Raw genomic sequence first — 57,432 nt, 5'->3', positions numbered from 1 at the left:
ATGGATGAATGCTGTATCGGACGACACGTCGGATTCGCTTGCCGGTGATCGAGCCGGGAGGCTCAGACCTGGCGCTCGGCCTGCATCTTCTTGATTTCGGCGATGGCGCGCGCCGGCGACAGGCCCTTGGGGCAGACGTTGGCGCAGTTCATGATGGTGTGGCAGCGATAGAGACGGAAGGGATCTTCCAGCTCGTCAAGGCGCTCGCCGGTCATCTCGTCGCGGCTGTCGGCCAGCCAGCGATAGGCCTGGAGCAGGATCGCCGGGCCGAGGAACTTGTCGGAGTTCCACCAGTAGCTCGGGCAGGAGGTCGAGCAGCAGGCGCACAGGATGCATTCGTAGAGGCCGTCCAGCTTTTCGCGCTGTTCGGGGCTCTGCAGGCGCTCCTTGCCGGGCGTGGTCGAAACCGTCTGCAGCCAGGGGCGGATCGAGGCGTACTGCGCGTAGAAATGCGTGAAGTCGGGGACGAGGTCCTTGATGACTTCCATGTGCGGCAGCGGGGTGATGCGGATATCGCCCTTGAGGTCCTCGATCGCGGTCGTGCAGGCGAGGCCGTTCTTGCCGTTGAGGTTCATCGCGCAGGAACCGCAGATGCCTTCGCGGCACGAACGGCGGAACGTCAGGCTGGGGTCCTGTTCGCTCTTCATCTTGATGAGCGCGTCGAGAACCATCGGGCCGCAATTGTCAGATCGATCTCGAACGTGTCGTAGCGCGGGTTCTGCCCCGAGTCCGGGTCGTAGCGGTAGACGGTGAACTTCTTCACGCGCGCGGCGCCCTCGGCCTTGTGGACGTTGCCCTGCTTCTTGATCTTGCTGTTGGCCGGGAGGGTGAAGGTCGCCATGAAGAAATCCCCGTGATCTTGCACTGCGGCATGAACCGCGACTGAAAGTCCCCTTAGCGATTCAGTCGCGCGGGGCAAGGGCCAGTGTCAGTGGAATTGCGGTTTCGGCCCTTCGATGGCTTGCATCGTCGGTCGGATGGCGTGCCGGAAATGCATCCTGGCCGACTTCCCGCTGCATCGAACACAGGAAAAAGGCCCCGCACGTTTCCGTGCGAGGCCTTTGATCCTGGGCCTGGGAAAGACCTTTTCAGGTCCTTTCCCGCGGCACGCCTTCGTCAGTTGCCGAAGGTGCGCTGCCACCAGCCGCGACGCGGACCGCCCTGTTCGGCCGAGTCGCCATCTTCGCCGTTCGAGGCTTCAGCAGCGTACTCATCGTTCGCCGGGGCGGTTACTGCCGGTTCCTCTGCCGCGGCCGCGACTTCGGTTGCCGGATCGGCCTTCTTGCGACGGGTGCGCTTCGGCTTTTCAGCAGCTTCCTCGCCCTCGGCGGGCTTGGCAGCCGAACGGGACCTGGCCGGAGCCTTTGCCGCCTTGGTCGCCGTCTTGGCAGGTGCTGCTGCCGGAGCCTCTTCCGCTTCTGCGGTGTCGGCCTTCTTGCGACGGGTGCGCTTCGGCTTGGCGGGAGCTTCCTCCGCTTCGGCGGCCACTGGCTCGACTGCGGCTTCGGCCGGAGCCTCGGCAACTGCCTCTGCAGTGTCGGCCTTCTTGCGGCGGCTGCGCTTCGGCTTGGCCGGAGCTTCCTCCGCGGTCACGACAGGCTCTGCCGCAACGACGACTTCGGCGACCACTTCGGCAGGAGCTTCCGCTTCGGTGCCTTCTTCGGTGCCTTCGTCACCGGCTTCGGATGCGAAACCGTTCTCGCCGTTTTCGTCACCACGACGTCCACGGCGGCGGCGGCCACCACGGCGGCGACGCTTGCGCGGCGCATCCGATTCGTCACCCTCGGCTGCGGGCGCAGCGCCTTCTTCGGTTGCGTCGGCATCGGCGTCGCTCTCGGCTTCGCCTTCTTCGGTCTCTGCCTCGGCATCGTCCTCGGAGGTTTCGTCCGAACCCTGCTCGTCGCGGCGATCGCGGCCACGGCCACGGCGGCGCTTGCGGCGCTTGCGGCGCGAACCGCCTTCACCGTCGTCACCACGCTCGCGCGCTTCCTCGCGCTCGTTCTCTTCCTCGAGCTCTTCCTCTTCCTCGTCGATGAAATCATCCTCGACGTCTTCGGCGATCGGATCGAAGCGGGGCACGAACTCGTTGCGTGGACCCGACGAGATGACGCGCATCTTCGCGCCTTCGTTCTCGCCCTCGGGGATCACTTCGACGTTGACGCCGTAGCGGTCCTCGATGTCGGCGAGGTCGGTGCGCTTGGCGTTGAGCAGGTAGATCGCCGCTTCGGTCGACGCGAAGAGCGAAACCACGATGCCCTTGCCCTTGGCGGCTTCGTCCTCGATGAGGCGCAGCGCCGAGAGGCCTGCCGAGCTGGCGGTGCGGACGAGACCGGTGCCGTCGCAGTGGGGGCAGGAGCGGGTGGTCGCTTCCAGAACGCCGGTACGCAGCGCTGGCGGCTCATTTCCATCAGGCCGAAGCTGGAAATGCGACCGACCTGGATGCGGGCGCGATCGTTCTTGAGCGCTTCCTTGACCGCCTTCTCGACCTTGCGGACGTTGGAGCCGTACTCCATGTCGATGAAGTCGATGACGACAAGGCCGGCCATGTCGCGCAGGCGAAGCTGGCGCGCGATTTCCTGCGCGGCTTCGAGGTTGGTGGCGACCGCCGTCTGCTCGATGCCGTGCTCCTTGGTGGCGCGGCCCGAGTTGATGTCGATCGAAACCAGAGCTTCGGTCGGGTTGATGACGATGTAGCCGCCCGAGCGAAGCTGCACGACCGGATCGTACATCGCGGTCAGCTGGTCCTCGGCGCCGAAGCGCTGGAACAGCGGCACCGGATCGGCATAGGGCTTAACCTTGCGGCCGTGGCTCGGCATCAGGAGCTTCATGAAGTCCTTCGCCGCGCGATAGCCTTCCTCGCCCTCGACGATCACTTCCTCGATATCGCGGTTGTAGATGTCGCGGATCGCGCGCTTGATGAGATCGCTGTCCGAGTGGATCAGCGCCGGCGCGGCCGAGCGCATCGTCATTTCGCGCAGCTCGTCCCAGAGGCGGGCGAGATAGTCGAAGTCACGCTTGATTTCGGTCTTGGTGCGCTGGAGCCCGGCGGTGCGGACGATGCAGCCCATCGAGCGCGGCAGGTCGAGCTCGGCGATAATCGACTTCAGGCGCTTGCGGTCCGAGGCCGAGCTGATCTTGCGGCTGATGCCGCCGCCATGGCTCGAATTCGGCATGAGCACGCAGTAGCGGCCCGCGAGGCTGAGGTAAGTGGTGAGGGCCGCGCCCTTGTTGCCGCGCTCCTCCTTGACGACCTGCACCAGCAGCACCTGGCGGCGGTGGATGACGTCCTGGATCTTGTAGCGGCGGCGCAGCGCCATGCGGCGGGCACGCAGGTCATCGGCTTCCTTCGAACGGCCCGAGTTGCGGCCGCCCTGCCGGCGACCACGGCCGCGGCGACCACGGCCCGATGCCTCGCCATTGCTTTCGTCGGCGGATTCTTCCTCGCCGTCCTCGGCATTGTCGAAGCCGTTCTCGACGTTGCCGTCCTCGATCGTGGCGACATGGTCCTTCTCGGACGTGTCTACCTCGGTCAGGCCGCCGTCGTCGTAGCCTTCGCCGCCTTCCTCGTCCTCGTCATCGCCTTCGGAAGCGCGCAGGGCGGCTTCTTCCTCGGCATGGGCGGCTTCTTCCGCCAGCAGGGCCTCGCGGTCCTCCTTGGGGATCTGGTAATAGTCGGGATGAATTTCGCTGAAGGCGAGGAATCCGTGACGATTGCCGCCGAAATCGACGAAGGCCGCCTGAAGCGAAGGTTCCACGCGGGTGACCTTCGCCAGGTAGATGTTGCCTTTTATCTGCTTCTTGTCGGCTGATTCGAAATCGAACTCTTCAATGCGATTTCCCTTGAGTACCGCCACCCGCGTTTCTTCCGGGTGGCGCGCATCGATGAGCATGCGCGTTGCCATTGTGTATTCTCCAGACGCGCTCTGCTCCGGCCGGATCAGCCGAAGTGGCGCGAGTTTGTTCGATGATGCCCGCTGCGAAAGCCTTGGGTCTGCCGGATGCGGCAGGACGCGTCTCGACGCGGGCGGGGGTAAGTGTGGAAACGGAGCAATCCAGCGCTCCGAGTGCGACTGTTTTCGTGTCTGCCGCCGTCAGGGCGGCGGAGGGGCCGGCAACCTTGCGGATGGCCGGCGTGTCTGCGAGCGGAAGTGCGCGTGGCGAATTCGGACACGCGGAAAATTGCTGCGATACCGCCCACGCCCTTTCGGGGACTGGCTGGCATAGCGGCAATTGGCTTCTCATCTCTCGCGTCAACCTGTTGGTTCCGGAACGGATTTTCCGGCTTTGACGGCCGGGTTCTGGCTTGACCGATCCTGTCCGGCACCATCCAGTGTGGTGTCTGTCCGGCATGTGAGGACCGAAAGCTTCCGAGCCCCGGGTCGAATTGGCCTAGCATCCATGGCCCGGCACGGCAAGTTCCCATGGTCCCGCAGGGCAAGTTCATTGCCGAACGCCATGCAGGATCACTGCCGGGATTGCGGTTCGAGGCGTAAAAATGGGGGAAAAGGGCAGATCGGCAGTATTGCGGGGGCGATCATGCGATCCTAGTCAAAACTCCATGTCGCGCAGCATCCAGCTGGTCATGATCCTTTCCGCGCCCCTGGCGCTGGCGATCGCTTTGGCGGTTGTGGGACCGCGTTTCTTCGTTTCTCCGCGCGATCTCGATTACGTCGTTCGTTTCGACATGCCCGCGGCAGGCACGCCGGTCGACCTGCCGCGCGTCGACGGTCCTGCGGATTCGAGCCGGCCGCTGGTCGTTATCGATGCAGGGCACGGGGGCTTCGATCCCGGAGCCGGGCAGGGCGAGGTCAAGGAAAAGGCGGTTGCGCTGCGGATCGCGCTGATGCTGCGCAATCGTCTGGTCGAGGGCGGCGGGGTGAGGGTAGCGCTGACGCGCGATACCGACCGCTTTATTTCCCTGCCGGACCGGCCCGATATGGCGCGCCGACTTGGGGCTGATCTTTTCGTTTCGTCCATGCGGATAGCGCGGACAGCGATTCGGCGCGCGGCGCGAGCATCTATGTATTGTCGGAAAAAGGGTCGAGCGAGGCGGCCGAGCGTTTTGCCGCGCGGGAGAACGAGGCCGGACGAGTGAACGGCGTCGCTCTTTCGCAGACCAGCCAGAGCGTCGGCGCGATCCTGCTCGACCTGTCGCAGCGCGGAACCCAGGCGGGGTCCACGCAGGCGGGCGAACTGGTGCTGCGCGAACTGCGCGCGGCAGGTCTCGGGCTCCACCGGGAACAGGTGGAGACGGCGGCTCTGGCCGTGCTCAAGGCGCCGGACATCCCCTCGATCCTGTTCGAAACGGGATATATCAACAATCAGGGCGATGCTCAGGTTCTGACTTCGCGGGCCGGTCAACAGGCGCTCGCCGATGCCGCTGCCCGCGCGATCCGCGCGTACTTCGCAAGGAACGGTGGTGGCTGAGCCGCGGGCGCAGGCAGGACGGGCACTGCGACGAAAAGAGCGCGGCGCGTCTGGCCTTGCGCGAAAGGGGCGTGCTAGAGGGCACTCGCAATGACCGACGAGATCATCGAGAACGGCTCCGAACAGCCGCCCGAGGACGCCCATTACCGCATCCGTCGTGGAGCTGGCGGGCGATTTGCAGGCCGTTTTTCAGGCTTGGGCAGGGCTTGGCGCGAACGCAAGGGGCTGCGGCGCCTAAGCTACGTCGCAGGTGCCGGTCTGGTCGTTCTAGGTGGCCTTTGGGTAGGTTTCACGCATGACCTTCCCGACGCCAACAAGCTGCTCGAATACCAGCCGCCGCTGCCGACCATGGTTCGCGGGATCGATGGCGAGATCGTTTACAGTTACGCCCGTGAGCGGCGCGTTCAGCTGCGATATGTCGATTTTCCCAGGCCGCTGGTGGATGCTTTCCTCTCGGCCGAGGACAAGACCTTCTGGACGCACGGCGGTGTCGATGTGACCGGTCTGGCGGGGGCGGTGGTGGACTATGCTTCCAAGCTCGGCACCGGCGGACGGGCCCGGGGCGGTTCGACGATCACCCAGCAGGTCGCCAAGAACATCCTGATCGGTGACGAATATTCGGTCACCCGCAAGCTCAAGGAAATGGTCGTCGCCCGCCGCATCGAAGGCGTGTTGACCAAGCAGCAGATCCTCGAACTCTACCTTAACGAGATTCCCCTCGGGCGGCAGAGCTTCGGCGTTCAGGCTGCGGCACGCGCCTACTTCGGCAAGGACGTCGATCAGCTCCAGCTTCACGAAGTGGCATTCCTGGCGATCCTGCCCAAGGCGCCGGAGCGCTACGGTCGCAAGCAATATGAAGGCATGGCGATCGAGCGCCGCAACTGGGTGCTCGGCCAGATGGTCGAGAATGGCTGGGCCAGCCGCGCCGATGCCGAAGCCGCCAAGTCTCAGCCGCTCGGCCTCATTCCTCGGCGCGCGGAAACCTATCCGACCGGCAATGGCTACTTCATCGAGGAAGTCCGCCGCCGTCTGATCGACCAGTATGGCGAAAAGGCCGAGGATGGGCCGAACAGCGTCTATGCAGGCGGGCTCTGGGTTCGCACCTCCCTTGATACGCAGATGCAGGACGCGGTGCGGGACGGCCTTCGTGCCGGTCTCCTGCGCTATCAGGGCAACCGCGCCTGGGCGCACCCGATTGCCCATATCAACGACCTGGACTCTTGGCAGACCCAGTTGATCGTCTCCAACAAGACGATCGACTACAAGGATTGGCGCATCGGCGTGATCCTCGATCGCAGCGGTTCGACCGGGCGCATCGGGTTCTCGGACGGTAACATCGCCGCGCTCACCAATGTGCCGGACCTTGCCAAGACAGGGGATCTCGTGGCGGCTGCGCCTGTTTCTTCAGGCACTTATGCGGTCCGCACGATTCCCGAAGTGTCCGGCGGGATGGTTATCGAACAGCCGGCGACCGGCCGTGTGATGGCGATGCAGGGCGGTTTCGATTCGGGGCTCGATGCCTTCAACCGCGCCATCCAGGCCGAGCGCCAGCCGGGTTCGACGATCAAGCCTTTCGTCTATGCGACCGGTCTCCAATACGGGATGACGCCCGCCACGCAGGTCCTCGATGGAACATTCTGTGTCTATCAGGGTGCGGGACTGGGTGACAAATGCTTCCGCAACTTTGGCGGAGCAGGCGGAAGCGGCAGCCACACGATGCGCTGGGGCCTTGAGCAGTCGCGAAACCTGATGACGGTACGCATTGCCAACGACACCGGGATGTCGCGCGTAGTCAAGACTTTCAAGACGGTGGGTATCGGCGAATACAAGCCGTACCTTTCGTTCGCGCTGGGCGCTGGCGAGACAACTGTGTCACGCATGGTCAACGCTTATTCGGCGCTCGCTAACAACGGTGTCCAGTTCGGTTCCTCGGTGGTCGACTATGTGCAGGATCGCAACGGCAAGGTGATCTGGAAGGCCGACAACCGGCGCTGCGATACCTGCAATATGGCCGAGTGGGACGGCAAACCGATGCCGCGCATAGACCGCAAGGGCAAGCAGGTGATCGATGCCGGCACTGCCTATCAGGTGGTCCACATGCTTGAGGGTGTCGTTACCCGCGGCACGGCCGTTACCCTGCGCGATCTCAACATGCCGATGTTCGGCAAGACAGGTACGACCAACGGCCCGACGGACGTGTGGTTCGTGGGCGGGACGCAGGACTATGTCGGCGGCGTCTATCTCGGCTACGATTCCCCGCGTTCGCTTGGCGGATACGCGCAAGGCGGACGGATTGCGGCGCCGATCTTCAAGCAGGTCGTCCAGGCCACGAGGGCAAGGTGGGGCGTGCAGCCTTTCGTCGCTCCGGCGGGGATCAGGATGGTGCGCATCGATCGGGTGACCGGCAAGCAGGTCATGGGTGTCGAGCCTGGCAACGATCCCAAGGCCGCGGTCATCTGGGAAGCTTTCAAGCCCGATACGGAGCCGCGGCAGTACACGCCGGAAGACGAGTTCGCCCGTCGCCGCGATGCGCTGGTTTCCGAAATTCGCGGTGCCCAGGAAGCACGGCAGGCCTCGGCCGCCGCCGCCGCTGGTGAGGCGCAGGACTTTGCCGAGCAACAGGGCGGCGTTTATTGATGCAGGAGTGGGGGACGCAGTAGTCTCCCGCTCGCCAAGCGTGAAATGCATACGTAAAACAGCCCTCCCTACAGGGGAGGAGAGGATGCATTTCATGACCGATTCGAAGAATCGTGCCTGCCGATCGGGGCTGTTGCTTTCTGTTTTCATGACACTGGCCGCACCGGCCCACCTCGCGGCGAAGGATGCTGCAGTCAGCATGACGCAGGCGGCGCCTTATGTCCGCCCCGATGTGGCGGCTTATCTCAGGGCTTCCAGTGCACAGCCGCTGCCTCCGTTGACCGCCGAAACAATCGCCCAAATTCGCAAGTTGCCGCCTTCGGCAATGCCGTCTCGCGATCTTCCGGTCGGCAATCTTGCGGTTGATCGAAAATTCGAGATGCCGGGGCCGGGCGGTGCGATGGCGCTACGGGTGTTCGACGTTCGCGCGATCGCGGGCCCGGACCGGTCGTGGTGTTCTATCACGGCGGCGGCTTCGTATTGGGCAGCGTGGAGACCCATGCGGCTCTGGCAGCCGAAATCTCGCGCCAACTGGATCTGCCCGTTGTTTCGGTGGAGTACAGGCTCGCTCCCGAACATCCCTGGCCCGCGGCACCGGACGATGGCGAGGCGGCTGCGCGCTGGATCGCGGGTAACGGCAAGGCGCTTGGTCTCGGCGTCACCGGCCTGGTCCTGAGCGGAGACAGCGCCGGCGGGAACCTGACCCTGATCGTTGCGGCGGCGCTGCGCGACAAGCCGGCGGCAGTTCCGGTCATCATGCAGTTGCCGATCTACCCTGCCGCGGATTTCGTGAACGAGTATCCGTCACTTCGCCAGTTCGGCACGGGCTATGGTCTTGATGACAGCGTTACGGTCTATTTCCGTCAGCACTATGCCGCCGATCCGAAAAGCTTGCGGACGTCGCCATTGCTTGGCGATCTGGCCGGATTGCCGCCGACCGTGCTGGTGACGGCCGGTCTCGATCCGTTGCGGGATCAGGGGCGCGCCTATGCGGGCAAGCTTATCGCGGCAGGCGTTCCAACGACTTACTACGAAGGCAAGGGCCTCGTCCACGGCTTCGCCACTTTCCGTAAGGACATTCCTTCGGCGCAGGTCGATACCCTGAACTTCCTGAAACTCGCCAGGACGACGCTTGACGAGATCGAGGCCGAACGGAAGTAGTTTCACCGGGCGCCCTGTCCGTCGGGCAGGGCGCTGCAGGCAGTCTTTCAGCAGCCGGCGCGGAACTGCTGCGGTGTCATCCCCGTCCACCGCTTGAAGGCGCGGCCGAAGCTCGTCTGTTCGCCGTAGCCGAGCCGGTCTGCGATTTCGTCAAGCGAGAGCCGGCGGTCGGACAAATGCGCGCGCGCAAGGCTTTCGCGCTGTTTCTCTACCAGTTCGGAGAATCGGACGCTCTCGGCGGATAGCCGCGATTGCAGGGTGCGGACGGACATTCCCGTCTTTTCGGCGCAGCGTTCGATCGAACAGGCACCGGATGCCAGCGATCCGCGGATATAGCTGTTCACCTTGTCGACGATGGAAGGGCTGTGGGCCGATTTCACGCGCTGCAGATAGGAGCCAAGCAGTTTGTAGAGCAGCCGGTTGGCGCTCGGCACAGGTTGCTCCAGTGCCCTTACCGGGAATGCCACGGAATTGCGGCTCGATTGTCCCATGACCTTGCAGCCGAGCAGTTTCTCGATTTCAGGAAGGTCGCTCTGGCGCGGATCGGCGGAAAGGCTGACCCAGCTGGTTTGAAGGCGGGACCGCCGATCGCCTGGAGCAGTTTCAGGTTCAGCATCGCGGCCTGATAATTGGCCTGGTCGTTAACGCCGATGTCGGCGTTGACCAGCCATGTCAGTTCGGCGGTCTCGCGCCCTTCGATCAACACCACCTCACAGTCGGGCGCGTGAACCACGGGAAGGAAATCGATGAGGCAGCGGATGCCGGCGCGAACGGTGGGGGCTGAACGGCACAGGGCGGTCACGCAACCGAAGACTTCGGGATCCTGCATGGAGGCGAAATGAAGGCCGAACAGCGGATCGTCGAAGATCGCGCTGCAGTATTCGAAAGTGTCGGCCACCTGTTGCGGCGCCACCAGGCTCTCCGGGTCGATCAGGACGCGCGCTTCCATGCCGTGACGTTCGACGATGCCGCGCGCGTCGCGGCCGTGGCTGCGGGCGAGATTGGCCAGTCCCGCGAAGTTGGCCGCGCGAACCTGGCCTCCACCCGGCGCCACGTCCAGCGGGCCGTCCAGGCTGAAGAAGCTGTTATGTTCCGGTTCCATCCTTAGGGTCGCTTCCTCTCGCACCGGGCATGTTCGCCGCTGATGGGCCGCTGGGCGGCGGCACCCAATATCGAGAAACCCGCGCCTATTGCCAATACCCCCCGGCTTGCCTGTGGCAGCACTCGGGAAAGCCGTGGATCGCAGACAAGGCGGCGCGGGAAGAGGCGCGGGAGAGAGGCATGAAAACGATAGCCGACCACAAGAAGGTCGCGGAGCAGCACGTTCTTTACCAGAAGGACAAGACTACCAAGATCGCGACGATCACTTTCAACCGAATCGACAAGCACAACACGGCAACGATCGGTATGCGCGCGCGGTTTGGCGAGCTGGTCTTCCAGGCGAACATCGACGATGACGTCAAGGTGCTGGTTATCCGGGGGGCGGGCGATAATCTGGGCAGCGGCGGCGACCTTGACGAACACGGCGATCTCTATCTCAATCCCAGGCCGGGCGACGGTTTCCTGACCGATCTCGAGATCGAGGACCCGGACGTGAAGTACCCACCGCCCGGGTCCTTCCGTTATCTCCATGGACTCACGGATTATTATGCCAAGGCGCGATCGGGGAACCGCCCGCTCCAGGAGTTCAAGAAGATCTCGATCATCGAGGCGAAGGGCTACTGCTATGGCTGGCATTTCTACCAGTGCGCAGACGCCGATATCATCGTTTCCGCGGATGACGCGCTGTTTGGCCATCCTTCGTTCCGTTACGCAGGCTGGGGCCCCCGGATGTGGCAATGGCTGGAGATGGTGGGTTTGCGGAGGTTCTCGGAGATGCTCTTCACCGGCCGGCCCTTCACGGCTGACGAAATGCACCACTGCAACTTTGTGAACTCGGTGGTTACCCGCGACAAGCTGGAGGCGGAGACCGCCAAGTACGCCCATGCCTGCTCGATCACCCGGCCTACCGACGTGGTCGTTGCGCAAAAGACCTTCATCGAAGCCTACAAGCAGTACCGCGGCGAATACATGGGAAGCCTGCTCACGGGATGGCTCGAGGGCATGTTGCCGCTGATGAAGGACGATGGCGAGAACGACGTCAATCTCGGCAAGGGCAGCACGTTCAAGCAGGGCATCGGCAAGGTCGTGAAGGACCACGACACCAATTATCCCCCTGAGTGGCGGCTATCGAAGAAGGGCCGGGAGGGCTGATCTGGCGGTTCGATCTGCATGCAAGGTCAATGGATGCATGCAATGCAGATGCTTCCGCATCGAATGTAGAGTTATGCCGCGTGGTCGTGATACTTTCGTCTCGTGCCGCGAGACCGACGGGAATCGGCCGGGGCGCAAGCCGGGAACCACGCGGTTTCCGTACCCAGGGAGAGGGTCATGGCAGAAACCTTGTTCGCGCTAGACAAACGCAATTACCGCGATGGCCAGCGCATGTTCCGTGGCAGCCGGGATCAGGAGTATTATCGCGGAGACTTCTGGGTCGAGGATGCGCCAAATGTAGAGGTGCGTTCGGAACGAAAGGCGGTGGGGGCTATGTCGATCATCCGCCAGCGTTCTGCCAGCAACCTCTCGTTCCGCCGGTCCCGGCAACATATCCGGGAGGACGCCACCGACCTGTCGATCCTCTGGTTCGTTCGCAAAGGTGAACTCGGATTTTCGGACCAGTGCGGAAGCAAACTGGCACGTCCGGGCGACCTGATGATAACGCGTTCGATGTCGCCGTTCCTCATCGAATGCCGCACTGACAGTGACGGCGCGCACGAAGTCCTGCATGTCACCGTGCCGACCCATCTGCTGCGTTCCCATATCGCGCAGGATCTCGGCGCAGGCCTGGTTCTGGTGGCCGGAGCACCCGAACTGGCTATGGCCGAGCGCATGCTAGGCGAGGTCTTTTCCGATGATGGGAAACTGGGCGAATCCTCGGCGAGGCTTCTTGTAGAGACCGCGATAGCACTCGTGGCCAATGCCGTGCGGCTGCTCGATCAACTCCAGCCCGCGCGTCAGTCGATAGCCGATCGCAGGCTGGAGGAAGTGCTGCGTTTTATCGAGGTGCATCTCTCCGATCCCCAGCTTTCGACGGCCATGGTTGCGAAAGGTTGCGGTATCTCGCCGCGCTATCTCTCGTTTCTGCTGCGCCTGCGCGATACCTCGTTTTCTGAGCTGGTCTGGGAGCAGCGCCTGACCAAGGCGAGGGACTGGCTCGGCAGGTCCGATCCGCGAGACATCTCGATCAGCGAGATTGCTTATGGCGTGGGCTTTAAGAGCCCGGCTCATTTCAGCCGTATGTTCAAGCGCGTATTCGGCGCCAATCCGCGCGAATATCGCGGGGAATGCGGAGCCGAACTCGCGGTCTGCCAGCATCGTGTCGCGGCCGTGGCGGACAAGGAACCCTTCGTCGAACTCGTGAGCGGAAGCCAGCTCCTCCAGTAGATCGTAGCCGTTCGGGGCGTGGTTCACGCCGAGGCGATGCCTGTACTGTGCTGTGTGGAGAACCTTGCGCCGTCAGTGCGCCGTGAAGGAAGCTCGCGGCCGAGAAAACTCCTGGAGGATACCCGTGCCCAAGTACAAACTGATCGCACTCACCACGCCGCAGGCTGGCCGAGACGCCGAATACCATGATTGGTACAATAACAATCACTTGCCTGAGCTGGTCAACAAGTTCGGCATGCACGGAGCCCAGCGCTACGAACTGGTCGCCAGGCTGATCGGAAATGACAGCAATCCCTATCTCGCGATCTACGATATCGAGACTGACGATCCGATGGCACTGCTCGGGGCGATCGGGAAGGCAACCGCGGCCGGCGAACTCACTCAGAGCGACGCGCAGGATTTCGGAACATGCTACACGGCACTGTTCACGGAAATGGGGGACCGGGTGGTCCCGGCCGAGTGACCGTCAGATCCGCTATCCCTTAGCGCGTTCCCCAAGGCTGCGATGGGACCGGCTGTACCGTCTCACATCGCAGCCTTGGGGGAACGCTAACGTCCAATGAAACGAGGCGCGCGTTTTTCCTTCAGCGCCTGTATGCCTTCGAGGTGGTCCGCACTTCGGACGGACACGGATTCGTAGGCGATACCGGCATCCATGAGTGCGGTGGCAAGCCGCTTCAGTTCCAGATTGGTGAGAACCTTGGTTGCACGGATCGCGACCATCGCGCCGCCGAGCAGTTTTGCGCAGAACGCATCGACACGCGCATCCAGTTCGTCCGCCGGAACGCAGTGATTCACCAGGCCGATCTCCGCCGCGCGGCTTGCGGTCAGCAGGTCGCCGGTCAGCAGGAATTCCTTGGCGCGCGTCAGCCCGATGCGTTGAGCCCAGATCACCGCGCCGCCGTCTCCCGCCACCAGCCCGAGCCCGACATGAGGATCGCCGATCTTCGCGCCCTCGGCGGCGAAGATCACGTCGCAGAGCAGCGCCAGCGTCGCGCCGAGACCGACCGCATGGCCGTTCATCCGGCACACCACCGGCTTGTCGATATCGAGCAGCGTCGAAACGATGCGCTTGGCGACGCGGGCCTCATGATCGAACAGATGGGGGTTTCGGGCATTGTGCTCGATATGGTCGAGATCGCCCCCGGCGGAGAAGGCGCGGCCGGCTCCTGTGAGCAGGATCACGTCGGAACCCGTATCGGCCTGGGCGAACCACATGGCTTCAGCCAGATCGTCATGGAGCTGAAGGTTCACTGCGTTCATCGCCTCGGGGCGGTTAAGCGTGATGCGCAGCAGGCGGCCTTCGCGTGCCAAGGCGATAGTGCCCAAACGGGGCAGCGGCGGCGTTTCGCTCATATTCGGTCAGTCTCCCTCTCTCTGTTCCGCTCATAGGACTTTGCGGCGGGCAAGGCAGCTTCGAACTTCGCGGAAGGGACAGCCTTCGCCGGGGCGAAACCTTTGGTCACGAACTGCCTGGCCGGCCTGCGCGCCTTGCCAAGGCGCTACAAGTCCGGTCTACCTCGCTGAACGCTTGCGCAGCATGACTGCGGGCCGGGGAAGAGGAAAAGAACGAAGATGGCGCAGTTCGACGAGAGCTTCGACTGGGTGGTCGTGGGCAGCGGTGCGGGTTCCATGGCTTCGGCGCTGCTGATGAAGCAGGCGGGAAAGTCGGTTCTGATCCTCGAAAAGGCGCCTTGGGTCGGCGGGACCACCGCCAAGTCCGGCGGCGTGATGTGGATTCCCAACAACCGCTTCATGGACCCGGGCGAGGACAGCTTCGAGCAGGCCTGCACCTACCTCGACGCGGTCGTGCCCGATGGTGAAGACAGCCCGGGTACAAGCTCCGAGCGCGCCGCACCTATGCCCGCGAGGCGACCCGGATGCTCGATTTCATCGTCGGGCAAGGCGTCGCCATGGAGCGGGGTTCGCGGTTCTGGCCCGATTATTACGACGAACTTCCCGGAGGCATGAAGACGAGCCGTACCGTCACGGCTTTGCCCTTCGACAAGAACGTGCTGGGCAAGGAGTGGGCAGGAAAACTTCGGCAGGGCTTTGCGGAAGTGCCGGTGAAGCTCGATGACGGCATGAAGCTGCCTTTCGCGAAGCACTCGTGGGCGATCAAGAAAATCCTCCTCAAGATCGCGGTGAAGGTCGTGATCGGGAAACTGACCGGGAAGCATTGGGTGACGGCCGGTGCGGCGCTGCAGGGCCGTATGCTCAAGGCAGTGCTGGACAGGAATGCGGCTGAAATCCGCACGGACAGCCCTGTAGATGAAACGATCGTGGAGGACGGGCGCGCCGTTGGCGTGCTTACGCGGAAGGACGGAAAGCCCTGGCGCGTGGGCGCGCGGCTCGGCGTGCTCATGAACGCGGGAGGTTTCTCTCAGAACCAGGCCATGCGCGACAAGTACATGCCAGGGACCCGCAAGGAATGGTCGAACGGCATCGAGAGCGATACCGGCGACATGCACGCCGAACTGGAACGCCATGGGGCCGTTCTTGCGCAAATGGACCAGATGGTCGGCTTCCAGATGTCGGAAGCCCCGGGTTGGGATACGGATTATGTGAAACCCGGCACCCAGAGCACGACCGGCAAGCCCCATGCCATCCAGGTCGATCAGACCGGCGTGCGCTACATGAACGAAGGCGGTTCCTACGAGGAGTTCTGCGAGAACATGATGGTTCGCAACCGCTCCGTTCCGGCAATTCCGAGCTGGGCGATCATGGATCAGCAATACATGGATGAATATGCCGTCGCCGGTAAGGGGACAGCGAAAAAGAACATGGCGAACTGGCTCTCATCCGGCTGGATGCGCAGAGCGGACAGTGTGGAAGCGCTCGCCTCCGAGATCGGCGTACCGCAGGACGCTCTCAAGGCCACGGTCGAGCGCTGGAACGGCTTCGTGCGCGGCGGACGGGACGAGGACTTCCACCGCGGCGTTCGCGCCTATGACAACTGGCTCGGTGATCCGTTCTTCAAGGATGGCCCTAACGCCTGCATGGGCACCATCGAGAAGGGCCCATTCTATGCAATCCCGGTCGTTCCGGGCGATGTCGGCACTTATGGCGGCGTCGTGTGCGATAGCGATTCCAGGGTTCTCAAGGCGGATGGCACTCCGATCGAGGGGCTTTATGCCTGCGGGGTCGCCACGGCCTCGCCTATGGGCCGGGTATATCCGGGTGCCGGTGCCAGTGTCGGTCCGTCGATGACGTTCGGCTGGATCGCGGCGAAGCACGCCGCTGGATTGGGGAATCAGGTTTAAGCTGGGCCCCGGAAAGGCCGGTTCATAGCAGGCGCTGCCTTTTTGTGTTCCCATCGCGCGGCGTTCCAATGGGAGCGCTGCGTGCCTGGTCTTTCCGTCAGGCTTTCCTGCCGGTGACTTCGCACTTGCGGTTCACCTGGGCGATGGCATTGCCTCCAGCGGCGAAAGGGCGTGACTGCCGCACCAAACCGGCTAGCCGCACGTTCCAGCCTCCCGGAGGGCCTGCTAGGCATGGCGAAAGTCAGGCACGCAATGTGCTGTCCGGGGAGAAACCTTACCTATGAGCAGCCCTTCAGTCGTCGCCGGACCGCCGCTTGCCGAAGAACCGGGGCAGGGGGCTCACACGATCGCCGGCTACTTGCGAGAGGTCGCCGCGCGCTATGGCCCTCGAGAGGCCGTGGTGCTGCGCAAGGGCGATCACCGTACTGCATGGACCTACGACGACCTGCTGACGCGCGCGGTGGAAGTGGCCCGTGCATTGGTGGGTTGCGGGATCGGCAAGGGTGAGCGTGTCGGCATCCTGATGACCAACCGGCCCGAGTTTCTTTCCAGCCTGTTCGGCACCGCGCTGGCGGGCGGAGTGCCGGTGGCGCTGAGCACCTTTTCGACGGCGCAGGAACTGGACCATCTTGTCCGCGCATCGCAGGTCTCGTTGCTGCTTTTCGAGCAACAGGTCATCAGGAAGCACTTCGGGACCATGTTGCACGAGCTTGACCCTGAGATTGCGAAATTGCGCCCAGGGGCGCTGGCTTCGGTTCGCTTTCCCTATCTGAGGCGCCTCGTTTCGCTCGGCGGGGTTCAGGGCGAAGCCGAGCCGATGGCGGTTGCTGCCGGGGGCGCGGTCGAGACATGGGACGAGTTTCTTTCCCATGGAGCGCGGATCGAAAAGGCGCTCGTGCTGGAGCGGGCGGACAGCGTTCACCCTAGCGATCCCGGCGGCATCTTCTTTTCCTCCGGTACCACCAGCCTGCCCAAGGGCGTTGTCCATTCGCAGCGCGCCTTCGCCGTGCAGTGGTGGCGCTGGCCGCGGCTCTTCGCGATGCATGAGCCCGTGCGCAGTTGGACGGGGAACGGCTTCTTCTGGTCGGGCAATGTTTCCATGGTGGTGGGGACGGCGTTCTCGACCGGAGGGACGATAGTTCTCCAGCGGATGTTCGATGCGGACGAGGCGCTGGATCTGGCGGAGCGGGAGCGGGTGACGTTTCTCAATGGCCGCCCGCACCAGTGGGCACGGCTTCAGGCATCTCCGAAGTGGGCCAGGGCAGACCTTTCCAGCGTGAAGTATGTGCCGCGCGGAGAGCTGATCTGGCAGCACCCGACCGTTTCGACCCAATGGGAAGTGCCGATGTCGTTCGGCTGTACCGAGACTATGACGATCTGCACCTCGTTCGTTGCCGACGCTCCCGAAGGCCGGGTGGAGGGATCGTTCGGGACGCCTTTGCCGGGCAATTTCCTAAAAATCGTAGAGCCGATATCGGGCAGTTCAGTCCCCGTGGGAACGGTCGGGGAGATGTGCATCAAGGGGCCGACGCTGATGTCCGGCTACCTCGGCAAGGCGCCTGAAGAGTGCTTCGATGCCGAGGGTTTCTTTTGCACGGGAGACGCAGGTCGGGTCGACGAGGCAGGCCGCTTCTTCTGGGAGGGGCGCTTGACCGAGATGATAAAGACGGGAGGCGCAAATGTCGCCCCGATCGAGGTGGACGAGGTGATCGCCCGGATTCCGGGGGTGAAACGCACCCAGACGGTTGGGGTGCCTGACGACCTGCTGGGCGAAATGGTGGTCGCCTGCATCGTCCCGCTAGATGGGGCGCTGCTGGATGAGCAGATCGTCATCGCCTCGTGCAAGGAAGAGATCGCCAGCTTCAAGGTGCCGCGCCGGGTGTTGTTCTTTCGGGACGAGGATTACGCCATCACCGGCAGTGAAAAAGTGAAGTCAAGCGAAGTTCGCGCGATGGCGGTTGCCCGGCTGGACGCGGATAACGCCGAGGCGGTCCGGCCTACTCTTGCGTGATGACGTCCGTGGCGTACTGAACTCTGGTTCAGCCCGCCCAGCGGGGCGCACCCTCAAGCAAGAGGGGCTGACCTAGAGAGGACCCATGAGCCAGACACTGGAGAACCGGGCCAAGCCCGACGCCAAGACCCAGCTCGACATCTATCGCCGGATGATCCGGATCGAGCGTAACGACGACGCCACCCGCACCCAGATCCGTCGCGGCCGCATCACTGCGCCGTACTATTCGGCGCGCGGGCAGAATGCATTCCTTCGGCCATCTCGGTGCTGCTGAACGACGACGACAAGATCTGCACGATCTATCGCGGCATCCACGACATGGTCGCCAAGGACATGCCGCTCCGCCCGCTCTGGGCCGAGATCTGCGGCCGTGTCGACGGTACCTGCAAGGGCAAGGGCGGCCCGATGCATCTCACTCACCCGGAAACAGGTGTGATGGTCACTACCGGCATCGTCGGTTCGTCCATGCCGATCGCCAATGGCTTTGGCTGGGCGGCACTGCTGGATGGGACCAAGCAAGTCACGGTCGCCTACTTCGGTGACGGCGCCAGCAACATCGGCGCGTTCCACGAAGCGTTGAACCTGGCATCCGTTTGGAAGCTGCCGGTTATCTTCGTCTGCCAGAACAACGGCTTTGCCGAGCATACTCGCTATGAGAACGGCACTTCCGTCGATCTGATCTCGAAGCGCGCGATCGGTTACGGCATGCCGGGCTACACCGTGGACGGCAACGACCCGGTCGACGTCTACGCTCACGCCATGCCGCGATCGAGCGTGCCCGCGCGGGCGAGGGGCCGACGCTTCTTGAATGCAAGACCTTCCGCTTCATGGGCCACGTCTTCGGCGATGCCGACGGCTACATGACCAAGGAAGAGAAGGCCGAGGCGATTGCCAGGGACCCGCTGCCGATCTACCGCCAGAAGCTGATCGACGATGGCGTGGCGACGGCCGAGGAACTCGACGCGCTCACCGCGAAGATCGAAGCCGAAGTGAACGACGCCATCGAATTCGCGATGGCCTGCGAATACCCGTCCGACGATGAACTGCGCCGCGACGTCTTTGCCGAGGAGATTCCGGCATGAGCACTGAAACTCTCGAAGCCCCTGCCGTGGAAACGGTGAAGATGAACGGCCTTCAGGCGATCAATGCCGCGCTGATGGAAGCGATGGAGGCCGATCCCAAGGTTCTCGTGCTGGGCGAGGACATTGCGGACAACGAAGGCGGCGGCGTTGTCGGCGTCACGCGCGGTCTTTCGACGAAGTTCGGCACGATGCGCGTGCGCTCCACGCCGATCTCGGAACAGGCGATCATCGGTGCGGCCATCGGTGCGGCCATGGGCGGTTACAAGCCCGTTGCCGAAATCATGCTGATGAATTTCACGACCGTGGCCATGGACATGATCGTGAACCATGCGGCCAAGCTGCGTTTCATGTCGGGCGGGCAGAGCCAGGTGCCGATGGTGATCCGCACGCTGACCGGCGCGGGCAACCAGACCGCGGGCCAGCACGCCGACTTCTACGAGGCTTGGTTCTGCCACACTGCCGGCATCAAGGTGGTGATCCCCTGGACCCCGGCAGACTTCAAGGGCCTCTACCTTTCGGCCATCCAGGATCCGGACCCGGTCATCATCGTCGAAAGCGGCAAGACGCTGTTCGTGCCGATGGACGTGCCGGTCAATCAGGGCCCGATCCCGCTGGGCAAGGCTAACGTCGTTGCGCCGGGCAGTGATATCACCATCGTGTCCTATGGCCAGATGATGTTCACCGTCATGCAGGCCTATGAGGAACTGACCAAGGCGGGCGTGTCTGTCGAAGTGATCGACTTGCGCACGATTTCGCCGTGGGACAAGGAAACCGTGCTGGCCTCAGCCGAGAAGACCGGCCGCCTGCTCGTGGTTCACGAAGCCGGCCGCAACTTCGGTCCCGGTGCGGAAATTGCCGCGACCGTGCAGGAAACCCTGTTCGGCAAACTGAAGGCTCCAGTCGGCCGACTTGGTGCGCCCTATTGTTCAGTGCCTTTCGCCAAGAAGCTGGAAGACGCCTTCCTCGTACAGCCGCCGGAAATCGTTGCCGAGGCTCAGCGCCTCATTGCGATGAGCTGAGCGCGAAAATAGAATTGACTGAAACGGAAGGGCCTCTGCAGAAATGCGGGGGCCTTTTTTTGCTGCGCTGCGGCTCGAGATCTGCCGCATTGTGAAAAATGCGGCAGAAAACGGTCGCTTCTTCGTTTCGCGTTTGCGTTGAACTATTTTTTCATCGTCAATAGCGATCACAATAATTGAATTGTCCGGTTTTTTCGAAATCGGCCACGCCACTATCCGGGGTCTCCAACCGCGTTCGATCAAGCAGGTGGAGAAACCCATGACCAGAATACCGACTAGGCTAAGCGCATTGCTCGCCATGGCTGCATTTCCTCTGACTTGTGGAACCGTGCATGCAGAGGAAACGGCCAAGGCATCTTCTTCCCCCACCGTGACCGCCGAGGGAGCGAGGCCTATGTCCAACAAGGACTGGTGGCCGGATCGGCTCGATCTTTCACCGCTCCGCCAGCATGACCTGGCTTCGAACCCTTATGGTTCCGATTTCGACTATGCCCGGGAATTCGCATCGTTGGACCTTGATGCCGTCAAGGCAGAAATCCGCAAGACGCTGACGACCTCGCAGGCCTGGTGGCCGGCCGATTATGGCCATTACGGCCCCTTCTTCATCCGCATGGCCTGGCACAGTGCGGGCACTTATCGTGTTGGCGACGGTCGCGGAGGTGGTGCAGGCGGCGAGCAGTGTTTCGATCCGCTCAATGCCTGGCCCGACAATGTCAGCCTCGACAAGGCCCGGCGCCTCATCTGGCCCATCAAGCAGAAGTACGGGCGCAAGATTTCCTGGGGCGATCTCATGGTCCTGACAGGTAACGTTGCGCTCGAAGATATGGGCTTCAAGACCCTGGGTTTCGCCGGCGGCCGGGTGGACAGTTGGGAGCCCGACATCGTGTTCTGGGGCCTCGAGCGCAAATGGCTCGGCGATGAGCGCAGGGACGGCAAGGGAGGGCTGAAGGGGCCACTCGCCGCGACGCAGATGGGGCTCATCTATGTCAATCCCGAAGGGCCTAACGGCAATTCCGATCCGCTTGCGGCGGCGGCTGACATTCGGCTCGCCTTTGGCCGCATGGCCATGGATGACGAGGAAACCGCAGCGCTGATTGCAGGCGGGCATACCTTCGGCAAGGCACATGGCGCACACAATCCGCAGGAATGCGTTGGCGCCGATCCGTCAGGCGCCCCGGTCGAGCAGCAAGGACTTGGCTGGGCCAACAAATGCGGCAAGGGCAATGCCGAGGATACCGTCACCAGCGGGCTTGAAGGTGCCTGGTCCGTCGATCCCGTGAAGTTCACGACGCAGTATCTCGACAATCTCTACGGATTCGATTGGGTGAAGACCAAGAGCCCGGCAGGCGCCACGCAATGGATACCGAGCGATGCAAGCGCCGGTCAGCTCGTACCTGATGCGCACCGGCCGGACGTTCGCCATGCGCCGATCATGTTCACGACCGACATTGCGATGAAGGAAGATCCGGGTTTTCGCGCAATCACCACGCGTTGGCGCGAAAATCCTGAACTGTTCGCACAGGCTTTCGCCCGCGCATGGTTCAAGCTGACACACCGCGATATGGGGCCGTCGGCACGTTATCTGGGGGCTGAAGCTCCGCAGGAAAGCTTTGCGTGGCAGGACCCGCTGCCAATGGCTGGCTATACCGCGATCGATTCAACGGATGTTGCGGCTCTCAAGGCCAAGATCCTTGCTTCGGGTATCGTCCCGCGTGAACTGGTCAAGGCGGCCTGGGCTTCGGCGGCGACGTTCCGCGGTACCGACATGCGCGGAGGGCCTAACGGAGGGCGCTTGCGCCTCGATCCCGCGAAGGGATGGGCGGTCAACGATCCGGCCGAGTTGGCGAAAGTGCTGGCCAGGCTTGAACGCGTCCGAAACGAATTCAACGCCTCGGCCAAGGAGGGCAGGCAGGTCTCGATGGCAGACCTGATCGTGCTGGGCGGTAATGCCGCAGTCGAACAGGCTGCAGCGAAGGCGGGATACAACGTGGCGGTGCTGTTCACGCCGGGGCGTGTCGATGCGTCACAGACGCAGACCGACGTGAAGTCCTATGATTACCTGCGTCCTCGCGCCGACGGTTTCCGCAACTACTATGGAGCGGACAGCGAACATTCACCGGCAGTGATGCTTGTCGACAAGGCCAACCAGCTTGAGTTGACGGTGCCGCAGATGGCCGTTCTGGTAGGAGGCATGCGCGCGCTGGATGCGAACGCCGGTCATTCGCCGAATGGTGTGTTGACGGCGAAGCCGGGTACGCTGTCCAACGATTTCTTCGTCAACCTGCTCGACATGGGCACGAAGTGGCAGAAGTCCGCCAAGGCTTCGGGCGTCTACGAGGGCTATGACAGGACCAGCGGCAAGCTGCTGTGGACGGCCAGCCCCGTCGATCTTGTGTTCGGATCGAATTCCGAACTGCGCGCCGTGTCCGAGGCTTACGCTTCCGACGACGCACAGCAGATGTTCGTGAACGACTTCGTGACGGCTTGGGGCAAGGTAATGAACCTGGACAGGTTCTGATGCCTTGAGGCGGCGCCGGTGATACGGCGCGCCTTTGTCCTGGCTTGCCGCCTTATCCGCAGATAAGGGGCGCCAGTCCTGTGAATTGGATTGATTTTTTTCGTGAAGATGATGTCCCTGTCCGCGGTGCCGCTCGCGGTTCTGGCCGCTGCCGTGATGGCCGTTCCCGGCTCTGCCGAAAACGCCGCGCCGCGCCCGGCGGCCTTTGCCAATTGCGCGGTCTGCCACGCGACCGAAGCGGGCAAGACCTCCTATGGCCCGAACCTGCACGGCGTGGCGGGGCGCAAGGCGGCGAGCCAGTCCGATTACGCCTTCAGTGCCGCACTAAGGGGTTCGCGGCTGACCTGGGATCGCACCACTCTCGACAGCTGGCTTGCCTCGCCGCAGAAGCTGGTGCCCGGTACGAAAATGTCGTTCGCAGGCATTCCTGACCACGCCAAGCGCAAACAGGTGGTCGATTATCTGTTCACGCTGAAGTAGCGGGAATGGATGCCATTTGGCTCGCCGCAGGGAATGGAGCCTGCTGCTCGGCAGCGCGGATCAGTGTGCTTTAAGCCGCTGCAGAAGGGCGCCGATATCATCCCTATTCGGAATCCCGCGCCGATCCGGTTTACCAGACCATGGCATCGGCGCGCTTTTCGGGACGGATGTAGATCGAAGTGATCCAGGGGGAGAGGGCCTTCATCTGGCACTCCAGTTTCTCGATCAGGGTTTCCGCTTCGCCCATTCGCAGATCGTCGGCGAAGTCTGCGCTGATGGCGACGAAGATTGCCTGAGGGCTCGTGTGGATGGTGCGGATGTGGTTCACGGCGTCGATCCGGTCGTGCCCGTCCAGCACTGCCCGTAGTCTGCCGATCAGATGCGGGTCCGCTGCTTCGCCGATCAGCAGGCCCTTGGATTCGCGGGCAAGCAGCACGGCGACCCCGGCCAGAACCAGACCGATCATGACCGAGGCAATGCCGTCGATCCGCGCATCCTGGAAATGGACGCTGGCCCAGACGCCCAGCGCTGCGATGATGAGGCCTATCAGTGCGGCGCTGTCCTCGAACAATACGATGAATCCCGGAGGGTCCTTGCTGCGGTGGATCGCCTGCCACCATGTCTGCTCACCGCGGCTGCGGTTGAACTCGCGAACGGCAATCGCCCATGACGCCCCTTCCATTGCGAACGCTATGCCGAGGACGAGGTAATTGAGGCTGGGGTCTTCGATAGGGTTCGGGGTCTGAATATGCAGCAGGCCCTCGTAGATCGAGACGCCCGCGCCGACCGCGAAGATCAGGATGGCGACCACGAACGCCCAGAAATAGAGCTCTCGCCCGTAACCGAAGGGGTGCGATGCATCGGCTTTGCGGCTGGCGCGCTTCTGGCCATAGAGAAGCAGGACCTGGTTGCCGCTGTCCACCAACGAATGGACGCCTTCGGTAAGCATCGAAGACGAGCCACTGATCGCCGCCGCCGCGAACTTGGCGACAGCGATCCCGAGATTTGCGGCCAATGCGCCGTAAAGCACCACGTTCTGCTTGATGTGGGCGGCGACGCCATGCGGCTCGGTCATCGTGGGGCTGGGTCCTTCGGGAATTCCAGAAGGACCAACGGTTCACGCCTGCGAACGTTTCCCCCGGCTGGGCTTTTTCAGGACAGCTGGGCGAATGCAGTCCTGCCGCGCCGCTCGTTCCACAAGTCCGTGGAACCGCAAAGCTGCGCGTTGAGCATCGCGCGCTTCATGAAGAGATGGCACTGATGCTCCTCTGTGAGGCCAATTCCGCCGTGGAGCTGGATCGATTCCTCGGTCACGAAACGATAGGCCTCGACCGCCAGAGATTTCGCCGAAGCAAGGTCGGTTACGCTGGCATGTTCATCGCGCACCCGGCTGCGAAGCAGTGCTTCGGCAAGGACGATCCTGGTCTTCATGTCGGCGGCACGGTGCTTGAGGGCCTGGAACATGGCGATCGGTCGGTCGAACTGGCGCCGCATCTTCATGTACTCGACAGTCATGTCGAGCACGGCATTGGCGCCTCCGAGGCAATCCGCCGCGAGTGCGATCTGCGCTTCGGCGGAAAGCAGGTCATGCAGCGAACTGGCCGTATCGGCATCGGTGAGTATGAGCGAGGATGCTGGCGAATAGCTTTCCAGTACCACATCGAAAATCCGCCTGCCGGGATCCCAGATCGGGCGTTCGACCCGGCTGACCCCCTGCGCGTCGAGCGGGACCAGCGCATAGCCATTTGGCAGTCGTACCACCACGGCCACTGCCATGTCGGCCTCGAAGACCCCGCTGATCGTGCCGGATACGGTGCCGTCGGGGTTTTGCACGAGGCGTGCGGGAAGCATGTTCAGGGGGGCATAATCCCCGGAGGACAACCGCTCTAGCCATTCGGTACGATCTTCGAAGCTCTCACTCGCAGCCACGGCCTGAAGGCCCAGTTGAGCGGGAATGAGCGGCATGGCAGCCAGAATGCGGCCCATTTCGAGGTGGAGCGCCGTCGAAGCTTCACGGCCGAGACCAAGCCCGCCGTCATCCTCGGGCAGGCGCACCATGAGCCAGCCCATTTCGGCTGCCAGATTCCAGCTCTCGTCACGTTCGGGAGAGAGCTTGTCCGCCGGGAAGGCCTTCTGGGCGGCATCGGTCAGTTCGTTCAGTTCGATCATGTCAGGCCACCCATCCCTTGGGTTCACGCGGCATGTCGAGCATGCGTTCGGCGATGATGTTGCGTTGCACTTCCTCGCTGCCGCCGGCGATGGTCCAGGCGAACGAGTTCATGTAATCCGCCATCCAGTTGCCGGTGTTGAGATCTCCGAAGGTGATCGGCGCGATGTACTGTTCCTCGATACCGCCAAGGCGCAGGCCCAGCAGCGAATAGGCCCTCAGAGCCCGCGAGTAGGCGTTTTTGACGATGGATGCGTCGCCCATGCGCTCGATCCCGTTGATGCGGTTGTCGAGAAACTGGTCCGCTAAGGCGCAGACGGCATCCACTTGCGTCACCAGCGCGCCGAAATCGCGCAGGATGCCGCGATCGTCTTCGTGGCTGTGATCGCGGATGAGGCGGGCAACGCGCGAAAGCGCACCGCGCATCCGGTAGGACAGTTCCATCAGCGTAAGGCCCCGTTCGGAAGCCAGCGTGGCCTGCGCCACGGCCCAACCCTTGCCTTCTTCCCCCACGCGTTCCGACACAGGGATTTCCACGTTGTCGAGGAAGATCTCGGCAAATTCCTCGTCGCCTTGGATCTGGTGGATCGGCCGAACCGAGACGCCGGGCATTTTCATGTCCATCAGCAGGTATGTGATGCCAGCCTGCTTGGGACCATCCGATGAGGTACGGACAAGCAACAGGCACTTGTCAGCGAACTGGGCCATCGTCGACCAGACTTTCTGGCCATTGACCACGTAGACGTCGCCCTTGCGTTCGGCGCGTGTCTTGATCGCGGCGAGATCCGACCCGGCTCCGGGCTCGGAGAAGCCCTGACACCATGTCTCGCCTTCAAGGATTCGTGGAAGATACCTGGCCTGCTGCTCGGCGCTGCCGCATTCGTGCAGAGTGGCGAAAGCGTGGTACGTCGATACGAAGGAAAGCAGCAGGCGCGGACAATCCGCGCGAGCCAGTTCCTCGTAAATGACCTTCTGTTCTGAAAGCGAGCGCCCGCCGCCCGGAAACGCGGCGGGCCAATGCGGGATCGCATAGCCGGCCTTTACCAGTTTCCCGAACCAGTCACGCTGGGTGCGGACGAAATCTTCCTGCGTGGCGCTGGCCTCTCGCCAACCGGATGGCGCGTCGGCAGCGAGGAAGGCGCGGACTTCGGCCCGGAGTCCTTCGAGGTCGAGTTGGTCGAGATCGGGTGTTTCGCTCATGTCCGTTCCTTGCCCAGCGTGCCGCCGGGCGTCCAGACGGGGGCATCCCGCTCGTGCGATATCAGGCAAGCACTTCTATCGTATCCCCCACGATGCGGACCTCGTAAGTCTGGATCGGCATCGTCGCGGGTGGATTGATCGGGTCGCCGGTTTCGAGATCGAAGCGCGCACCGTGAACCGGGCAGGAGATCCAGCCATTGCGCAGTCGGCCGCATTCGAGCGTCTCGTAGGCATGGCTGCACAGGTTCCGGACCGCGAACACCCGATCGAGCGTGTTGCACAGGATCACACTGACGCCGTTCACTTCGACCACCAGCTTTCCGCCGGGAGGTACGTCTTCGACTTTCGCCACGGCGACAAAGCTCTTTTCGGTCATCGTTTTCCCAGTGTCTGGTATCGTTTTTCAGTTCGCCACGTGCTTGTCCTGCCGATGCGAGGCAAGGGCACGGACAGGCAAAGCAGGGCCAAGCAACTCGCTGTACCTTGGCGGTCATTTCTCGGGCAAGCCGCCGACGCGATAAGGCGGGGTGCAGGGCCTGGATCGCGTTCGGGCGATAAGAACAGAAAGCGGCGGGAGAAATGCAGGTGGCGTGGGGTGAAGGCTTCGATGTCGTAGTGGTCGGATCGGGAGCGGCGGGAGCAATGGCTGCGCTGCGCAGTGCCGACAACGGCATGAAGGTGCTGATCGTCGAAAAGGCGCACAAGTTCGGCGGCACGTCGGCCGCATCCGGCGGTGTCATGTGGATACCCAATCATGGGCTTGACGGTGCGCATGGCGACAGCCGCGAGGCAGCCCTGGAATATCTGGGGGCGACGATCGGGGTGCCGGTCAATCGCGAAAGGCTGGAAGCCTACGTGGACGAGGCGCCGGAGATGCTCCGATATCTCAGGAGTACAGGCGTCGACCTGATGGCCGCGGCCTGGCCGGATTATTTTCCGGACAGGCCCGGCGCACGCGCGGATCGTTCGGTGATCGTGCCGACTTTCGACGGACGGCGGCTCGGCGACGGTCGCTACGCCTTGATGAGGGAGCAGTACAACCGCTTCAAGCTGTTCGGTCGATATGCGATGGACCTTACCGAGACTTTCGCACTCATGATGCAGTCGAAGGGCTGGCGCCGGGTCGCTGGCAAGATGATCGGGCGCTATTGGCTGGACCGGGGCACCCGCCAGGTTTCGCACAGGGACCGCCGGTTCACTCAGGGTGCGGCGCTGATGGGGGCGACTTACGAGCAGGTCTTCGCGCGCGGTGTGGAATTGCGCCTCGAAACGAGCCTTGAAAGCCTCATCATCGATAAAAGCGGCGGGGTGACGGGCGTTGAGCTTTCCTGTTTCGGGCGGCGCTATCCGGTCCAGGCACGATACGGAGTGGTGCTGGCGGCCGGCGGATTCGAATGGAACCAGACGCTGCGAGACCGTTTCTATCCGGTCCCCGGGCTGACGCGTCATTCGTCCACCCCGGAAGACGGAAATCGCGGCGAAGCACTGATCGCCGCCGAAGCTGTCGGCGCTTCGACGGAGCATACCGAACAGGGCTGGTGGATACCGACCATGACCCTGCCGATGAAGGGGGCTTCCAACTTCCACGAAATCCATCAGGCAGCCTTCGACGTGGGACGACCGTGGAGTGTGGTCGTCAATCGTAACGGCGTCCGTTTCGTTGACGAAGCTTGCGGATACGACCAGTTCGGGCAGGCCATGGTGCGCGATCAGCTTGAAAGCGGGGCGAATTGCCCGTGCTGGCTGATTTTCGACTCCAAGTTTCGGCGCAAGTTCAGCGCGGGCGGTCTGATGCCCACGGTCCACACGGCCGAGCACAAGGTTCCGGCGGATTGGTGGGACCACTACGTCTTCCGTGCCGATAACATCGAGCAGCTCTGTCACAAGATCGGCCTCCCTGTAACCGCGGTGCAGGACACGATTGCCCGGATGAACGTTTATGCGAAGACCGGTGTCGATCCGGAATTCGGACGCGGGATGAACGCCTACGACCGGATGTTCGGCGATGCTGTGTCCCAGCCCAATCCCAACATCGGCTCTATCGACAAGGCACCGTTCTACGCAGTGCCTATCAACAATGGTGATCTCGGCACCAAGGGGGGGCTGCGATGCGATGCGCGGGCCCGCGTTCTGGATGGTGCGGGGCTGCCGATCGCGGGACTCTACGCCGCCGGCAACAATTCGGGGACGCCGTTTGGCGATACCTATCCGGGGGCAGGGGCGACCATCGGGCCGGCGATGACCTTCGGCTACGTCGCCGCGAACGACATTGCGGAGCGTGCGGACAATCTGCGCAAGGCATCCGGTTCATCTTGCGAAGGGGAGCGATCGGAATGCAAGGCAGGGTAGCAATCGTCACCGGGGCAGCAGGCGGCATCGGGGAGGCCATCGTGCGCGCGCTCGGAGAACAGGGCATAAGCGTTCTTGGCACGGGGCGTAACGCAGGCAAGCTCCTGGCGCTCAAGGATGCGCTCGCAGGCACGGTGGAGTTCGATTTCGTCGCCATCGATGCCACTTCGAGCGAGGCCCCGCGCCTCATCGTCGATGCAGCGGTGGAGAAGTTCGGCCGGCTGGATGTGCTGGTGAACAATGCCGGATCGTTCAACTTCGGGCCGGTCGATAAGACGACGGACGAGATGCTCGATGAAGTTCTGGGGATCTCGCTTCGCGCGCCTTTCCGGCTTTGCCGCGAGGCTCTGGCCATCATGGGGGAGGGAAGCTCCATCCTCTTCATCGGGTCCACCTGGGGGCTGTATGGCACGCCGGGCGGGGGAGCCTATTCTACGGTAAAGGCAGGGCAGATCGGCCTTATGCAAACCATGGCAGCCGAATATGGGCCACGCGGAATTCGTTCAAACTACGTGGCGCCAACAGTGGTGCGGACGGAGATGACCGATGCCTTCTGGAATCTCGACTTCTTCCGGCGCACCAATCATGAACTGACCCCGCTCCAGCGAGACTGTACTGCTGCCGACATCGGCAACATGGTCGCCTTCCTTGCCTCCGACGCGGCGGGTTTCGTCAATGGCCAGACTATTGCCGTGGATGGAGGCATCTCGACTACGCGCTATCTTTCGCCGGCAGCGATCGGCGCAGTACGGCAATAGGGGGGTCAGCCAGGAGGTTTGCAGGCCTTGCCTTCGTAAGCAAACCGTACCACGCGATATTCGGTGCCGATCCAGCGCGCGACCGGGAAGCAGAAGCCGGGACCGCCGATCTCAAGATCGGGATAGCCGTCCGCTCCGCGGGTGGTCAGGAAAGTGGCGACGCCGGTCTGGTCGGTCATGATTTTCCAGCCTCCGGGTACCGGGCGCAGAAGCTGGAAGCCGGTGCCTGCCGCTCCGAAACATTCCGTGCCATCGGCAACGACGAGCGCCTCGGGGCGGCCGTCGCCATTGAGGTCGCGCAGTTCGACCGCTTCGCGGGTGACGCTTGTTGAACCGCCGCACCCGCGCCAGGCGTTGCCGGACTTCGTATAACCTGCCGCGCGCATCAGAGGGTCGATCTGGGCGCTGGTGAGAGCGGTAGCTTTCACGTCCTTCGGCCACCCGTCCGTCGGATAGCTCCCGGGCTGCGCGCTTGCTGGAGGGACGAGTGCAAGCGCTGCTGTGAGCAAGGCGAAGGCATGTAATCTGGGCATGGCGATTTCCCTTGTTCGGCCCTGCTGGCCCAACTGCCCCGTGGCTCCATGTTGCTCCCGGTATGCCGCCGCGGTCAACCGGAACCGACGGATTGCGGTTTTCGCCGGGGCGTTGGGCCCAGCCTTGTGGGCGGGAAGTACGCTGGGTAACGCCGGGAGGAGAACAGGGAAGGATGCCATGCAGTTCGAATGGACCGAGGAACAGGACGCCTTCCGGCACAAGATCCGGGACTTCCTCCACGCCAATCTCCCTGAAAACTGGGAGAAGTTCTCCGAGCATGGCCCCGCATCGCCGGCGCTGACGGCGTTCGCGCGCGAATTCTGCGTGAAGCTGGCCGAGGCCGGCATTCTGTTCCCGCACTGGCCCCGCGAAATGGGCGGAGAAGGGCTTGGTCCGTGGGAGCAGCAGATCCTCGCCGAGGAAATGTGGATTGCGGGAGAACCGCGCGGCGGACAGTACATGAACGTGAACTGGATCGGCCCTACGCTCGAAAAGTATGGCACTGCCGAGCAGAAAGCCCGTTATCTCGAGCCCATCACGCGCGGGGAATCGCTGTGGTGCCAGGGATTTTCGGAGCCTGACGCCGGTTCCGATCTCGCCGCCTTGCGGACGCGTGCAGTTCGCACCGAGGGGCGGTACGTTATCAATGGCCAGAAGATCTGGACATCCTATGCCGGCCTTGCCGACACCTGCTTCCTGCTGACGCGCACCAGTGACGACAGGAAGAAGGGCATCACGATCATCCTCGTGCCCATGGACACACCAGGTATCACGGTACGCCAGATTCCATCGCTGATTGGTGAGGGCGATATCCACGAGGTCTTCTTCGACGATGTCACGGTCCCTGAAACCGCGCGTTTCGGAGATGAAGGGCAGGCCTGGGAAATCATCGCCTATTCCTTGCGTAATGAACGGCTCGGCATTCCTCGCTTCACGCTGGCCCGTGCCGCGCTCGACTGTGCGGTTGCGATGCTGAAAGAACGGGGCGAGTTTGCGCGTGAATACGTCCGCATCGAAGCCGCCCGCTGCGCCGCCCTTTGCGAGGCTGCGGGAACCGCGAACTACGCCGTCGTCCAGAAGCGGGTCGATGGCCTCGCGATCGGCGCCGAATCCAGTTCCGCGCGCTATGGCACGGTCATGGCCGAAAGGGCGGTTTGCGAATTCGTGATTGAGTTCCTGCCAGAAGGGCTGGCGGGAGCCTCGCCTTATCTCAAGATGCACCACCAGCGCGGAATCGTTGCGGGCATTGCCGCCGGATCGGCTGAAATCCAGCTTAACATCATTGCCAGCGAAGTGCTGGATCTGCCCCGGGAACCGCGCTGATGCAGCTTGCCCTCAATGAGGACCAGACCCAGGTACTCGACTTTGTCGACAGTCTCGCCCGGCCGTTTCAGGCGGTGCCGATGCATGACGTGTCCCTGGCACTCGAAAGTGATGAACTGGACGAAGCCCTCGCGGAGAACGGCTTCCTGGACGTCATGGCGGTGGAGGAACTCGGCCCCGTGACCGCGGCGCTCGTGGTGGAGAAGCTGGCGCGCCTGCCCTTCGCGGTGGAAGCGGCAGTATCCGCGTTGGTGCGGCCCTTGATCGATCCCGAATTGCCGCGTCCGATTTGCATGGTCGAGGAAGGTCGGACCCATGGGCCGGTGCGTTTCCTGCGACCGGGCGCTACCGTCGTGATGGTCGGGCCTTCAGGCGTGCGCAGTTTTACAGCTGAGGAGGCGATGATCGGCGCGGCGCAGGAGGATACGCTCTATGCTTACCCGGTAGCATTCCTGAAAGCGCTGCCGGATACGATGGTCCATCACGATGCAGATGTCTCGGATGTGATGCGTGCCTGGCGCGTGGCCATTGCGGCAGAGGCGGCAGGGCTGTTGGCCGGAGCGCTGGCGATTACCGTCACTTACGTGTCCGAACGCAAGCAATTCGGCAGGGCGCTGGCGACATTCCAGGGGATGCGGCACCGCCTTGCCGAGGATCAGGTGCTGACCAACAGCGCCTACTGGATGGCGATGCGCGCGGCAGCGAGCGGTGATGCGGCCGATGCGGCCATGGCGCTTCATCACGCGCAGGAAGCGGCCAAACGGGTCTGTTACGATTACCACCAGTTCCTTGGCGGCATGGGCATGACGCTGGAGCATCCGCTGCACTTGTGGACCTATCGCCTCAAGCTCCTGACCGCGGAACTGGGCGGACGGGGCGCGCAGGGAATGGCTGCCGCCCAGGCGCTCTGGGGCTCATAGCCTGCCAGCGATGGCGTAACCGTCGATGCGATATCGATGTTGCGGCCGTCGCTTCCGCAAGGCTGCCATGTACTAATCTGCTCCGACACAGAAACTTGGGGAAGATACCATGGAAGCACGTGATCTGATCGATCTGGGCGGGCAAGTCGCGATCGTCACGGGGGCCGGGCAGAATGCCGGACGCGCGACGGCGCTCGAACTGGCACGGCACAATGCCGGCGGCATTGCAGTGAACGACTTCGTGCCGGAACGTGCGGAAGCGGTTGCGGAGGAAATTCGCGCACTTGGCGTTCCGGCTCTGGCAGTGCCGTTCGACGTCGGCGACCTTGACGCGGTGCGCGCAGCCAATGACGCGATCACGGCGAAGCTCGGACCGGCCACGATCCTTGTGAACAATGCGGGCATGGCCGGCCCGACGGCTTCGATCCGGCCCTCGCAGAACTTCTGGGAGGAGGACCCGGCGAACTGGGAGCGTTACCTGCGCACCAATCTCTACGGAGTATACAACTGCTGCTTTGCATTCGTTCCCAACATGGTCGAGGCAAAGCGGGGACGGATCGTCACCATAGTCTCGGATTCCGGGCGCATCGGTGAACCCAAGCTCGCCGTCTACGCCTCGGCGAAAGCAGGCGCGCAGGGGTTCGTTCGGTCGATCGCAAAGGAACTGGGGCGCTACGGGGTCACTTGCAATGCCGTATCCCTGTCAGCCCTGATGCCCGACATGCCGGAGGAACAGCTGGCCGAAGTCATGCAGTCCGATCACGCCAAGGCCATGCTGTCGCGTTACACGATACGTCGGTATGGCAAGTCCAGTGATGTAGCCGGGCTGGTCACTTTCCTTTGCTCGAATGCATCGGAGTGGATCACGGGGCAGACCTACCCGCTCAACGGCGGTTACGCGCCCTCGATGTAATGGAGCACGCGTTCCAGGCCTGCCTGCCATCAAGGGCAGGCAGGCCTTGGGGCGTCTCAGGTTCGGGCGCCGCGTGCGAACAGCGGCTGAAGGCAGGTCCGGTAGCTCGGATCGTCAGGTCCCTGACCGAGCAGGCCGCCGCCGTCGAAAGGCCGGCGCAGCTTGAAATCGTAAGTCACGACACGCTTGGAAAATCGCCATTTTCCATCGGGGCACCGGCGATAATTGTCGATATAGCGGACAGCCATGAAGTCCTCTTCCCGAGTGCCGTCGCGTGCCGGGATAAGGTGCCAGGCAAGCGCGTAAACCTCCCCGCTCGCTTCGTCGCCATCGATCGCGATAAGGTGGTTGCACACGTGGTGTCCGGAATAGGGCATGTGCGGAAAGGCATGTGCGATGAACTGGCAATAGTCCTCTGCCGTGCCGTCGAAGCTGTCTCCGTGCGTGTCCGTTGCGTCTTCGGCGTAGAGATCGCGGAGCAGTTCGATGTCCTGCCGGTCGATCGCGCGCGAGTAGAGCAGCACCAGCTCACGGATGGCTTCCTTGTCGATCACGACCTGAAGTGCGGCCTCGTCGATGGCCATCGTTGTTTCTCCCCCTGGAAATGGTTCAGAGCAGGGCGCCCCCGTCGATGGGATAGACCTGCCCGGTAATGAAGCTGGCGCGATTTCCCGCGAGGAAGGCAACCATTCCGGCCATTTCCTCCGGCATCGCGAATGGACGGCCCACAAAAGTGCGGCGCTGCCGCAGCGCCTTGTCTTCCTCGCGGATGGACGCGCCGCCGCCGCTGAACAGGCCGGAATCGGGATGGAACCGGCTGCCCTTGCTGAAAGCAGCGGGATCGCGTGAAATCGTCGCGTATGGCGCGATGGCATTTACGCGGATGCCGTGTTGTCCCACTTCCTTGGCAAGCACCACGGTGAAGCTGTGAACCGCGCCCTTGGCTGCCGAATAGACCGGCAGCATGTAATCGCCGACCAGCGCAGCGGTGGAGCCGACATTGACCACCGCACCTGATTTGCGCCCGATCATGCCGGGCAGGACGGCGTGGGTCATGCGCAGGACGGTGCCGAAATTGAGGTCGATGTCCGCCATCCACTTTTCAGGGTCGGAATCGACGAAGAAGCCCTGATCGACGTTGCCGCCGACATTGTTCACAAGCACTTCCACGTTGCCGAGATTTGCGGCGGATTCCAGAATTTTTGCCGGAGCCTCGGGATCGAGCAGGTTCGCGCTGACGAAGATCGCGCGGCCCGCGCCTCTGGAGAGGCAGTCTTCCACCAGCCTGGCGCCCGCATCCCCGTCTCTGCCGACAAGGACGAGATCAGCCCTTTCGCTTGCGAGTTCGAGAGCTATGGCGCGGCCGATATTGGCGGTTGCGCCTGTTACAATGGCCAGTTTGCCGGCAAGCCCGAGATCCATTGCAGCGCTCCGTCATCCATCTCCATATCGGGAGCTAGGTCGGATCCGTGGAACGGGCAAACCGCAGGGGCGATCAGGTGTCGGGCTGGCCCGAGTTCTTGAGATTGCCTCTGCCGCCGCGCGTCAGGATACAGCGCATGTCGCTGTCCTGGCCATCCGGCCCTGTAAGGCGAAGGAAGCCTTTGGACATGCGGTGCATCCTCATGCCTTTGAGTTCGCCGCCCGTCATCACGACACGGTCACCGGTCATGAGGTAGCTGCCTCGAACGCCGTCCGGTGTCTTGTAGTTCGAGGCGCTCACCACGCGGAAGTCGTACTGCGGAAGCCGGATGCCGACCGGTCCGCCCGCAGTTCCGTCCTTCTCGCAGCTGTATTGGCCAAGTTCCATGGTGCCGATGAGTCCCCCCGGAACCGGCGGCGGCGGCGATTTTGCCTGCAAGGGCGCGATAGCAGGAGCGCCAAATACCAGGGCGAGGGCGAGAAAAGGCGTGTTGCGGAGGGCGCGGGTCATGACCAACCGCTAGCATCGGCGCGAACCAATTGCCACAGGCAGTCTCCTCGGCTAAGGGCCCATGCTTTCCGTACACCGGCTCTTTCCCATCTTAAGGTTCATCCCATGAAGATCAGCGGCGTCGACATTCGTCCCGGCAATATCCTCGAATACGAAAAGGGCATCTGGAAAGTTGCCAAGACGCAGCACACCCAGCCGGGCAAGGGCGGCGCGTTCATGCAGGTCGAGATGAAAAACCTGATCGACGGCCGCAAGACCAACGTCCGCTTCCGCAGCGCCGACACGGTCGAGAAGGTCCGTCTCGACACCAAGGACTTCCAGTTCCTTTACGTCGAGGGCGACCAGCTGGTGTTCATGGACATCGAAACCTATGAGCAGATCCAGCTCCCCGCAGATCTTCTCGGCGATGCCGCAGCCTTCCTTCAGGACGGCATGCAGGTGCTTCTCGAGCTTTGGGAAGAGCGTCCGATCTCGGTCCAGCTTCCCGAACAGGTCGAAGCCGTCATCGTCGAGGCCGATGCCGTGGTGAAGGGCCAGACCGCTTCTTCCAGCTACAAGCCTGCCGTGCTCGACAACGGCGTGCGCGTGATGGTGCCGCCGCACATCGAAAGCGGCACGCGCATCGTTGTGGACGTTTACGAGAAGTCCTACGTCAGGAAGGCTGACTGATGCGCCGGCTGGCGTCTTTCGTGGCCGTGGCGGCCCTGTTTTCAGGGCTCGCCGCGCCGACTTACGCCGCGCCGAAGAAGGCCGCCGCCAAGGCTCCGGCCAAGGCGGCGCCTGCTGCAGGGACCGAGCATCCCGGCACTTCTCCCGAAGTGGAAAACGCGATGCTCTATCTCAAGGTGCTGATCAGCGGATTGCAGTCCGAGAAGGTAGAGGCGCCTGCCAAGGGCGCTCTGGTGGGCTGCATCTACAACAATTCGCTTCAGAAGATCAGCGAATCGATGGACAAGATCATCGCCGAGAACCCCGGCAAGGTCCATCGCGACAATCCCACCGAACTGCTCAGCGCCATGGTGGCACTGTGCGGTTACAAGCCCGCTACGCAGCCCGCGCCGCAGGGCCGATAAAATCAGGCCGGCTTCGGCCGGTACTCGAAGGACAAGGTAAGTTTTATGGCCATCTCCGGTCTCATTCGCGTCATGGAAAAAGCGGCCCGCAAGGCGGGCAGCCGCCTGCGCCGCGACTTTGGCGAAATCGAGCACCTTCAGGTCTCGCGCAAGGGACCGGCGGACTTCGTTTCGAAGGCTGACCAGGCTTCGGAGCGCACGATCTGGGACGAACTGCGCGCCGCGCGGCCTGAATGGGGCTTCCTGTTCGAGGAAGCCGGCGAGATCGAGGGCGATCCCGACAAGCCGCGCTTCATCGTCGACCCGCTCGACGGCACGACCAATTTCCTTCACGGCATTCCGCACTTCGCGATTTCGATCGCGGTGCAGGAGCCGCGTCTCGACGGAAAGGGCTGGGGCGAGGTAACCGCTGGCCTGATCTACAACCCGGTGACCGACGAAAGCTACTGGGCGGAGAAGAGCCGGGGCGCCTGGCTTCAGGACAAGCGCCTGCGCGTTTCGTCGCGCCGCCACCTTGACGAAAGCGTGATCGCGACCGGCATTCCCTTCGCCGGTCATGGCGATGCGGGCGAATGGACCCGGATCTATCACGCGCTCGCACCGCAGGTTGCCGGCATCCGTCGCTTTGGTTCTGCCGCACTGGACCTCGCGTGGGTTGCTGCGGGCCGTTACGAAGGCTTCTGGGAAGCCGACCTCAAGCCGTGGGATACCGCGGCCGGGTGCCTGCTCGTGCGTGAGGCCGGTGGCTTCGTTTCCGACTGGAAGGGCCGTTCGCAGCCTTATTGCGACAAGGAAATCCTGGCCGGCAACGACGCGCTGCACTCGCGTCTCCACAAGATCCTTGCAAACGCGCTCAAGTGACTTGAGCCGAAGCCAAGGCGCGGCTAAAGCCTGCCGCGTCGGTGCGTCGCGCGAAGCGGCTGCACCATGCGAAAGTGCCCCTGTGGCGGAATGGTAGACGCGAACGACTCAAAATCGTTTGTCGCAAGGCGTGCCCGTTCGAGTCGGGCCAGGGGCACCACACCGCAAGTTTCGAGCCGCAAACCCTCAGGGGTTTCGCGGCTCTTTTCTTTTCTCCGGGGTGCTCAAAGCGGGCAGGTCGGACGTCGCCTGTGTTCAATAGTGAACGTGCTTACCGCGATGTCGGCGTCCTGGAGGCTTATCTCTTGGAAATTGACGGAATTTAACGGTTAAACACGGATGATTCGGGGCATCTTCCATCTACATTGGTAACAACCTTGAAATTCCACCGCCTGATCGCGGTGGCATTGTCTTTCGAATCCAACTGGGGTCCGATCGACGTCGAGGTCTGCTGGAAGCTCGTTCCGAGCCGAGGAAACGAGGTTCACGGGACACCGGTGGTCCCCTACGCCGCCGGCTTGCTTCCAGCAGTTCTCCGTTTCTCGCCCTTACCGGCACGTGGTGGGGCGGATCGGCTTGACGGACAAGGTTTTGGAGAGCCGCTTCGGGTCGCAACTAAGAAGCGTGTTTGCCAAATCTCCCCCTCCGGACTACTTTGTTCCGGAGGGGGACGATATGGACCCACTGCCGACCAATATCGTAGCGCTGTATCCAGCGTCATCGCCTCTTCTACTTTCAAGACATCGCCTAGGTTGGCGGAACTTCTGTCCTATCTTGTGGAACAGAAGGTTGCGGGAAATGGAGATCGGCTGAAAGGCTATCCCATCGCGCTCGATGTCTTTGGGCGTGACGAGGATTTCGACGCTTCATCGGATTCGCTCGTCAGGGTGCAGATGACCCGTCTTCGCAAGGCGCTGTCCGAGTACTATGCGAAGGACGGGATCGAGGACCGCTACAGGATCGTCGTGCCGCGCGGCTCCTATGTTCCGGGTCTGGAGCTTCCCGATGAGCAGTTCGGCGCGGGAGGAGAGGATGCCTCCGGGAATCCTTCCGAGACCGACCCATCGTCCGTCGCCCCGCAACCTCCCGAAATCGTTGCCGATTCGGAGGAGGATATCGTGCGCTCTTCCAGCGCGTTGACCTTGCGGAGGCGCGCGTGGGGCCTTCTGGCGGCGCTTGCACTCATTGCTGCAGTGCTGATCGTTTATTGGCCGGGCGAGGACCGGGATGCGGTGTTCGTCCGGGCCGGCGAGATGCCGACCGGGCCGGTCGTCTATGTCGCGCCTTATGCGTTGAGCGGGGAAACGGGATCGATCGCCCCAATTCGCGAAGGGTTGCGGAACGACCTCATCAATTATCTGTCGCAGCTTCCGAATCTTGCCGTGATCGCTTTCGATGATGACAAGTTGAACGCGCCACACGACTTGCAGGAGAAATCGAAGGGAAGGCGCGGTCTGCCGCCGGCATTCGTGCTTCAAGGCTCGATTGCCGTGGAAGGTGGGAGTTTCCGCGTCAGTTCGCGTCTGGCAAGGATGCCGGGAGGGGTTATCGTGTGGTCCGAGCGCAGCGATCCGATCGACTTCGTTCCCACCAAGATTCTCTCGGTCCAATCCGATATCGCGCTGGGCGTGGCTTCGCGGCTCGGCCAGCCATACGGTGTTATCCATGAGACGATGCGGCAGGATCTGGAAAATCACCGCGATGTCAGCATGGATCACTACTACTGCGAATTGCAGGCCTACCAGTTCATGCGCGCAAGGGAGGAGGGCGGTCTGGATCGCGTGAAGGAATGCCTCGAACGCGCGGTTTACGACAAGCCGAACTACTCCAGTGCTTGGGCGCTGCTTTCCTGGGTGCGTCTTTTCGAAGCGCAGGCTGGGGGGGAGGGCGATTCCCCCGAGGCACTGGAGGCCGCAAAGCGTGCGGTCGCGGCGAATGCCACGAATGCCATTGCCTATACCTACCTGGCCCTGGCTTACTATCGGCACGGCGAGGACGATGCGGCACGGGATGCGATCGGCAAGGCTCTGGAGATCAGTCCGAACAATTCCGAGGTTCTGGCAAACGGTGGGCGTCTTCTGAGTGCGCTTGGTGAACGCGAGATCGCACCGGCACTCGCGCGCAAGGCGATCCGGCTCAATCCGGGGCATCCGCCCTGGTACTGGTCTGGCCTGACCATCGATGCGCTCCACCGCAAGGATGGGCCTGAAGCGGTGCACTTCGCCCGGCTCAATGCGGAAGATCGCGGATTGCTCTCCCGTTATCTTCTGGCTTCGGCCTATGCGCTCGACGGGCGCGGAAGGGAGGCTGCGGACGTGCTCGGCCATGCGGCTCGCGCCTTTCCCGATGTGTCGCAGGACCGCTCGGCCGTGGCGCGAGAACTGCGGTTGCCCGATTTCGTGACCGCTCCATTGGTCGATAAGGGTTTGATGCCCGGGCAGAAGCGCGCCGCAGCGCAGTGAGGATGGCTCTTGCCGACCCTGCGCGAGGGCCATACGTTGCCATCATGAAAACACTCGCCGTCATCGCGTCCCTCGGTCTCGCCACGGGCTCCCACATCGCCGCTGCGGAGCCTGTCGCCGAAAGGATTTCGGCAGACATTCCCGGGTTGATGATGATCTACCGCGATCTCCATGCCAATCCCGAACTGAGCTATCAGGAGGTGCGCAGCGCCGGGATCATGGCCAAGGCGCGCGGGATGCTGGTTTCACCGTTACCGAGAAGGTCGCCAGACCGGTGTGGTTGCGGTTCTCAAGAACGGCGCGGGGCCCACGGTCCTGATCCGTGCGGACATGGACGGTCTGCCTGTCATCGAGCAGACCGGCCTGGCTTTCGCCTCGAAAAAGCGCGGCGTTTCGACTGCGGGCGTGGAGAGCGGCGTGATGCATGCCTGCGGGCACGATACCCACATGACCGCCTGGATCGAGACCGCGCGGTTGATGGCGGCACGCAAATCGGAATGGTCTGGCACGCTGGTCATGATCGGTCAGCCGGCGGAGGAAGTCGGCACGGGCGCCGTGGGGATGCTCAAGGACGGGCTCTACACGCGCTTTCCCAAGCCGGACTACACTCTGGCTTTCCACGATTCCGCCGATCTTCCCGCCGGGCAGGTCGGTGCGGCGGTGGGCTGGGCGCTCGCCAATGTCGATAGCGTCGACATCCTCGTGAAGGGCTTGGGCGGCCACGGGGCCTATCCGCAAACGACGAAGGACCCGATCGTGCTCGCCAGCGCGATCGTCATGAAGTTGCAAACGCTCGTGAGCCGGGAAACCAGTCCGCTCGATCCGGCGGTGGTCACGGTCGGATCGTTCCATGCGGGCGCCAAGCACAACATCATTCCCGATCAGGCCAAACTCGAGCTGACCGTGCGCAGCTATTCGGACCAGACGCGTGCGCACCTGTTGGACGGGATCAAGCGCATCGCTCGCGGCGAGGCTATTGCATCCGGTCTTTCCGATGATCTGATGCCCGAAGTTTCGGTGAAGGACATCTACACGCGAGCAACCTGGAACTCGCCGGAGTTTACGCAGGAGGCCGTGGCCGATCTCAAGGCCCGGATGGGCGATGCCAATGTCGTGGTCACGCCGTCGGTCATGGGCGGTGAGGATTTCGGTGAGTTTCGCCGGGCTGACGAGGACCATATCAAGTCGGTGATCTTCTGGGTCGGTGGCGCCGATCCGCAGAAGCTGGCGGCCGCCAAGGCCGGGGGGCCTTCCCTGCCTTCGCTGCACAGTCCGTTCTGGGCTCCGCAGGCCGACAAGGTCATCGCATCGGGCAGCGAGGCCCTGACGCTCACGGCTCTGCGTCTGATGGCGAAGAAGTAGCTCCCTGCTCGCGGGGAAGGCTTGTAAGGCAGTCCGACAGCTCCAGGTGAAAAGCGTTGCGCAACGGATGATTGGCGGCACCCCTGCGGACTGCGGACATTTCCCATGCTGTCAGATTCACCGACAGTTTACGCCTTTGGCCTAAAGAGAACCTCACCGCCGGTTTCGGCTTGGAGAATGGCGCTTCTCGACGATGATTCGTCTGTTCAAACATTATATCCCCCATGCCGTCGCCTTGCTCTGGCTGGTGGACATGATTTTGCTGGCGGGCGCCAATGAGCTTTCATGGCGGCTGCGGGCGGCAGATCGGGATCGAACTCGGCACTCTGGGCGAACGGATCGCGCTTCACACCGCCTTCGCCGCCGTCATTTCGTTGTCGATGATCGCAGTGGGCGTCTACGGGGCTGACGCCTTGCGGTCGATGCGCTTCGCGGCGGCGCGGCTGCTGGTGGCGGTTTCGCTCGGCGTCATCGCTCTCGCCTTCTTTGATTTCCTTTTCGCCGGGCAGCATTTCTGGCGCTCGACGCTGGCCTATTCGATGGCTCTCGCGATCGTGCTGTTGATCGCCAACAGGATCCTCCTGAGCGGCTTCCTCGGCACATCCGCGTTCCGTCGCCGCGTCCTCGTGCTGGGCGCCGGGCACCGGGCACAGCGGCTGCGCGATCTGGCCGAGCGTCAGGAAAGCGGCTTCGTCATTGTCGGCTACGTCGGGATGAGCGAAGCCGCGCCGGCCGTAGAGGAAGCGATTTCCCGCGCGGCCATCCACAACCTAACCCGCCATGTCGACAATCTCGGTGTCAGCGAGGTCGTTCTTGCGCTTGAGGAGCGGCGCAATGCGCTTCCGCTCAAGGACCTGTTGCGGATCAAGACGACGGGCGTTCACGTCAACGAGTTCTCCAGCTTTCTGGAACGAGAGACCGGCCGTGTCGATCTCGATACCGTCAATCCGAGCTGGCTGATCTTCTCCGACGGGTTCTCTTCCGGGCGAATGATTTCCAGCGCCGCCAAGCGCTTGTTCGACATTCTTGTCAGCGCCTTGCTGCTTTGCCTCACCGCCCCGATCATCGCGATCTTCGCGTTGCTGGTGAAGATCGACAGCCGGGGACCGGCGTTTTACCGCCAGTCGCGGGTGGGTCTGTTCGGGGAGAACTTTGACGTCATCAAGCTTCGCTCGATGCGGACCGATGCCGAAGCCGGCGGGGTGCAATGGGCCGAAAAGGACGATCCCCGCGTCACCCGGGTGGGACGCTTCATTCGCAAGGTTCGCATCGACGAACTGCCGCAGGCATGGAGCGTGCTCAAAGGCGAGATGAGCTTCGTGGGGCCGCGTCCTGAACGCCCCGAGTTCGTTCTCGAGCTGGAAGAGCAGCTCCCCTATTATGCCGAGCGTCACATGGTGAAGCCCGGGATCACCGGTTGGGCGCAGATCAACTATCCTTACGGCGCCTCGATCGAGGATTCGCGCCACAAGCTCGAATACGATCTCTACTACGCGAAGAACTACACACCTTTCCTCGACCTTCTGATCATCTTGCAAACGTTGCGTGTGGTGCTCTGGAGCGAAGGAGCGCGATGAACGCAGGCCATTCCTTCGATATGTGGACCACGGCCGGGGTGATTTTCGACCTCACCGGCGCGATCGCGGTCGCAAGCCTGGCATTATGGCTTTGGCCGCGGCGGGATCGTTTCGCCGGGGCGGGTACTGCGGTTTGCGTGGCCCTGTTCGTGACGGCCGGATGGTGCGTGGCGACGGCCGCTGCGGCGACGGCCGAGGCGCCGTTCTTCGCCTCTTTCGCCGAAAGTGCCCGCAACCTTGCATGGCTCGTGGTGATCTATCGCCTTTTCGCCAGCGACGGGCGGCATTCCAGTCTTGCTCCGATCCGGCCGGTGATCTTTGCGCTGGGTTTTGTCGAACTCCTTCATCTGGGCATGACCCTTGCTGTCGCGCGGTTGATGATCGCGGCGGGCCTTGCGAACGTAGGGTTCGAGATCGACGTCATGCTCCGCCTGCTGGTCACGATCGGCGGGCTGGTGCTGGTGCACAATCTCTACGCCGGAGCGCCGCGCGAAATGCGTCCCGCCTTGCGCTGGCCGGCGGTGGGCCTGGCGGTTCTCTGGTCCTTCGACCTCAATCTTTACACGATCGCCTATCTCGGTCGTACCTGGCCGGGCGAAATTGTTGCGCTGCGCGGGATCGCCGCGCTGGTGCTCGTTGCATGCCTGACGATCGCGGCTTCGCGAAACCGCGACGAATTGCGCCTGAAGCCCTCGCGGGCCGTGACTTTCCAGACGTTCTCGCTGCTCGTCATCGGGGCCTACCTTGTGGCGATGGTGGTCGTGGCGCAGTGGCTTTCCTATGCCGGGGGCGACTTTGCGCGCCTCATCGAGATGGCGTTCCTGACCCTTGCAAGCGCGATCGCGCTGGTCGTGCTGCCCTCGCGCCGGGTGCGGAACTGGCTCAAGGTCATACTGGCCAAGCACTTCTTCCAGCATCGCTACGATTATCGCGAGGAATGGCTGCGCTTTACCCGAACCATCGGCAAGAACGACGACGAGACGCTCCCGCTGGGCGAGCGCGTTGTACAGTCCGTTGCCGATATCACCGACAGTCCGGGAGGGCTCCTGCTGACTCCCGATGATGGCGGCGACCTGACACTGGCATCGCGCTGGAACTGGGCCGATATTGCCGTTCCCGCGAGCGCCTATCCGCTGAGCGGGCTCTCGGTCTTCGAGCAGGTTTCCTACATTGCCGATCTCGATGACTTGCGTGAGGGCAGCGTTCCTGCGGATTTCGACGTCGTTGCGCCTGAGTGGCTGCTTCAGGAAAAGCGCGCGTGGGCGCTTGTTCCGCTCGTCCACTACGAACGGCTCGTCGGCATGGTTGTGCTCGCGCGGCCGCCGGTTGCCCGCAAGTTCGACTGGGAGGACTTCGACCTTCTGCGCGTGATCGGCCAGCAGCTTGCCAGTTACCTCGCCGAGAATGCCAGTCAGGAGGCACTGGCGGAATCGAGCCATTTCGAGGATTTCCACCGCCGCATCGCCTTCGTGATGCACGACATCAAGAACCTCGCCAGCCAGTTCAGCCTGCTCGCTCGCAATGCCGAGCTTCACGCCGACAAGGCCGAGTTTCGTGCGGATATGCTCGTCACCCTGCGCAATTCGTCGGACAAGCTGAATGCCTTGCTCGCGCGCCTGTCGCGTTACGGGACCGGGGCGGTGGACCGGCTCGAGAGCGTGCGCGCAGCGGATGTCGCGCAGGCGGCGATCGGCCGGTTCAACGGCAACCCGCAGATCGTTCTTGCCGAGACGCAGGACCTTGCCATTACGGCCAACCGCCATTCGCTCGAACAGGTGCTGGTCCATCTGATCCAGAACGGCATCGATGCAAGTCAGCCGGAAGCTCCTGTTTTCCTTACACTTAGTGCTGACGGACTGAACGCGCGATTTGAAGTGATCGATTCCGGTACGGGCATGTCGGCAGAGTTCGTTCGAAACCGCCTGTTCAAGCCTTTCGTCTCCACCAAGAGCGGCGGGTTCGGCATCGGCGCCTTCGAGGCGCGGGAACTCGTGAAGGGCATGAAAGGGCGGCTCGACGTCGAATCGCGGGAAGGGCTGGGGTCGCGCTTCATCGTCCGTATTCCGCTGGCCGCGGCGACAGAGATGTACCTGAACAGCACCTACAAGGACCAGAAGGTAGCCTGAGATGATCGAAACCCGACCCAAGGTGCTTCCCAAGCTCCTCATCGTGGAGGATGACGCGGGTCTCCAGGCGCAGCTCAAATGGGCCTACGAGGATTTCGACGTCATCGTCGCCGGGGACCGTCCGACCGCGCTTGCCTTGCTCCGTTCGGAAACGCCGGATGTGGTGACGCTGGATCTCGGTCTGCCGCCCGATCCCGATGGTACGACCGAGGGCTTCGCGCTGCTCGATGAGATCATGGCGCTGAAGCCGGACACCAAGGTCATCGTCGCCTCCGGTCACGGCGCCCGGGAGTCGGCGCTGCAGGCCATCGCGCATGGGGCTTACGACTTCTACCAGAAGCCGGTCGAGATCGACGCCCTGGGCCTCATCGTGCGCCGGGCCTTGCAGCTTCACCGGCTAGAGGACGAAAACCGGCGTCTCGCGTCGCGGGTGGAGAAGGACGAGAAGGTGCTTGGCCGGCTCATCACTGCCGCGCCGGAAATGGTGCGCGTTGCCCGGACCATCGAGCGCGTTGCCGGCACCAGTGTCTCGGTCATGCTGCTGGGTGCCAGCGGTACCGGCAAGGAACTGCTGGCGCGGGGGCTTCATGAGGCGAGCGGGCGGGCCAAGGGCCAGTTCGTGGCGATCAACTGCGCGGCGATCCCGGAAAACCTGCTCGAAAGCGAACTGTTCGGCCACGAGAAGGGCGCTTTCACCGGCGCGGTGAAGACCACGCCCGGCAAGATCGAGATGGCCGGCGGCGGCACCCTGTTCCTTGACGAAGTGGGGGACATCCCCCTCCAGCTTCAGGTCAAGCTGCTGCGCTTCCTTCAGGAGCGGGTGATCGAGCGGGTCGGCTCGCGCGAATCCATTCCGGTGGACACCCGCATCGTCTGCGCCACGCACCAGGACCTCGAAGCCATGATCGCCGAGGGGCGCTTCCGCGAGGACCTGTTCTACCGACTCGCCGAAATCGTCGTGAAGATCCCCAGCCTTGCCGAGCGTCCGGGCGATGCGGCGCTGTTGGCGAAGGCGTTTCTTCATCGCTACGCCAAGGAAATGAACCCGCGGGTGCGGGGCTTCGGTTCCGACGCTCTCGCCGCGATCGACGCCTGGGGCTGGCCTGGCAACGTGCGCGAACTGGAAAACCGGGTGAAGCGCGCCGTCATCATGGCGGACGAAAAGCTGGTCAGTGCCGCCGATCTCGACCTTGCCGCGCCGGATGAGCAGGTCATCAACGCGCTCAATCTCAAGACCGCGCGTGAGCAGGCCGACCGCAAGGTGATCCGTCACGCCCTGGCCCGTAGCGAGGGCAATATCTCCAGCACCGCCAAGATGCTCGGGATCAGCCGCCCCACGCTTTATGATCTGCTCAAGCAGTACGACCTGCAAAGCTGACCGCCCACCGGGCCGAGGGCGCGAATCGGGGGCGGGAATATCGCCCCCGATTCGGTGCTGCTACTTGGGCTGGTAGGTCTGCTCGGGGCCGGGGAAGCTGCGGTCGCGCACTTCCGCTGCATATTTTGCGGCCGCTTCGGAAACGAGCCCGGCCATGTCGGCATAGCGCTTCACGAAACGCGGAACGCGGTCGAACATGCCGAGCATGTCCTCGGCAACGAGCACCTGCCCATCGCACTGCGCCGATGCGCCGATGCCGATCACGGGAATGTCGAGGCTGTGTGTCAGCGAGATCGCGATCGGTTCGATCACGCCTTCGACCACGACCGAGAACGCCCCGGCGCCGGCAACCGCCCTGCCGTCGGAGATGATCTTGGCGTGTTCTTCCTGGCTGCGTCCGCGCGCGCCGTAGCCGCCCAGCGCGTTCACCGCCTGCGGAGTGAGGCCGATATGCGCCATGACGGGGATGCCCCGCCCGGTGAGGAAGGCGATGGTTTCCGCCATGGCGACGCCGCCTTCGAGCTTGACCGCGGCGCAGCCGGTCTCGGCCATGATCCGCGCGGCGGAAGCAAAGGCCTGCTGCGGGCTTTCCTCATAGGATCCGAACGGCATGTCGACGACGACGAGCGCGTGATAGCTGCCGCGCACGACGGCCGCGCCATGCGCGATCATCATGTCGAGCGTGACAGGCAGGGTGGAGGGGAGGCCGTAGATCACCTGGGCCAGCGAATCTCCCACCAGCAGGATATCGCAATGCTCATCGAGAAGCTGGGCCTGACGGGCCGTATAGGCGGTCAGCATGACGAGCGGTTCTGCGGTCTTGCCCTCCACCTTGCGGCGCTGGATCGAGGGCACCGTCAGCCGTTTCATCGGCGCCGGCGTGGGATTTGCGCGACTTGTCGCGGAGTCTAGCTGGAAGGTCGTGGACATGAAAATGCTTCTAGCGCGGGGTTGGAAGATGCGCAAAAGCGCATTTTCGTTACGGAAGGCCGGAACAAGGTAACCGCAGGGGCGTATTGGGCCCCTCGACTGGGCCAATTACCGTAAAGCTGGGGAACCAATGGCGTTAAGGCTTGCCATGTCATCGCAGCCCGCTAGCGTCGCGCCATACTAAAATTCGGGGGTCCACCGCATGTTCGGACGCGTAAAGCCGCTCGACGCCATTCTGGCGACGGCGGAAAAGAAATCACTTCACAGGTCGCTCGGGCCTGTCCAGCTCACGCTGCTGGGCGTCGGCGCCATCATTGGTACGGGTATTTTCGTTCTCACTGCCGCCGCTGCCCAGAAAGCAGGGCCGGGCATGATGTGGAGCTTCATGATCGCGGGCTTCGTCTGCGCGGTCGCGGCGCTCTGCTACTCGGAACTGGCCTCGATGGTGCCGGTTTCGGGCTCCGCCTATACATATAGCTATGCCGTCGTCGGCGAACTGCTGGCCTGGATGGTCGGTTGGGCGCTAATCCTGGAATATGCCGTTGCCGCCTCTGCCGTTTCAGTGGGTTGGTCCGGCTACTTCATGGGGCTTCTCAAGAGTCTCACCGGGTTCGAGCTACCGGCCCTGTTATCCGCCGGGCCAAGCTGGTCGCTTAGCGGCATCGATTTCAGTCACGGCATCATCAACGTTCCCGCCATCTTCGTGGCGCTGGCCGTTACCGCGCTGCTAGTCATCGGCACCAAGGAAAGCGCCACCGTCAACGCAATCCTGGTCGCCATCAAGGTTGCCGCGCTGACCATGTTCATCGCGCTGACCCTGCCGGCCATGAATTCGGAGCATTTCGCGCCGTTCACGCCAAATGGCTGGTTCGGCCCGGCCGGAACCAGCGGACTCGGGGTCGTGGGTGCAGCGGCATCGATCTTCTTCGCCTATGTCGGCTTTGACGCGGTTTCCACCGCGGCCGAAGAAACCAAGAACCCGCAGCGCAATGTCCCGATCGGCCTGATCGGCAGCCTTGCGATCTGCACCGTGTTCTACCTGCTCGTCGCCGCCGGTGCGGTTGGCGCCGTCGGTGCCCAGCCGACCGCGCTCGGCGTGCAGCCGGGTTCGCCCGAATTCGCCGCCCAGTGCGCCGCGCTCTCCAAGCAGGGTTCGCTGCCGCTGGTCTGCTCGAACGAGGCGCTGGCCCACGTTCTGCGGTCGATCAACTACACGCGGGCGGGCGATCTCATCGGCCTGGCCGCCAACCTTGCGCTGCCCTCGGTCATCCTGATGATGCTTTACGGCCAGACCCGCATCTTCTTCGTGATGGCGCGCGATGGCCTGCTTCCCGAGAAGCTGGCGACCGTTCATCCCAAGTGGAAGACGCCGCACATCGTCACCATGATTACCGGCGTCTTCGTGGCGATTGCCGCCGCGCTGCTGCCGGTCGGCCAGCTTGCCGACATCTCGAACTCGGGCACGCTCTTCGCGTTCCTGATGGTGTCGATCGCCGTGCTGATCCTGCGCGTGCGCGATCCCAAGCGCCACCGTCCGTTCCGCACCCCGCTGGTGTGGATCGTGTCGCCGGTGGCGATCATCGGCTGCGTCCTGCTGTTCTTCAACCTGCCGGTCGAAGCCATGCTGGTCCTGCCGATCTGGGGCGGGATCGGTCTCGTCGTCTATTTCGCCTATGGCTATCGCAAGAGCCACGTCGGTCGTGGTCTCATCGAGACCCACGAAGCGGACTTCGACGCGCCGCCGCAGCCCTTGCCGCCGATCTGACGATCGGACGACATGCTGACAACGGGAAAGGGGAGCCATCGGCTCCCCTTTTTCATTTGCGCGGCGGGAATCTCGTCCCCAGGATTTCCCCGCCTTTCCCCCGCCTTTTCCCCGCCTTTTCCACAGGTCTGTCCACGCGGTCCGGTAGGAGCAAATTTACGAATGCGGGGTAGAATCACCACAGTCTTATCCAAAAACCGGGCAATGCTATGTCGGCCATCAAAGCGCTCATCCCAGGGTTCCTGCTGACCTGGGTGGTATCACTGGTCATCGGCTCCCAGGGATCGAGCGGAGGGATGCTCGCGATCACCCATACCTTCTACCAGGGGCACGAGCTCTACTGGTCCTGGCCGCTGTTCTGCGGGGCTACCGCATTGGCCTGGGCGCTGTTCTCGCTCATGGAGTGATGGCGCGGAGCCGGGCGCTGGTCCGCGCGTTGCAGCAGCGATGACATTTCCAATCGGCCGCATAGCCGTATCCCTGGTCCTGCTGGGCGGCGTAGTGCTGGCGGGGAGAAGCTGGCTGCATGCCCATCCCGGCTACGACCCGTGGGCTCCGCTGACGCTGAACGAGCAGCCGGGCTGGGCGACCCCGCACAAGTTCGCGAGCCTGCGCGGCGACCGCGACACCTGCCGCGCCTTCCTGGATCGCAGCGGGATCGCCAAGGAGGCGCTGGCGCCTGTGGGCAAGGACCAGTGCCGCCGGGACGACCGAAAGCGCCTTGCGGCGCCTCAGGCGGCCGGAGTGAGCCTCTCTCCCGGCCGTGTGGAGGCGACATGCGCCGTGGATGCCGGACTGGCCTGGTGGCTGCGCCACGGCGTCCAGCCACAGGCTGAGGCGCTGCTGGGCAGCCCGGTGGTGCGCATCGAACAACTCGGCACGTACAACTGCCGCCGGATCGGCAATGGCGACAAGGGGACATGGAGCGAGCACGCCACCGGCAATGCCATCGACGTGTCGGCTTTCGTGCTGGAGGACGGCCGGCGCATCACGGTGCGAGGAGACTGGAAAGGGCAGGTGGAGGCGGCGGCATTTCTTCACGCCGTTCGGGATTCGGCCTGCGAGAGTTTCTCGACCGTGCTCTCGCCGGACTACAACGCAGCCCATGCCGATCACCTGCATCTCGATCAGGCGCGAAGGACGGCAGGATGGCGCGCATGCCGCTGATGCGGGGAGCCTGTCGCGGTAGCATCGTGGCTGCAGGCGACCCGGCCGCGGGACTGGGCAGGGCGGTGTTCTTTGCGCTATCCCGTTGCCTATGCTCACTGACGAACTTGCCGACCTTGCCGTGTTTCTTGCCGTTGCTGAGGCGCGCAGCTTCACGCGTGCGGCGGCGCGCCTTGGCCGCTCGCAATCCGCGCTCAGCCAGACGGTGCGCCGACTGGAGGAGCGGTTGCAATTGCCGCTTCTTACCCGGACGACACGAAGCGTCGCGCCGACATCGATAGGTGAACAACTGCTCGAAGCGCTCAGGCCTGCGTTTTGCGGTATAGAAGAGCGGTTGGCCGCTCTCGGGGAAATGCGCGAACGGCCGGCCGGCGGGCTGCGGCTGACCGCCGGCGGCATGCGGCGGAAACTGTGCTGTGGCCAGCCGTGCTGAGGCTTACCGAGCGCTATCCGGACATTCAGGTCGAAGTTTCGCTGAGCAGCGCGCTTGTCGATATCGTTTCGGAGCAGTTCGACGCTGGCGTCCGGCTTGGCGAGCAGATCGCCAAGGATATGATCGCTGCCCGCATCGGCCCGGATCTGCGGATGGCCGTGGTTGCCGCGCCTGCCTATCTCGAGCGGTACGGCAAGCCCGAGGCACCCCACGATCTTACCGGCTTTCGTTGCGGCAATATCCGCCTGCCAACTGCAGGGGGCGTCTATATCTGGGAGTTCGAAAAGGCGGACGACCGCTCAACGTTCACGTCAACGGTCCGGTTACCGTCGATGACATGGACCTCCTTGTCACGGCAGCGCTTCACGGGGAGGTCATGATCATGGTCATGGAGGACATGGTCACCCCGTTCATGGCGCAAGGCAGGCTGGAACGGGTGCTGGACGACTGGTGCGCCCCGTTCGCGGGCTACCACCTCTACTATTCTAGCCGCCGCCACGCCTCATCGGCCTTCGTGGCACTTCTTGAGGAATTGCGACGCGGTTACCGGGGCATCAATGTTCGCTGATTGATGCCCCGGTCGGCCACTGCTCCTCGTTTCTATGACCGGGGTGCCCGAACGCCGTACCTTCAGCCCGGCGTCGGAAGCTCTCCGGCCCTCATCGCGGCGATGACGCCGCCATCGATGAGAAGGTCACTGCCCGTAATAAAACCTGCGGTGGGACCGAGCAGGAAGGCGGCCGCTTCCGCGATCTCTTCGGGCGGAGCCATGCGCTTCGAGGGCGATGCCTCGACCATTGCGCGAAATATGTCGCCGATTTCCGATTCCAGTTCGTGGCGGCCAAGCGGGGTCACGATGACACCCGGGCTGATCGCGTTGACCCGCGCGCCGCGTTCGCCCCAGTTCATCGCCTCTGCCTGGACCCGAAGGAAGTTCGCACGCTTGGCGAACATGTAGGCGACCAGTGTGTTGGGGATCGCATCGTCCTGAAGGCATGGCAGCCCCAGCAGTTCGTCGGCGGGCGTATAGGCCAGTGCCTTTTCATCCTCTTCGGGGAGCTGGCGCATCATGTGCCCGGCCATGCTCGAGATGAGAACGGTGGCGCCGCCCTGCGCGATGACTTTTCCGAACTCTTCCAGCACAACCGCCGAACCGTAAAGGTCGACCTTCAGGATCTGGGCTACGGGGGCCATGTTTGGGGAGAGGCCGGCGGTGTTGATCACCTGCATGACCGGCCCGAGCGAGGCGGCCTTTTCGGCCAGAGCGCGAACCGAATCGCGCGACCCGACGTCGACCGGCTGGGTTTCGACCACGTAACCGCCATCGCGCATGGCCCTGGCCGCCGCATCCAGGACTCCCTGGTCGAAATCCGCCAGCAGGACGACTTTGCCAAAACCCTGCCGCTTGGCGATCGCAAGGCCGATCCCGCCCGAACCGATTACCACCACTATGTCCTTCGTCATCTTCATACCTTTCCCGGCTCACGCCGTGTCGTTGGATTGGCTGAAGGATACGGGCTGTCATGACCCTCGATTAGACGCTTAAATGTAGTTAGGTTCATTATCTGGGATTATAAATCGTGGGCAATCTGGGAAACCGTCTGGGCATCCCCGTGCTGTCCGCGCGGCAGGAACGATAGTCACGGGAGCCACGGGCCGATGGGTCACTCCGGCCGAAGCGCCCCGTAGAACCACGAGGCGGTAACACCGCCATCGATGAGGAAATCCGCGCCGTTGATGAAGGCGCCCTCCGGCCCCATCATCAGGGCGGCGAGCGCGGCGATTTCGTCCGGCGTTCCGGCACGCCCGGCGGGTGAGCCGTCGATCATGCGCTGGTAACCGCCTGCGCGCGGGCCGGACAGTTCATCGCGGGCGAGCGGGGTCATGACGATGCCGGGGCTGATCGAATTGACCCGTGCACCGCGTGCAGCCCAGCGCGTGGCCGCTTCGGCCCTGACGCGCAGGGCGTTGCAGCGCTTCGAATACTGGTAGGCGAGCAGCGGATCGGTGATACGGTCGCTCTGCAGCATAGGCAGCGCCAGCAGGTCTTCGACCGGGGTGGTCGCCAGCAGGCGGTCTTCCTCGGGCATGAGTGCAGGCAGGCGATGGCCGGACTGGGAGGCGACGACGATGCCAGTGCCACCCCTGGCCATCACATCGCCGAACAGTTCGAGTACCAGCGCCGATCCATAGAGATCGACCGCAAGGATCTTTTCGGCAGGCGCCTGCGAGGGGGACAGACCTGCTGCGATGATGACGCCGCTGACATCGCCAAGCGCCTTAGCCTGACCGACCAGTGCCTCTACCGAGGTGCGGGAGGAAATGTCCACAGCGGCCGTGCTCGTCTCGAATCCGGCATCGGCCATGACCTTGGCTGCGGCCGCGACCGGTTCCTCGTACAAGTCCGCCAGCAGCACACGCTTGCCCGTGCTGATGCGCCGGGCGATGGCGATGCCGATCGAACCGGCACCGATGACAACTACGACTTCGGTCATTGGCATATCCTTTCCAGCAATGTGCAGAAGCTTTCGCGCACGAGGCTTCCGGCCTTTTTCGCAAATCCTGGTGCGACCCCGGCGGTGTCGAACATTGTCATGCCCGGTTCGTGGGCACCGCGAATGACGCGGACCTGTTCGGCTTCTTCGGGCGATGATCCGCTCTATCCGTCATGCTTTCATAACCCGGAGTGATGAGCGCGCAGACCTGCCAGACAGGCAAGACTGGCAAGCGCGGTGACCAGAATGACGGTCCCCATCGGCGCTGGCGTGCCGTTGGCGAAGGCGCCGATCAGCGCGGAACTGAAGATGCCGCTGCCATACTGAACCGCGCCGACCAGCGCGAGGCGGCACCGGCTCCCTGCGGCGCTTCCTCAAGCACGCCGGCGATGGAATTGGCGACGATCAGCCCGGTGGCCGAGATATAGAGGAACAGCGCCAGGACCAGGCCGGGAAGGCCGCCCATGTCCGTCCACGTCGTTACCGCGATCAGCAGGGCGCTCACCGTAGCCCAGACGATCCCGGCCTTGAGCATCGTATCGACGCCGAAGCGATGAACCAGCCGGGCATTGATCATGTTCGAACCCATGATACCGACGATGCCCAGCCCGAACAGCAGCCCGTAATACTGCGGCGGCAGACCGTGATAGGTGATGTAAGCGAAGGGCGAACCCGCGACATAGGCGAACATCCCGCCGTAGAAGAAGGCACCCGCCCCGATATAGGCCAGGGCGCGGCGATTGCGCAGCAGGGCGACGTAGCGGGCGATAGCCTCGCCTGCGCGATGCGGTGGCGGCGTTTGGGCGGCAGCGTTTCGGGCAGGGTGGTCAGCAGCGCCAGCGTGACCATGCCGACCCCCACCAGCACCCAGAAGATCGCGCGCCAACCCATGACGAGCAGCACTTGTCCGCCTACCAGCGGGCCGATCAGCGGCGCGATCGCCATGACCGTCATCAGGGTGGACATCATGCTCGCCGCGCGCGGGCCCTGATAGAGATCGCGCACCATGGCCCGGCCCAACACGACACCGGCAGAGGCGCCCGCCGCCTGCACCACGCGTGCTGCGATCACCCACCAGATGCCGGTCGCCATCGCGCATCCGGCAGAGCCGAGCACGAACAGCGCGATGCCGGTGGCGACAGGAAGCCTGCGTCCGAAACGGTCGCCCACCGGCCCCCAGAACAATTGTCCCAGCGCGAAGCCGATGAGGTATCCGGAAACGGTCCACTCCGCAGTGCCCATGTCCGCGCCGAGTGCGTGCGACATCGTCGGCATGCCGGGCAGGTAGATGTCGGTGGAGATCGAGGCGAAACCCATCAGCAGGCAGAGAATGCCGAGGACGCGCCAACCGTGGCCGCCGTCCTCTCCCACGGAAAGGACGGTCGGCGCCGTAGTACCGGTCATGTCCCGGGTCTATTCCTTTGCCGGGCCGGCGAGATACTGCTCGTCGGTGACATGTTCGAGCCAGTCGACCGCGCGGCCGTCCAGCATTTCGGCAATGGCTACGTGCGTCATCGCCGTTGTCGGCGTGGCGCCGTGCCAGTGCTTGTGACCCGGCGGGCACCAGACGACGTCTCCGGCGCGGATCAGGACGATGTCCTCGCCTTCGCACTGGGTCCAGCCGCAGCCCGAAGTGACGAGCAGCGTCTGGCCGAGCGGATGGGTGTGCCACGCGGTGCGCGCGCCCGGTTCGAACGTCACGATAGCGCCGCCTGCGCGCGCGGGTGCTTCGCCCTGAAACGGGCTGTCGATGCGCACGTTGCCGGTGAACCAGTCGGCCGGGCCCTTGATCGAGGGCTGGGTGCCATTGCGGATGAGTTTCATGGGGATGTCCTTCGTATCGGAATTAGCGGCCGACCCGGCCCGCGATCGATGCCGGATAGCGCGCGCCCTGCGCCGGGAAGGCGGCAAGCGCTTCGCCAATCACGGTGAGGTCGGCTGCACTCAGCTCGATCTGCGCGGCCTCGAGGTTTTCGTTCAGTCGGTGCAGCTTGGTGGTGCCGGGAATAGGCACGATCCAGGGCTTCTGGGCGAGCAGCCAGGCAATCGCGATCTGTGCCGGAGTGGCGCCGCGATCCAGCGCGATGGTTTTCAGGCGAGCAACGAGCGCTTCGTTGGCCTTGCGGTTTTCCTCCTCGAAGCGCGGGACGACATTGCGGAAATCGCCCTCGCCAAAGGTGGTATCGGCAGTGATCGCGCCGGTCAGGAACCCCTTGCCGAGCGGGCTGAACGGCACGAAACCGATACCCAGTTCCTCGCAGAGCGGCAGTATTTCCGCCTCGGGTTCACGCCACCACATCGAATATTCGCTCTGGAGCGCGGCAACGGGCTGCACCGTATGGGCGCGGCGCAGCGAATCCACGCCCGCCTCGGACATGCCGAAATGGCGCACCTTACCCTCGGCGATCAGGTCGCGAACGGTGCCCGCCACATCCTCGACCGGAACGGCGGGATCGACGCGGTGCTGGTAGAGCAGGTCGATATGATCGGTGCCCAGACGCTTCAGCGAGGCCTCTGTTACTGCCCGGATCGTTTCGGGACGGCTGTCCAGCCCTTCCATCGGTTTGCCGCCCACAAAGCCGAACTTGGTGGCGATCACCACGGAATCGCGCACATCGGCCAGCGCCCGGCCGAGCAGTTCCTCGTTGGCGTAGGGGCCGTAGGCTTCCGCGGTATCGAAGAACGTCACGCCCTTGTCGAAAGCGGCGCGGATCAGCGCGATGCCGTCGGCTTCCGATACCGGCGGGCCATATCCGTAGCTGAGCCCCATGCAGCCGAGGCCGATAGCCGAGACTTCGAGGCCGCTCTTGCCGAGTTCGCGTTTCTGCATGGGTATCTCCTTGATGCTCCATCGCCGCCGGGCCTGCTTCGGCCGGGCCAGCTTGGTGGATGCCACGAAGATACGTTGCGAGTGGTCCCATGATTAGTGCATCGTTGCCGCATGCAGCTATCGATATGAGTCATCAATGAAGCGCGACGAACTCAACGACCTGAATGCCTTCATAGCCATAGCCGACGAGCGCAGTTTTACGCGGGCGGCGGCCAAGATGGGTATTTCGCAATCGGCGCTGAGCCACAAGATCACGCGGCTGGAGGCACGGCTCGGCGTGCGCCTGCTCTCACGAACCACCCGCAGTGTTTCGCCGACGGATGTGGGGGAGCGGCTGCTCGCCGGGATCGCGCCGGCTTTCGCACAGATCGAGGATCAACTCGACCTGCTGGGCGAACTGCGTGAGAAACCGGCGGGGCTGATCCGCATCACCGCGCCCGGTCACGCCACGCGGACAGTGCTCTGGCCCGCGGTGACGAAACTGATGCGCGACTATCCCGAGGTCGAGATCGAACTGAGCGTGGATTCGGGGCTGCGCGATATTGTCGAGGACAAGTTCGATGCCGGGGTGCGTCTTGGCGAACAAGTGGCGCGCGACATGATCGCGGTGCGGATCGGCCCAGAACTGCGCATGGCCGCGGTTGCATCCCCGGACTATCTGCAGGCCCACGGCACACCGCGGGTGCCCCAGGACCTTGCCGCGCATCGGTGCGTCAATTTGCGCATGACGACGGCCGGTGGCCTCTATGCCTGGGAGTTCGAGAAGGACGGCCGTGAACTCAACGTCCGCGTAGAGGGGCAGTTTACCTCCAACAATGTCGATGTGATCATCGATGCCGCGATCGGCGGGTTCGGGCTGGCGTTCGTCCCTGACGATTACGTGCAGGATGCGGTCGACCGGGGCCAACTCGTGCGCGTGCTGGAAAACTGGTGCGAGCCGTTTGCCGGCTACCACCTCTACTATCCGAGCCGCCGGCAGCCCAAGCCCGCCTTTGCCCTGCTGATCGAGGCATTGCGCTATCGAGCCTGACAGGTCCGGCGTCTGGCTGTGTTCGATGCGGACCGATCAAGATGTCCCAAATCCCTAATTCCAGACTGGGACTTGCGCAGAGTTCCACGAACCGCCGAATTGTAGAGCAGGGCTCTCGATCCCGGCCATGCCGGCGAGCAGAACCTTGCCGAGAAAAAATGAGCCATCGGAATCATCCGGCATGTCCGCCGGCAGCAGGCGTTATCCGCGCCGGGATATTGGCGCCATCCTGGATGCGGGCGTATTTTCGACGAGGGGAGGCAAGCCAGATGCCTGAAAATTCTGGTGACCCCTACGGGAATCGAACCCGTGTTTCAGCCGTGAGAGCGCGTGAAAATGCGGGGCGTGTCGTTCGCAATTATTCGCAGAAAACCGCGCAAATCCAGAGTCTCATGCACAGTTGTATGCGCCCGTTCGCTCCCGCATATTAGACCCATATTGTACGCGGACTGCGTGCGAATCAACCTATCCGCCTTGTTGCATCTCGACATGACACTTCAGTCCAGATGATCGAGCGCCATTATGGTAGATATATCGCTGATTTGATGGATGAATTGTCCATGAGAGCGGTCGTGCCGCTCGTGCCAGCATAGATCGGGAAGTCTCGGACGGAAGGCGGATTTGCGTGTCGGCGCCGATCGTAGGCTTCCAAATTGAGACTAAACCTGCCGATCCGATGTATGTGCTTATGACAAGCGGAAGCTTGCCATCATGATTGCTGATCTGCCCCCTTCTGAGTCGTCCAAAATAACAGAGATTTTGGAC

47 protein-coding genes, 1 tRNA gene and 7 pseudogenes (1 of these 55 only partly in view) are annotated in these 57,432 nt (G+C 63.2%); 33 read left to right on the top strand and 22 right to left on the bottom strand.

From position 1 onward, the window contains the following. The 3 genes and pseudogenes from ADT71_RS17170 to ADT71_RS17160 form a co-directional block, all read right to left on the bottom strand. Positions 1–27, bottom strand: the 5' end (the start) of a protein-coding gene (locus tag ADT71_RS17170) for a PaaI family thioesterase (RefSeq protein WP_054438758.1). 432 nt of this gene lie to the left of the window's left edge; the window shows 27 of its 459 coding nt (coding positions 1–27); its start codon is at positions 25–27; the stop codon falls past the left edge of the window. Between the two features lie 35 nt (positions 28–62). After that, positions 63–841: pseudogene (locus ADT71_RS17165) on the bottom strand (succinate dehydrogenase iron-sulfur subunit). 275 nt (positions 842–1,116) lie between these two features. Next, positions 1,117–3,902 (bottom strand): annotated as a pseudogene (locus tag ADT71_RS17160) (ribonuclease E/G). A 593-nt stretch (positions 3,903–4,495) separates the two neighbouring features. On the opposite strand from ADT71_RS17160, the pseudogene ADT71_RS17155 reads away from it, so the two are divergent. The 3 genes and pseudogenes from ADT71_RS17155 (at position 4,496) to ADT71_RS17145 (ending at position 9,225) form a co-directional block, all read left to right on the top strand. After that, a pseudogene (locus ADT71_RS17155) lies at positions 4,496–5,427 on the top strand (N-acetylmuramoyl-L-alanine amidase). A 90-nt stretch (positions 5,428–5,517) separates the two neighbouring features. Next, positions 5,518–8,064 carry a penicillin-binding protein 1A gene (locus tag ADT71_RS17150; RefSeq protein ID WP_054438756.1) on the top strand — a complete coding sequence of 849 codons (2,547 nt, stop codon included), beginning with the start codon at positions 5,518–5,520 and terminating at the stop codon, positions 8,062–8,064. A gap of 450 nt (positions 8,065–8,514) precedes the next feature. Then, entirely contained in the window at positions 8,515–9,225 is a 711-nt protein-coding gene (locus ADT71_RS17145) for an alpha/beta hydrolase (protein WP_369818292.1), read from the top strand. 47 nt (positions 9,226–9,272) lie between these two features. Here the strand turns inward: ADT71_RS17145 and ADT71_RS33910 are convergent, their stop codons facing one another. Together ADT71_RS33910 and ADT71_RS33905 are read right to left on the bottom strand one after the other, a co-directional pair. Next, complete coding sequence (locus tag ADT71_RS33910; RefSeq protein WP_231635969.1) at positions 9,273–9,659, bottom strand: helix-turn-helix transcriptional regulator; 387 nt, start codon at positions 9,657–9,659, stop codon at positions 9,273–9,275. A gap of 17 nt (positions 9,660–9,676) precedes the next feature. Further along, positions 9,677–10,327: an AraC family transcriptional regulator ligand-binding domain-containing protein gene (locus ADT71_RS33905; RefSeq protein WP_231635968.1), complete on the bottom strand. Its 651-nt coding sequence runs from the start codon at positions 10,325–10,327 to the stop codon at positions 9,677–9,679. 179 nt (positions 10,328–10,506) lie between these two features. On the opposite strand from ADT71_RS33905, the gene ADT71_RS17135 reads away from it, so the two are divergent. From ADT71_RS17135 to ADT71_RS17125, 3 genes are all read left to right on the top strand, one after another. Then, positions 10,507–11,478 carry an enoyl-CoA hydratase/isomerase family protein gene (locus ADT71_RS17135; RefSeq protein WP_054438820.1) on the top strand — a complete coding sequence of 324 codons (972 nt, stop codon included), beginning with the start codon at positions 10,507–10,509 and terminating at the stop codon, positions 11,476–11,478. A 177-nt stretch (positions 11,479–11,655) separates the two neighbouring features. Beyond that, a complete protein-coding gene (locus ADT71_RS17130; protein WP_054438753.1) occupies positions 11,656–12,708 on the top strand; it encodes a helix-turn-helix domain-containing protein in 1,053 nt (350 codons plus the stop codon). A 124-nt stretch (positions 12,709–12,832) separates the two neighbouring features. Continuing rightward, the gene (locus tag ADT71_RS17125) at positions 12,833–13,171 is read left to right on the top strand and encodes a DUF4286 family protein (RefSeq protein ID WP_054438751.1); all 339 of its coding nucleotides are present in this window, start codon (positions 12,833–12,835) and stop codon (positions 13,169–13,171) included. A gap of 86 nt (positions 13,172–13,257) precedes the next feature. Here ADT71_RS17125 and ADT71_RS17120 read toward each other — a convergent pair whose 3' ends face one another. After that, the gene (locus tag ADT71_RS17120; RefSeq protein ID WP_054438750.1) at positions 13,258–14,064 is read right to left on the bottom strand and encodes an enoyl-CoA hydratase/isomerase family protein; all 807 of its coding nucleotides are present in this window, start codon (positions 14,062–14,064) and stop codon (positions 13,258–13,260) included. Positions 14,065–14,283: 219 nt separating this feature from the next. Between ADT71_RS17120 and ADT71_RS35070 the strand changes: the two genes are divergently transcribed. The 5 genes and pseudogenes from ADT71_RS35070 (at position 14,284) to ADT71_RS17100 (ending at position 20,083) form a co-directional block, all read left to right on the top strand. Next, positions 14,284–14,679: an FAD-binding protein gene (locus ADT71_RS35070; RefSeq protein WP_255351663.1), complete on the top strand. Its 396-nt coding sequence runs from the start codon at positions 14,284–14,286 to the stop codon at positions 14,677–14,679. Beyond that, a complete protein-coding gene (locus tag ADT71_RS17115) occupies positions 14,589–15,971 on the top strand; it encodes an FAD-binding protein (protein WP_255351662.1) in 1,383 nt (460 codons plus the stop codon). The genes ADT71_RS35070 and ADT71_RS17115 overlap by 91 nt, the downstream gene beginning before the upstream one ends. Positions 15,972–16,251: 280 nt before the next feature. Further along, a complete protein-coding gene (locus ADT71_RS17110; protein ID WP_054438749.1) occupies positions 16,252–17,982 on the top strand; it encodes a class I adenylate-forming enzyme family protein in 1,731 nt (576 codons plus the stop codon). 85 nt (positions 17,983–18,067) lie between these two features. Beyond that, positions 18,068–19,064 (top strand): annotated as a pseudogene (locus ADT71_RS17105) (thiamine pyrophosphate-dependent dehydrogenase E1 component subunit alpha). Beyond that, positions 19,061–20,083, top strand: a complete 1,023-nt coding sequence (locus tag ADT71_RS17100) for an alpha-ketoacid dehydrogenase subunit beta (protein WP_054438747.1) — start codon at positions 19,061–19,063, stop codon at positions 20,081–20,083. Before ADT71_RS17105 ends, ADT71_RS17100 begins: the two are co-directional and overlap by 4 nt. On the opposite strand, the gene ADT71_RS33900 is transcribed toward ADT71_RS17100, so the two are convergent. Further along, a complete protein-coding gene (locus tag ADT71_RS33900; RefSeq protein ID WP_165913211.1) occupies positions 19,991–20,452 on the bottom strand; it encodes a hypothetical protein in 462 nt (153 codons plus the stop codon). The genes ADT71_RS17100 and ADT71_RS33900 overlap by 93 nt on opposite strands. On the opposite strand from ADT71_RS33900, the gene katG reads away from it, so the two are divergent. Next, positions 20,343–22,601, top strand: coding sequence for a catalase/peroxidase HPI (gene katG / locus ADT71_RS17095; RefSeq protein WP_082370418.1), 2,259 nt, complete (start codon positions 20,343–20,345; stop codon positions 22,599–22,601). The genes ADT71_RS33900 and katG overlap by 110 nt on opposite strands. Before the next feature lie 108 nt (positions 22,602–22,709). Further along, on the top strand, positions 22,710–23,081 hold the full coding sequence (locus ADT71_RS17090; RefSeq protein WP_082370417.1) for a cytochrome c family protein: 372 nt from the start codon (positions 22,710–22,712) through the stop codon (positions 23,079–23,081). A 130-nt stretch (positions 23,082–23,211) separates the two neighbouring features. Here the strand turns inward: ADT71_RS17090 and ADT71_RS17085 are convergent, their stop codons facing one another. The 4 genes from ADT71_RS17085 to ADT71_RS17070 form a co-directional block, all read right to left on the bottom strand. Then, a complete protein-coding gene (locus tag ADT71_RS17085) occupies positions 23,212–24,156 on the bottom strand; it encodes a cation diffusion facilitator family transporter (protein WP_054438743.1) in 945 nt (314 codons plus the stop codon). 77 nt (positions 24,157–24,233) lie between these two features. After that, positions 24,234–25,250, bottom strand: coding sequence for an acyl-CoA dehydrogenase family protein (locus ADT71_RS17080; RefSeq protein ID WP_054438740.1), 1,017 nt, complete (start codon positions 25,248–25,250; stop codon positions 24,234–24,236). 1 nt (position 25,251) lies between these two features. Continuing rightward, entirely contained in the window at positions 25,252–26,448 is a 1,197-nt protein-coding gene (locus ADT71_RS17075; RefSeq protein WP_054438739.1) for an acyl-CoA dehydrogenase family protein, read from the bottom strand. Between the two features lie 61 nt (positions 26,449–26,509). Continuing rightward, complete coding sequence (locus ADT71_RS17070) at positions 26,510–26,824, bottom strand: non-heme iron oxygenase ferredoxin subunit (RefSeq protein WP_054438736.1); 315 nt, start codon at positions 26,822–26,824, stop codon at positions 26,510–26,512. Positions 26,825–27,033: 209 nt separating this feature from the next. On the opposite strand from ADT71_RS17070, the gene ADT71_RS17065 reads away from it, so the two are divergent. Continuing rightward, the gene (locus tag ADT71_RS17065) at positions 27,034–28,797 is read left to right on the top strand and encodes an FAD-dependent oxidoreductase (protein ID WP_279388372.1); all 1,764 of its coding nucleotides are present in this window, start codon (positions 27,034–27,036) and stop codon (positions 28,795–28,797) included. Beyond that, positions 28,782–29,555, top strand: coding sequence for an SDR family NAD(P)-dependent oxidoreductase (locus tag ADT71_RS17060; protein ID WP_054438732.1), 774 nt, complete (start codon positions 28,782–28,784; stop codon positions 29,553–29,555). The genes ADT71_RS17065 and ADT71_RS17060 overlap by 16 nt, the downstream gene beginning before the upstream one ends. A gap of 5 nt (positions 29,556–29,560) precedes the next feature. Here ADT71_RS17060 and ADT71_RS33895 read toward each other — a convergent pair whose 3' ends face one another. Continuing rightward, positions 29,561–30,088 (bottom strand): hypothetical protein, encoded by a 528-nt coding sequence (locus ADT71_RS33895; protein WP_132469000.1) that lies wholly within the window; start codon positions 30,086–30,088, stop codon positions 29,561–29,563. Between the two features lie 178 nt (positions 30,089–30,266). Here ADT71_RS33895 and ADT71_RS17050 point away from each other — a divergent pair, with 178 nt between their 5' ends. The 3 genes from ADT71_RS17050 to ADT71_RS17040 all read left to right on the top strand — a co-directional run bounded on the left by ADT71_RS17050 (position 30,267) and on the right by ADT71_RS17040 (position 33,245). Continuing rightward, complete coding sequence (locus tag ADT71_RS17050) at positions 30,267–31,412, top strand: acyl-CoA dehydrogenase family protein (RefSeq protein WP_054438728.1); 1,146 nt, start codon at positions 30,267–30,269, stop codon at positions 31,410–31,412. Then, positions 31,412–32,332: an acyl-CoA dehydrogenase family protein gene (locus ADT71_RS17045; RefSeq protein ID WP_054438727.1), complete on the top strand. Its 921-nt coding sequence runs from the start codon at positions 31,412–31,414 to the stop codon at positions 32,330–32,332. Before ADT71_RS17050 ends, ADT71_RS17045 begins: the two co-directional genes overlap by 1 nt. A gap of 109 nt (positions 32,333–32,441) precedes the next feature. After that, positions 32,442–33,245, top strand: coding sequence for an SDR family NAD(P)-dependent oxidoreductase (locus ADT71_RS17040; protein ID WP_054438725.1), 804 nt, complete (start codon positions 32,442–32,444; stop codon positions 33,243–33,245). A 56-nt stretch (positions 33,246–33,301) separates the two neighbouring features. On the opposite strand, the gene ADT71_RS17035 is transcribed toward ADT71_RS17040, so the two are convergent. The 3 genes from ADT71_RS17035 to ADT71_RS17025 all read right to left on the bottom strand — a co-directional run bounded on the left by ADT71_RS17035 (position 33,302) and on the right by ADT71_RS17025 (position 35,178). Next, positions 33,302–33,829, bottom strand: coding sequence for a nuclear transport factor 2 family protein (locus ADT71_RS17035; protein ID WP_054438723.1), 528 nt, complete (start codon positions 33,827–33,829; stop codon positions 33,302–33,304). Positions 33,830–33,854: 25 nt separating this feature from the next. After that, the gene (locus ADT71_RS17030) at positions 33,855–34,667 is read right to left on the bottom strand and encodes an SDR family NAD(P)-dependent oxidoreductase (RefSeq protein ID WP_054438721.1); all 813 of its coding nucleotides are present in this window, start codon (positions 34,665–34,667) and stop codon (positions 33,855–33,857) included. A gap of 73 nt (positions 34,668–34,740) precedes the next feature. Next, entirely contained in the window at positions 34,741–35,178 is a 438-nt protein-coding gene (locus ADT71_RS17025; RefSeq protein WP_054438720.1) for a hypothetical protein, read from the bottom strand. A gap of 105 nt (positions 35,179–35,283) precedes the next feature. Between ADT71_RS17025 and efp the strand changes: the two genes are divergently transcribed. The 9 genes and pseudogenes from efp to prsR all read left to right on the top strand — a co-directional run bounded on the left by efp (position 35,284) and on the right by prsR (position 46,017). Next, positions 35,284–35,847 carry an elongation factor P gene (gene efp / locus ADT71_RS17020; RefSeq protein WP_054438718.1) on the top strand — a complete coding sequence of 188 codons (564 nt, stop codon included), beginning with the start codon at positions 35,284–35,286 and terminating at the stop codon, positions 35,845–35,847. Further along, positions 35,847–36,251, top strand: coding sequence for a hypothetical protein (locus tag ADT71_RS17015; RefSeq protein ID WP_054438716.1), 405 nt, complete (start codon positions 35,847–35,849; stop codon positions 36,249–36,251). The genes efp and ADT71_RS17015 overlap by 1 nt, the downstream gene beginning before the upstream one ends. A 45-nt stretch (positions 36,252–36,296) precedes the next feature. Next, the gene (locus ADT71_RS17010) at positions 36,297–37,112 is read left to right on the top strand and encodes an inositol monophosphatase family protein (protein WP_054438714.1); all 816 of its coding nucleotides are present in this window, start codon (positions 36,297–36,299) and stop codon (positions 37,110–37,112) included. A gap of 76 nt (positions 37,113–37,188) precedes the next feature. Beyond that, positions 37,189–37,272: transfer RNA gene (locus ADT71_RS17005), tRNA-Leu, on the top strand. Positions 37,273–37,864: 592 nt separating this feature from the next. Next, positions 37,865–39,574, top strand: coding sequence for a tetratricopeptide repeat protein (locus tag ADT71_RS17000; protein ID WP_054438711.1), 1,710 nt, complete (start codon positions 37,865–37,867; stop codon positions 39,572–39,574). Positions 39,575–39,618: 44 nt separating this feature from the next. After that, positions 39,619–40,936: pseudogene (locus ADT71_RS16995) on the top strand (amidohydrolase). 193 nt (positions 40,937–41,129) lie between these two features. Beyond that, a pseudogene (locus ADT71_RS16990) lies at positions 41,130–42,513 on the top strand (TIGR03013 family XrtA/PEP-CTERM system glycosyltransferase). After that, on the top strand, positions 42,510–44,639 hold the full coding sequence (gene prsK / locus ADT71_RS16985; RefSeq protein WP_054438709.1) for an XrtA/PEP-CTERM system histidine kinase PrsK: 2,130 nt from the start codon (positions 42,510–42,512) through the stop codon (positions 44,637–44,639). The pseudogene ADT71_RS16990 and the gene prsK overlap by 4 nt, the downstream one beginning before the upstream one ends. A 1-nt stretch (position 44,640) precedes the next feature. Beyond that, positions 44,641–46,017, top strand: a complete 1,377-nt coding sequence (prsR, locus tag ADT71_RS16980; RefSeq protein ID WP_054438706.1) for a PEP-CTERM-box response regulator transcription factor — start codon at positions 44,641–44,643, stop codon at positions 46,015–46,017. 60 nt (positions 46,018–46,077) lie between these two features. On the opposite strand, the gene panB is transcribed toward prsR, so the two are convergent. Continuing rightward, positions 46,078–46,947: a 3-methyl-2-oxobutanoate hydroxymethyltransferase gene (panB, locus tag ADT71_RS16975; RefSeq protein WP_054438705.1), complete on the bottom strand. Its 870-nt coding sequence runs from the start codon at positions 46,945–46,947 to the stop codon at positions 46,078–46,080. A gap of 202 nt (positions 46,948–47,149) precedes the next feature. Between panB and ADT71_RS16970 the strand changes: the two genes are divergently transcribed. From ADT71_RS16970 to ADT71_RS35810, 5 genes and pseudogenes are all read left to right on the top strand, one after another. Further along, positions 47,150–48,712, top strand: a complete 1,563-nt coding sequence (locus ADT71_RS16970; RefSeq protein WP_054438703.1) for an amino acid permease — start codon at positions 47,150–47,152, stop codon at positions 48,710–48,712. Positions 48,713–48,921: 209 nt separating this feature from the next. Further along, positions 48,922–49,119 carry a hypothetical protein gene (locus ADT71_RS16965; protein ID WP_054438701.1) on the top strand — a complete coding sequence of 66 codons (198 nt, stop codon included), beginning with the start codon at positions 48,922–48,924 and terminating at the stop codon, positions 49,117–49,119. A gap of 40 nt (positions 49,120–49,159) precedes the next feature. Next, positions 49,160–49,879, top strand: a complete 720-nt coding sequence (locus ADT71_RS16960; RefSeq protein ID WP_054438699.1) for an extensin family protein — start codon at positions 49,160–49,162, stop codon at positions 49,877–49,879. 121 nt (positions 49,880–50,000) lie between these two features. Then, complete coding sequence (locus ADT71_RS35815; RefSeq protein WP_369818290.1) at positions 50,001–50,312, top strand: LysR family transcriptional regulator; 312 nt, start codon at positions 50,001–50,003, stop codon at positions 50,310–50,312. Beyond that, positions 50,291–50,880 (top strand): annotated as a pseudogene (locus ADT71_RS35810) (LysR substrate-binding domain-containing protein). The gene ADT71_RS35815 and the pseudogene ADT71_RS35810 overlap by 22 nt, the downstream one beginning before the upstream one ends. A 62-nt stretch (positions 50,881–50,942) precedes the next feature. On the opposite strand, the gene ADT71_RS16950 reads toward ADT71_RS35810, so the two are convergent. The 6 genes from ADT71_RS16950 to ADT71_RS16930 all read right to left on the bottom strand — a co-directional run bounded on the left by ADT71_RS16950 (position 50,943) and on the right by ADT71_RS16930 (position 55,637). After that, entirely contained in the window at positions 50,943–51,776 is an 834-nt protein-coding gene (locus ADT71_RS16950; protein ID WP_054438817.1) for an SDR family oxidoreductase, read from the bottom strand. Between the two features lie 200 nt (positions 51,777–51,976). Further along, positions 51,977–52,807 (bottom strand): SDR family oxidoreductase, encoded by an 831-nt coding sequence (locus tag ADT71_RS16945; protein WP_054438698.1) that lies wholly within the window; start codon positions 52,805–52,807, stop codon positions 51,977–51,979. Positions 52,808–53,099: 292 nt separating this feature from the next. Then, positions 53,100–53,396, bottom strand: a complete 297-nt coding sequence (locus tag ADT71_RS33885; RefSeq protein WP_231635967.1) for a hypothetical protein — start codon at positions 53,394–53,396, stop codon at positions 53,100–53,102. After that, complete coding sequence (locus tag ADT71_RS16940; RefSeq protein WP_231635966.1) at positions 53,381–54,211, bottom strand: MFS transporter; 831 nt, start codon at positions 54,209–54,211, stop codon at positions 53,381–53,383. The genes ADT71_RS33885 and ADT71_RS16940 overlap by 16 nt, the downstream gene beginning before the upstream one ends. A gap of 9 nt (positions 54,212–54,220) precedes the next feature. Beyond that, positions 54,221–54,631, bottom strand: coding sequence for a cupin domain-containing protein (locus tag ADT71_RS16935; RefSeq protein WP_054438696.1), 411 nt, complete (start codon positions 54,629–54,631; stop codon positions 54,221–54,223). A 22-nt stretch (positions 54,632–54,653) separates the two neighbouring features. After that, positions 54,654–55,637, bottom strand: a complete 984-nt coding sequence (locus ADT71_RS16930) for an aldo/keto reductase (RefSeq protein ID WP_054438815.1) — start codon at positions 55,635–55,637, stop codon at positions 54,654–54,656. 136 nt (positions 55,638–55,773) lie between these two features. Between ADT71_RS16930 and ADT71_RS16925 the strand changes: the two genes are divergently transcribed. Further along, positions 55,774–56,667, top strand: a complete 894-nt coding sequence (locus ADT71_RS16925; RefSeq protein WP_054438694.1) for a LysR family transcriptional regulator — start codon at positions 55,774–55,776, stop codon at positions 56,665–56,667. The last annotated feature ends 765 nt before the right edge of the window (positions 56,668–57,432 follow it).

The sequence above is a fragment of the Novosphingobium sp. ST904 genome, assembly GCF_001298105.1.
Lineage (GTDB): Bacteria > Pseudomonadota > Alphaproteobacteria > Sphingomonadales > Sphingomonadaceae > Novosphingobium.
Note: the sequence above shows the minus strand (reverse complement) of the source record. Positions and strands in the feature narration are given on the sequence as shown.

Bases quoted from the DNA above. Each gene is read 5' to 3' on its own strand.
- ADT71_RS16945 (WP_054438698.1), bottom strand. From the start codon at position 52,807: ATGACCGAAGTCGTAGTTGTCATCGGTGCCGGTTCGATCGGCATCGCC.
- ADT71_RS17085 (WP_054438743.1), bottom strand. From the start codon at position 24,156: ATGACCGAGCCGCATGGCGTCGCCGCCCACATCAAGCAGAACGTGGTG.
- ADT71_RS33895 (WP_132469000.1), bottom strand. From the start codon at position 30,088: ATGCCCAGATTACATGCCTTCGCCTTGCTCACAGCAGCGCTTGCACTC.
- ADT71_RS17115 (WP_255351662.1), top strand. From the start codon at position 14,589: ATGCTCGATTTCATCGTCGGGCAAGGCGTCGCCATGGAGCGGGGTTCG.
- ADT71_RS17035 (WP_054438723.1), bottom strand. From the start codon at position 33,829: ATGGCCATCGACGAGGCCGCACTTCAGGTCGTGATCGACAAGGAAGCC.
- ADT71_RS16965 (WP_054438701.1), top strand. From the start codon at position 48,922: ATGTCGGCCATCAAAGCGCTCATCCCAGGGTTCCTGCTGACCTGGGTG.
- ADT71_RS16940 (WP_231635966.1), bottom strand. From the start codon at position 54,211: ATGACCGGTACTACGGCGCCGACCGTCCTTTCCGTGGGAGAGGACGGC.
- panB (WP_054438705.1), bottom strand. From the start codon at position 46,947: ATGTCCACGACCTTCCAGCTAGACTCCGCGACAAGTCGCGCAAATCCC.
- ADT71_RS17045 (WP_054438727.1), top strand. From the start codon at position 31,412: ATGCAGCTTGCCCTCAATGAGGACCAGACCCAGGTACTCGACTTTGTC.
- ADT71_RS17090 (WP_082370417.1), top strand. From the start codon at position 22,710: ATGATGTCCCTGTCCGCGGTGCCGCTCGCGGTTCTGGCCGCTGCCGTG.
- ADT71_RS17100 (WP_054438747.1), top strand. From the start codon at position 19,061: ATGAGCACTGAAACTCTCGAAGCCCCTGCCGTGGAAACGGTGAAGATG.
- prsK (WP_054438709.1), top strand. From the start codon at position 42,510: ATGAACGCAGGCCATTCCTTCGATATGTGGACCACGGCCGGGGTGATT.
- ADT71_RS33905 (WP_231635968.1), bottom strand. From the start codon at position 10,327: ATGGAACCGGAACATAACAGCTTCTTCAGCCTGGACGGCCCGCTGGAC.
- ADT71_RS17130 (WP_054438753.1), top strand. From the start codon at position 11,656: ATGGCAGAAACCTTGTTCGCGCTAGACAAACGCAATTACCGCGATGGC.
- ADT71_RS17070 (WP_054438736.1), bottom strand. From the start codon at position 26,824: ATGACCGAAAAGAGCTTTGTCGCCGTGGCGAAAGTCGAAGACGTACCT.
- ADT71_RS17050 (WP_054438728.1), top strand. From the start codon at position 30,267: ATGCAGTTCGAATGGACCGAGGAACAGGACGCCTTCCGGCACAAGATC.
- ADT71_RS17135 (WP_054438820.1), top strand. From the start codon at position 10,507: ATGAAAACGATAGCCGACCACAAGAAGGTCGCGGAGCAGCACGTTCTT.
- ADT71_RS17060 (WP_054438732.1), top strand. From the start codon at position 28,782: ATGCAAGGCAGGGTAGCAATCGTCACCGGGGCAGCAGGCGGCATCGGG.
- ADT71_RS16950 (WP_054438817.1), bottom strand. From the start codon at position 51,776: ATGACGAAGGACATAGTGGTGGTAATCGGTTCGGGCGGGATCGGCCTT.
- ADT71_RS16930 (WP_054438815.1), bottom strand. From the start codon at position 55,637: ATGCAGAAACGCGAACTCGGCAAGAGCGGCCTCGAAGTCTCGGCTATC.
- ADT71_RS17150 (WP_054438756.1), top strand. From the start codon at position 5,518: ATGACCGACGAGATCATCGAGAACGGCTCCGAACAGCCGCCCGAGGAC.
- ADT71_RS33885 (WP_231635967.1), bottom strand. From the start codon at position 53,396: ATGGGTTCGAACATGATCAATGCCCGGCTGGTTCATCGCTTCGGCGTC.
- ADT71_RS16970 (WP_054438703.1), top strand. From the start codon at position 47,150: ATGTTCGGACGCGTAAAGCCGCTCGACGCCATTCTGGCGACGGCGGAA.
- ADT71_RS16925 (WP_054438694.1), top strand. From the start codon at position 55,774: ATGAAGCGCGACGAACTCAACGACCTGAATGCCTTCATAGCCATAGCC.
- ADT71_RS17120 (WP_054438750.1), bottom strand. From the start codon at position 14,064: ATGAGCGAAACGCCGCCGCTGCCCCGTTTGGGCACTATCGCCTTGGCA.
- ADT71_RS16960 (WP_054438699.1), top strand. From the start codon at position 49,160: ATGACATTTCCAATCGGCCGCATAGCCGTATCCCTGGTCCTGCTGGGC.
- ADT71_RS16935 (WP_054438696.1), bottom strand. From the start codon at position 54,631: ATGAAACTCATCCGCAATGGCACCCAGCCCTCGATCAAGGGCCCGGCC.
- ADT71_RS17075 (WP_054438739.1), bottom strand. From the start codon at position 26,448: ATGAGCGAAACACCCGATCTCGACCAACTCGACCTCGAAGGACTCCGG.
- ADT71_RS17040 (WP_054438725.1), top strand. From the start codon at position 32,442: ATGGAAGCACGTGATCTGATCGATCTGGGCGGGCAAGTCGCGATCGTC.
- ADT71_RS17015 (WP_054438716.1), top strand. From the start codon at position 35,847: ATGCGCCGGCTGGCGTCTTTCGTGGCCGTGGCGGCCCTGTTTTCAGGG.
- ADT71_RS17010 (WP_054438714.1), top strand. From the start codon at position 36,297: ATGGCCATCTCCGGTCTCATTCGCGTCATGGAAAAAGCGGCCCGCAAG.
- ADT71_RS35070 (WP_255351663.1), top strand. From the start codon at position 14,284: ATGGCGCAGTTCGACGAGAGCTTCGACTGGGTGGTCGTGGGCAGCGGT.
- ADT71_RS17030 (WP_054438721.1), bottom strand. From the start codon at position 34,667: ATGGATCTCGGGCTTGCCGGCAAACTGGCCATTGTAACAGGCGCAACC.
- ADT71_RS17025 (WP_054438720.1), bottom strand. From the start codon at position 35,178: ATGACCCGCGCCCTCCGCAACACGCCTTTTCTCGCCCTCGCCCTGGTA.
- efp (WP_054438718.1), top strand. From the start codon at position 35,284: ATGAAGATCAGCGGCGTCGACATTCGTCCCGGCAATATCCTCGAATAC.
- katG (WP_082370418.1), top strand. From the start codon at position 20,343: ATGACCAGAATACCGACTAGGCTAAGCGCATTGCTCGCCATGGCTGCA.
- prsR (WP_054438706.1), top strand. From the start codon at position 44,641: ATGATCGAAACCCGACCCAAGGTGCTTCCCAAGCTCCTCATCGTGGAG.
- ADT71_RS17110 (WP_054438749.1), top strand. From the start codon at position 16,252: ATGAGCAGCCCTTCAGTCGTCGCCGGACCGCCGCTTGCCGAAGAACCG.
- ADT71_RS17080 (WP_054438740.1), bottom strand. From the start codon at position 25,250: ATGATCGAACTGAACGAACTGACCGATGCCGCCCAGAAGGCCTTCCCG.